This is a genomic window from Corynebacterium sp. MSK297 (assembly GCF_030232885.1).
In the GTDB taxonomy this organism is placed as follows: domain Bacteria; phylum Actinomycetota; class Actinomycetes; order Mycobacteriales; family Mycobacteriaceae; genus Corynebacterium.
On the sequence record NZ_JASPGD010000001.1, the window covers coordinates 376741 to 421700 of the forward strand.

Consider the following 44960-nt stretch of genomic DNA (forward strand, 5'->3'; position numbering starts at 1 on the left):
AGTCGTGCGCACTTGCTTCTTGTTGCGCCACCAACGATGCGGCATAGTTGCCCGCAAATTTCGCAGCTCCAGTACCGCCGGGTGCCGCGCGAACATAATCCTCAGAAATCCACACCGACACTGGCTGCACACCGCCTTGGAAATACGCTCCCACCGGGGAAGCAATAACTAAAAAGCGATAGCTCTGCGACGGGGCTACTCCCAATCCCACCTCGGTGGCAATCAAAAACGGGCGCAAATAAAGCGATCCCTCTCCCCCGCCAGCTGGTACCCAGTCTTTGTCAACAGCAACGAGTTCTTCCAATGCCTGGACAAACAAATCTTCTGGGATTTCGGGCATTGCCATACGCTGGGCAGAATTAGCAATCCGCTGGGCGTTTTTGTCAGGCCGGAAGGTAACAATAGTGTCATCTTTGTGGCGGTAAGCCTTGATTCCTTCAAAAATCGCCTGCCCATAGTGGAACACGGTGGTTGCCGGGTCCAAGGTCAATGGCGCATATGGTTTGACCTCGAGATTGTGCCAACCCTGTTCAGCGTTCCAGTCCGCAACCACCATGTGGTCGGTGAATTTTTTTCCAAACGCTGGATTTGCGAGAATTTTCTCGCGCTCCGCTGGCGAGGTCGGGTTTTGGTTGCGGGTTACTGCAAATTCTAAGTCGCTCATGATAGCTAATGTACCCGTTGCCTCTGCTAAAAGAGATATAGGGCACACAAGCGAAGGCATGTACTGCTAAATCTCGCTAGGCTGGTATGACCTGCAGGCGATTTGCGCAAGCAACGTATTACGCGAGAAAGGAAAATATGGCTGACAAAAAGTTTGAACTTCCAGCCCGCGGAAAAATTAGCACGGTTGAGCTGAATAAGAAATTACCGAAAAAGGCTGATGGCCTGGTTATTGGCGTATTTCATGACGATAACGCGGTGGAGGCCAGCGAGACTGCTTGGCTCGGTGGAAGCCAGCTACGCGAGGTCAACGACGCGTTGGCGACCGTCAAAGCAAAGGGTACAGCGAACGAGATCACTCGCTTGCCAGCTCCGAAGAAGCTGGATGCCGACGTCATCATTGCGGTTGGTTTGGGCTCCCGCGATAAGCTTGATAACGAGGTGCTGCGCCGCGCTGCTGGCAGCCTATCCCGCGCGGTCAAGGACTTGGATTCCGTTGCAGTAGCGCTGTCCGACGACAGTGAGAACCTGGTACCAGTCATCGAAGGCCTGATTCTGGGTAGCTATTCCTACCCAGGCATCCGCGGAAACAAGGACGACGGCGTCGACAAGCCAGAGGATAAGAAAAACAAGTCTGACAAGGACCCCGCCGCTTTCACTGTGCTTGGTGATCCGAAGAAAGATGCAGAGATCTTCCGCTTTGCACAGGTCGGCGCAGAGTCGGTCTGCTTGGCTCGCGATTTCGTCAACGTGCCGTCTAGCCACAAATTTCCAGAATCTTATGCCTCGTTTATTCGCGGTTTCGCCGAAGACGTCGGCCTTAAGGTCGAGGTTTTGGACGAAAAACAGCTGCAGAAAGAAGGCTTCGGCGGAATCTTGGCGGTAGGACAAGGTTCTGTTCGTCCGCCACGTCTGGTCCGCCTACACCACCGCCCACGCAAAGCAAAGAAGAAAGTCGCACTGGTCGGTAAGGGTATTACCTTTGATACCGGCGGTATCTCCCTTAAGCCGGGAGCTGGCATGGGGGACATGATCATGGACATGGGCGGTTCTGCTGCCGTCGTTGCTGCCACCGTCGCCGCCGCGAAACTCGATATCAACGTGGAGCTGACTACCACGGTTCCGTTGGCAGAAAACATGCCATCCGGCAACGCGATCCGCCCTGGCGATGTCATCACTCACTACGGAGGTATTACCTCGGAAATCCTCAATACCGACGCCGAAGGGCGCATCGTGCTTGCCGACGCCATCGCTCGGGCCAGCGAAGATAAACCAGACTATCTGGTCGAAGCAGCGACCCTGACCGGCCACCAAATGCTGGCGCTGGGTAAGCAGACTTACGGCGTGATGGGCAGCGACAAATTGCGTGATCGCATTGCGGAGCTAGGCCGCACCGTTGGCGAAAAAGCCTGGGCAATGGCGCTGTTGGAAGAACACGCAGAAGCTATCAAGACCCCAGCCGCCGATATCCGCAATATCTCAGAAGATCGTTGGGGCGGCATGCAGTTTGCCGGCACCTACCTTTCCCAGTTCGTCGGCGCAGGCATCGAATGGGCTCACCTTGATATCGCGGGTCCTGCCTGGGCGGCTAGTGCTTCCGGTTATACAGCCAAGCGTGCTACCGGTGTGCCAGTACGCACGTTGGTAGCTTGGTTAAATGAGGTTGCTGGCTAGGCACAGAGCATTAAGCACTAAACACTGAGCACTAAGCTTCGCCGTTGCGCTGCTCCCATTGTTTGCGGCGCTCGGCTTGCTCTCGGCGCTTGCGGAGAATCCGTTCACGTTTCATGCGCTCGCGCATACGCTGTGGATACCCGGTTTCCTCGACATCGTAAATTGGAACGTCGAGCGCCCGAGCCACAGCGTCTATTCCTTTTGGCCCTCCGATACGGCGGCGAATGTAGTCACCGGTGTCGTCGACGAACACGATCGACATCTCGTTAACCACAGTTTCCGGCTCCACGAAACCTTCGACCATTCCGCGCCCACTGACCCAGGCGACCAGTTCTGTGAGGTCTTTTTCACGGATGGTATCGCCCGGAGCCCGCGGGGGCTTAAGCTGTGATTTTGTAGAGTTCCGACGGAATAGGTTAAACACAGTTCACAATTCTAGGGGTAATGCACAAATGTGCGTGTTGGCTCATTACACGAAGCACCGTTGATGGCGGTAGGCTGGGATGGCGTAGCTTCTATTTACTAACGACTTTAGAGGAGTCTCTCACACATGTCGCACTCCGTAGAGATGCCCGAGCTGGGCGAATCAGTCACCGAAGGCACCATTACTCAGTGGTTGAAATCCGTCGGCGACACCATCGAAGCCGATGAGCCTTTGCTTGAAGTTTCCACTGACAAGGTGGACACTGAAGTCCCTTCCCCGGTCTCGGGAACGCTCCTCGAGATCAAAGCAGAAGAAGACGACACTGTAGAGGTTGGCGACGTCATCGCCGTTATTGGCGATGAAGACGAAGCCACAGATTCCGACGATTCCGACTCTGACGACGCCGCTGATGCAGATGAGGCTGATGCTGCTGATGACTCCGCATCCGAGGAGAAGGAAGACGAGTCTGACAAGAAGGATTCTGCTTCCAACAAGAACTCCGGTGGCTCCGGCAAGACCACCGATGTGGAAATGCCAGAACTCGGCGAATCAGTTACCGAAGGCACCATCACCCAGTGGCTGAAATCCGTGGGCGACACCGTCGAAGTAGACGAACCACTACTAGAGGTCTCCACCGACAAGGTTGATACCGAAGTTCCATCCCCAGTAGCTGGCACCATCGTCGAAATCCTTGCCGAAGAAGACGACACCGTCGAAGTTGGCGACGTCATTGTCCGCGTCGGCGACGGCAACGCCGCAGCTGATTCGGATGACTCCAACGACGCCGATGCTAACGACAAGTCCGACAGCAATGACGCAGATGACGCTGAGGACTCCGCGCCTGACTCCGATTCCCAGGAATCCGAGGACAAAGAAGATAAATCCGACAAGAAGCCGGAGAAGAAGTCCGAGGGCAAGGAAGAATCCAACAAGCCTGAGCCGAAGAAAGACGAATCCAAGGATTCCAGCAAGAGGAACTCCGGCAAGGTTCCTTACGTCACTCCATTAGTACGTAAATTGGCCGACAAGCACGGCGTCGACTTGAATTCCGTGGAAGGCACCGGCGTTGGCGGACGCATCCGCAAGCAAGACGTCATGGCTGCTGTCGACGGTGGTTCCGCTGACTCGTCTGCTCAGGATAAGGACTCCGAGAAGTCTTCCGGCAACGACGTCAAGAAGGCCGGTTCGAACTGGTCGACCAAGTCTGTCGATCCAGAAAAGGCGGAGCTGCGTGGTACCACGCAGAAGGTTAACCGTATCCGTCAGATCACCGCACAGAAGATGGTGGAAGCACTGCAGATTTCTGCACAGCTGACCCACGTGCAGGAAATCGACATGACCGCCGTATCCAACCTGCGCAAGGCCAACAAGCAGGCGTTTGCTGACAAGCACGGCGCGAAGCTGACCTTCCTGCCGTTCTTCGTCAAGGCCACCGTGGAAGCCTTGGTCTCTCACCCGAACGTGAATGCTTCGTACAACGCAGATACGAAGGAGATGACCTACCACGCAGACGTCAACGTCGCCATCGCGGTAGACACTCCGAAGGGTCTGCTGACTCCAGTCATCAAGAAGGCCCAGGAGAAATCCTTGCCAGAGATCGCTGCAGAGATTATCGATCTGGCAGATCGAGCACGCAACAACAAGCTGAAGCCAAACGATCTCACCGGCGCTACCTTCACCGTCACCAACATTGGTTCGGAAGGCGCGCTTCTAGACACCCCAATCCTGGTACCGCCACAGGCCGGTATCTTGGGCACCGCGGTGATCGAGAAGCGACCAGTCGTCGTTACGGAAGACGGCCAGGACGCCATCGCGATCCGTCAGATGTGCTACCTGCCATTCACCTACGACCACCAGGTGGTCGACGGTGCGGATGCAGGTCGCTTCATCACCACCATCAAGGACCGTCTCGAGACTGCGGATTTCGAATCCGATCTGGATCTATAAGCTAGCCTGCTAGCCCAAACACCGGGTCTTCCCATCACCGCGCTTCCAGCTTTTTCACTGGCAACGCGGCGGGAAGACCCGGTTTTCGCATTATGAGCCAACTCACGTAACATAACGGTCATCATGTTAACCGCGGTCACATGGTGACGTGATATAGAACAACTCAAGCACCCACTAGTTTTCAGTGGAACGCGAGAGACGACCGCCAAGAAGCCAAAAGAGGAACGTATGCGGATCAGCGATTGGTTAAGAGTTGGCTTAGGCATGTTCGTCGTCGCCTTCGGCGCGAACGCCTTCGCCCCATTGATGGTTTCCTACCGTCTAGAGGCCGGTCTTAGCGACGGTCAAGTGACGGCTTTTCTCGCGATCTACATCGTTGGTCTTATCCCCGCGCTCATCATCGGCGGCCCCATGTCCGATACCTACGGGCGCCGCGCGCTCATTCGTCCAGCGCTAATCCTTTCCTTCATTGGATCGGCTGTGCTCGCGCTCGGTGCGTTCGGCCCGACTATTTTCATCGGCGCAGGCCGGTTCATCACGGGCTTGGCGACGGGCCTGGTGATGGCATCGGGTGCTGCCTGGTTGAAGCAGCTTTCTGATGGCCCGGCGATCCAAGGTGCACGCCGCGCCACCATTGCTTTGACATCCGGTTTCGCCGGGGGCCCACTGGTAGCTGGCATCGTTGCAGAATTTCTGCCAAAACCAGACTTGATCCCGTATCTGCTGCACTTGGTTCTTGCCGCCATCATCACCCCTTTGGTCTGGAACACCCCAACGGTGCACACAGAGGGCACGAGCACGGGCAAGCTGCTAGCCAGCCAGGTGAAAACGTCACGTTTCTGGCTCACTCTTGGTTTGTCTGGTCCGTGGGTTTTCGGTGCTGCATCCACCGCATTCGCCGTGAACACACGCTTGCTCGAAGCACAGATGGATCACCCCGTCGTCTACACCGGATCCATCGCATGTTTGGCCATGGTGTTCGGAAACGTTATTCAGCGTTATGTTGGCGGCTCGCGCACCTACCCTCCTGCGGTTTATGGTTTGTCGCTAATTATCGTCGGCATGCTGTGTTCGATCTGCGTGGCGATTTGGCAAGATTCCCTGGTCGGTGTCGTCTTTGGCCTGCTCGCCACTATTCCGCTGGGCTTTGCCTACGGCATCTTGATGTCGTCGGGATTGCAAGAAGCACAGCGGCTGGCGCCGGACGATGAGCTGGGTGCAGCCAGTGCCTCGTTCTACTCGCTCACCTATATCGGGTTTACCTTCCCGTTCATCATTTCGATTCTAGGGCCAGCGATTGGCTACATCACGTGTTTCTTGTTTGGTATTGCGATGGCACTATTTACCATCTTCATGGTGCTGCGTTTCGACGGCCGGTTTTTCAAAAAATCCCGTCGCTTCCCACAGCGGGCATAGTCCATAACCCGCGTCCATAGCCCGCATAGCCCACAACCCGCTGCGTCCACAGCCCCGCTGTCTTCAGGGCGCGTTAAAATGTGCACCATGACTGCTCCACGCGCCCCGTTTTTTCCTGCTGATCGTTCTATTCGTGCTGATGAGGATCTCGAGGTCCACAACCTAGGCACTATTGACTACCAAGAGGCATGGGATCTACAGGCACAATTAGCCAAACAACGCGCTGACGGCGAAATCCCAGATCAACTTCTGTTTCTAGAGCATCCCGATGTCTATACCGCAGGCAAACGCACCCAACCGTCGGATATGCCCACTAACGGATTGCCGACAATCAAGGTGGATCGCGGCGGCCGCATCACTTGGCATGGCCGCGGACAGTTGGTGGTCTACCCCATCATCAAACTTGCAGAACCAGTCGATGTGGTGGATTACGTTCGTCGGCTAGAAGAAGCCATCATTGACGCGTTGACAAAATTCGGCACACATAAAGTTGGCCGTATGGAAGGCCGTTCCGGCGTGTGGGTTCCGCATAGTGTACGCGCCGTCGACAAGAATGCTCCCAAACGTGACCGTAAAATCGCGGCGTTAGGCATTCGCGTCACCCGTGGTGTGACAATGCATGGCCTCTCACTGAACTGCAATAACTCGCTGGAATTCTACGACCACATCGTCGCTTGCGGCATTGACGACGCCGATGTCACGACATTATCGCTGGAGCACGGCCGGGACGTGACCACCGCGGAAATGATCCCGCTTTTGCACAAGTCTTTAGTGCACGCTTTGGCTGGGGATCTGGCTGTCAGCGATCACGATTTGGATACCTCGCGGGTAGGCGACTCGCCACAGTAATCCCCTAAAACCCCTCCACAAACGGCCTATTACAGCCTGCTGGTAAGAACAAACTACTAGGCGTAGGCTGGGGCATTATGAGTGTCACCCCCGAAGGGCGCAAACTGCTGCGCATTGAAAAGCGGAACGCAGAAAATCCTATCGAGAAAAAGCCACGCTGGATCCGCAACCAGGTCCGCAACGGCCCAGAATACAAAGACATGAAAGCCAAGGTCGCCGGCGCCGGTTTGCACACCGTGTGCCAGGAGGCCGGCTGCCCCAATATCCACGAATGTTGGGAATCGCGTGAGGCAACGTTCCTGATTGGCGGCGACCTGTGTACACGCCGCTGCGACTTCTGCGATATTAAAACCGGCAAACCAGGCCTGCTTGATACCGATGAGCCGCGTCGCGTTGCCGAAAATATTCGCGAGATGGATCTCAACTACACCACCGTCACTGGCGTCACCCGTGACGATTTGAAAGATGAGGGCGCCTGGCTGTACGCAGAAATCGTGCGCAAGATCCGGGAACTCAACCCGAATACGGGAATTGAGAACCTTACCCCGGACTTTTCTGGCAAGCCCGATCTGCTGCAAGAAGTCTTTGAGGCTGAGCCGGAGGTGTTCGCGCACAACCTGGAAACCGTTCCGCGCATCTTCAAGCGCATCCGTCCGGCATTCCGCTATGAGCGTTCGCTGGATGTTATCCGCCAGGCCCATGATTACGGTCTGATTACCAAGTCAAATCTGATTCTGGGCATGGGCGAAACCGAGCAAGAGGTCCTGGATACCCTCCAGGATTTGCGCGATGCCGGTACCGACATCATTACCATCACGCAGTACTTGCGGCCAGGGCCACTGTTCCACCCGATTGACCGCTGGGTTCGCCCAGAAGAATTCGTGGAGCATTCCAAGGCTGCCCGCGAAATGGGTTACGGTGCTGTTATGGCTGGCCCGCTGGTGCGTTCGTCCTACCGCGCAGGCAAGCTCTACGTACAGGCAATGCATGCGCGTGGGCGTGAATTACCAGAGCGCCTGTCTCATCTGCAGGAGACTTCGCAGGGCCCGACGGCACAGGAAGCATCCTCGTTGTTGAGCAAGTATGGCGCTTCAGAAGCGACTCCGGTAACGACTCGCTAGAGTTTGTGCGTGCAACGCGCTTCGGGAATCTGCCCGGAGCGCGTTTTCTCATGAGCACTTATTATTATGAGTGCGGACGATGTTTTAGAAATCGGTTAACTACCCCTTAAAGTGAGAGTCATGGCAAAAGACGACAAGGCGAAGCTCAAGGCCCAAAAACGTGAGGCAAAACAAGCCAAGAAAGCGCAGCGCAAGCAAACGCGGTCGCAAATGTGGCAGGCCTTCAACATGCAGCGCAAAGATGATAAAGCGCTGATTCCTTTGATGCTGCTGGCGGTTGTTGGCATCGCCGTGCTGTTTTTCTTGCTCGGCATGTTGTGGGGCGGCCAGTGGTTCATGCTGCCGGTCGGTATCGTGCTGGGTGCCGTCGTCGCCATGTGGATTTTCACCCGCCGTCTGCAATCATCGATGTACAAGCGCGTTGAGGATCAGCCTGGCGCTGCTGGTTGGACCCTGGACAACCTGCGTAATACCTTCGGCATCATTTGGTTTACCAAGCAGGGCGTCGGCATGACTCGTCAACAGGATTTGCTGCACCGCGTCGTCGGTAACCCGGGTGTGGTTTTCGTTGGTGAAGGCAACCCCAAGCGCTTGGAGAAACTCGTCGACAAGGAACGCCGCCGCATTGACCGTATCGCCGGCGGTGTGCCCGTACATGTGGTCTACACCGGCACCGGGGAGAACCAGGTTCCCCTGGGCAAGCTACAGCGTAAGCTACTGAAGTTGCCACGTAACTACAGCAAGACCGAAGTCTACGACATCAACGCGCGCATCGAGGCCATGGATTCAGCAGCCGGGCCGGGTGCAGGTATGCCAAAGGGACCTTTGCCACAACAAGCACAGAATCCTTCCGGCATGAACCGCCGTATGCGCCGTATGAATGCCAAAAAGGGCAAATAAGCACAATTTAATTCGTGCGAATAACTGCGGTTCCAGTCGCGCGGTCGTGCATGCCGCGGCCGTCGGAATCGACCATCACCGCCGGGAAGAAACAGGCGGTAAGCAATGTACGCACTACAGCGCGCCACAAGCCGACGCGTTCTTCCGCGTCCACCCGGGCAACGCCCATCCCCAGCAGCATCATGCCTGGGGTGCGCGCAAACAGCCAGCCAAAAAATATACCGATGCCAATCCACAACAGGTAATTCCAAGTAGTGGTCGCGCCTTGGCTGATATCAGCATCGCCGAGCCCGTAGCGAAGGCCGAATGCTAGCGCAAGCGCCACAAACCAATCAATGAGCACGGCTAATGCACGTTTGCCCACCGGCGCTAGCGAACCACGCCCGTTTTTCGGCATACCGAGTTTTTCGCCGGGCCACCGGCTTGGTGAATTCGGATCTTCATTTTCACCGGGAATGGCTGGTCCATCCAGCCAGCTTCGCTTGTTCTCCGCCATGCTCTCTAATCTACAAGCCGGGGTTAGGGCAGCGAAACCAGAGGGATGATGCCGTTAATCTCGCAGGAACTGTTGGTAAATTTCCTGCGCCATAGCAGCTTGCCCGGCAGCTGTCGGATGAAACGGAAACGACCCCGTCGCCGTCCCCGAAAGATCAACCCAGCGCTGCTCTGGTTCGGCACAGACTGTATGTTTGTCAGCCTCGGCTGGCAACGCGAACTGCACGTCGTGGGCCCGCGCCGCCTGTGCGATAGCTTGGTTGAGCTGCTGGATCACAGTTTGTAGCCATGTTCGGTCAGTCCCGGAAATGGCGGCAATTTCAGCGCAGTCGTCCAACGCACCAAGCAAGGGCAGATAACCGGTGGCAATAATCTGCGCGTCGGGTGCCCGGGAACGGATTTCGGCAAAAACTTCATGTAACCGGTCTTCCACCACGCGGGTTTCGTGTTCGACTTTACGATCCATATAGGCACCGCAGTTGGAAGATTCGGCAGTCTCCAAGGCATGCTGTACGCACAACACCATTTCTCCGAAACCAATATCGTTATCACCAATGGTCAATGTCACCAGGTCGATGGTCCTGTCAGTTGCGTCTCCGCCAGTCTCGCCTAAAGCTTGCAACTGCGCGGGCACTGATACCCCGCCGGCTTCTCGGGTTTCGGTGAGGTTGTCGATGATCGCGCCTTGGCAACTACGATCAATCACGGTATTAGCAGAAAGCAGATCGCCGAGCACAACGGGATAATTATCTGGCGAACGCCGACAAAAATCTGCCACCACATCACCCGGATCGTCGGCTCCATCGCGTGAGGCCATCGCGGCATAGGAATCCCCGAGTGCCACATAGGTATCAATAACCGGTTCAGCGCCATCGTCGTTGTGCGCCCCGATACTACAGGCACTAAGTACTAGCCCACTGCTGAGTAGCAAGGCTGGCGCAGCGCGGTACCAGGTCGGGGTCCGGAGCTGAGGGTGGTTCTGCGTTTGAATCTGGGAAGCATCGTCGGTATTTTTGCTACTCGGTAGTCTCGGCACATTAGCCATTGCGCTTGTTAAACCCGAGACGAGGCCGAAAACGAGTGGGATTTTTCATCTGCGCCACAGCATCGGCAATCACCATGCGGTGCCGGGCAGATAATGATTGCGGCAAATGAGCCACCGAGCACCATTGAGTGTCCACGGATTCGTCGTCGGCAACACGTGGCTGCTGATCGTATTCGCCCACCAACCGCGCGGAAATTGCGGTGTCCATAAATTGGCACACATCCCCATTCGAGTACGTCACCGGCCCCACTGCCCCGGCTCCCAGCAATGCCACGGGCTCAATGTCTAACCCAGTTTCTTCCTTGACCTCGCGTACGGCGGTTTCATGAGGTTGTTCGCCCGGTTCACAAATGCCACCAATGGGAGTCCAATCTCCGCTATCAGCCCGTTGGACCAGAAGAACCGTCGGCACCTCCCAAATGGGAGCATCAGCCGGGACTTCGCGGATGACGACGGTAGTCGTCGCGGGAATCCACAGAGGTGTCGAACCTATATGTTTGCGCAGTTCAGTAATAAATTCCGGGGTAGCCATATCTGTATTCTAACGGGGGCAGACCAACCCAGCTCTCCTGCAGGCACAGCAGGGCGCTGTTTACCGGGGCGTTGTTTACGAGGACGCTGTTTACCACGTGGTGGTCGTCGTTGCGGCTTGTGGGACAATGCTGCCAATAATGCGCTGAAATTCCGTCGCCGGAGTATACGACACACTGATATCCCCATTAGTTCCATCCACGGGTCGATCCCCGTTGCACTGGTGCGCAGCCTGCTGTGTCGTAGTGCCGGAGACTAAGCCAACGATAACTTGTTCGCCGTTAAGCTCGGCATACACCGGCCCACCAGAATCACCCGTGGTCGCGCACAGAGCAGCGCGGGCGGACCTGGCATCAAGCACCGAACCGTCATGGGTATTCAATTTGCCCAACGCCTGCGCCGCGGTCGTGTCCCCACAAGTGATTCCAGTGATACGACCGTTTTTGCACACATGTTCCGGCAAGAAGTCCACCCTATCGGCAATCGCGGTTGCCATGGGGTTCAAAGCCGCTTCGGATCCACCGGCCACGCTGGCCTCAAAGGCATTGGCATTGAGCTCAATGATCGCTATATCCAAATCGGAAGAATCCACAGTGTAGAGGTCGGAATAGATAAAAGACCCTATCGGTTCTGCTGGCCACTGGAAACGGTTATTGGCCTGTCCCGCCCACACGAGATCGCCTTCCCGCCCGCAATGAGAGGCGGTAATCGCATAGCCTGTGCCTGCTTCATCAGTAAAGGAATAGGCAACGGTGCAGATATTATAATGAAACTCTGTGCCGGGCTGGGGTACATGCGTAGAAATATCAATCGGTGCGCCCGGCGCTAAAGGGGAATGTACTGGGTGAATAATCCGGGTCTGCGATTGCGGTTCCTGCCCAAGGCGTTGTTGATCCGACCCCGTGAGGGCATCAGCTCGCAACGGTGGCGCGGGTATTGAGCGTGGTTGCGCTGGATCAAAGTCAGCAGCCAAATCCGCGCCTTCCGGGAAGCCGTCCTCAGCCGAGCCGCCGCCAGAATCTCCCTCCCCAAACGCGGACAATCCAGTACTGGTGCAGGCAGAAACAAACAGCAACACAGCACACAGCACCGCTAATACCCCGGTGTGGCCGTGGCTAGTGCCACCAACGCTGCTATAGCCAGAGCCAGCGTCGGCCTGCTGTTTCTGCCCAATCATAGCTACAGAGTATAGCCACAACCGGTGCTGATTACCGCACGTTGGTTTCTGCGATGGAGCTGCGGATATAGTCTTTGACCTTGTCGGCATCATTGTCAAGGTCCGCGACGTGGCGGCCTGCATCCATAATTCCGGCGAAACGCCGCGGCATGTCCGGGGCAGTTCCCAGGGCCTCTTCGATGGTGTCGGCGAACTTCACCGGCAAAGCTGTTTCCAGACAGACCACCGGGCTGGTGATGTCGTGCTCGGATACTGCATCCCAGGCCACCTTGATGCCATCTGCAGTGTGCGGATCCACCAGCATTTCATGATTTTTATGTACCTGGGCGATCGTCGCCAAGCGGTCCGCGTGCAGCGAGCGGCCGGAGACGAACCCGAATTCGTCACGCACACGCGCCAGCAGATCGTCGGCAAGCGCAAAACCGCCATCTTTGATGCGGTGGCCGAACAGATCTGCCACCTGGGCGGCGTCGCGATCCAGCAAGTCCGCAATGAAACGCTCAAAGTTCGACGCACGAGAAATATCCATCGACGGCGAGGAAGTCTCGTGGGTATCCGCGGCAGAGCGCGGCCGGTATTGCCCGGTGCGGAAAAACTCGTCCAGCACATCGTTTTCATTCGTGGCGACGATCAACCGGTCGATTGGCAGCCCCATTTGGCGTGCGATGTGCCCTGCACAAATATCGCCGAAGTTGCCCGTCGGCACGCTAAACGAGACTTTTTGCGAATAATCACCGGTGGCGTCGGTGACTTTGATCCAGCAGGAAACGTAATACACAATCTGCGCCAGCAGGCGTGCCCAGTTAATCGAATTCACCGCGCCGATACGGTAGTCACGCTTGAAAACCTCGTCCGCGCTGACGGCCTTGACGATATCCTGGCAATCATCGAAGACACCATCGAGGGCAATATTAAAAATATTCTCGTCGTCTAACCCAAACATCTGCGCCTGTTGGAACGGCGTCATCCGTCCCTTCGGCGTCAACATAAAGACACGGATACCTTGCCGCCCACGCATGGCGTATTCTGCTGACGAGCCGGTATCGCCAGAAGTCGCACCCAGAATATTCAACGTGGTTCCCCGTCGCGCCAACTCATATTCGAAAAGCTCGCCGAGCAGCTGCATGGCCATGTCTTTAAACGCTGCGGTTGGACCTTCGGACAAGTGGCCGATATAAAACTGCTCATCCAATTTGGTCACCGGCACGATTTCTTCGTGGGCGAATTTCTCGGTGTTATAGGCCCTGTGCGCCATGGCTTCGAGCTCGTCGGCAGGAATATCGTCGACGAACAACTGCAGGATTTCTGCCGCCAGCCCGGCGTAACCTTGGGTGCGCGAGGTCTCCCGAAGTTCTGCTAATTTTTCTGCGTCCAGCTGCGGGTAGCTCATCGGCAAATAAAGCCCGCCGTCAGCAGCAAGGCCACCGAGCAAGATGTCGGTAAATTGTGCAGGTTGGGCCAGGGTATCACGAGTCGAAATATAATCCACGGGTTTCATCTTAGCGTCTACCTACAATGGCTCGTATGGAAAATAGCGCCAAATCAGCTTCTCAGACTGCCACTGCTGCCCCGCACCCACGTGAAGTGGTAACCCGCCGGGCGCTGCTGGTCTGGGTCGGTGGTGTGGCCTGCTATATCATCGCGATTACCGGGCGAACTTCATTTGGTGTGGCCAGCGTGGATGCGATTGAGCGCTTTCAGGTGGTTGCTTCGCGCACCGCGGTCTTCGCTGCGGTGCAGCTCGGGGTTTATGCATTGGCACAGATTCCGACGGGGCTAGGCATCGACAAGTTCGGCCCGCGGACGATGGTGATTTTTGGCGCGGTAGTCATGGGCATTGGGCAATTCATGTTGGCCTGGACGACGTCGTATCCGCTAGCCATCGGCGCAAGGGTACTGATCGGTGCGGGGGATGCTTCGGCTTTTCTGGCGGTCATGCGGCTGCTTCCTTATTGGTTCCCGTTGCGGAAAACGCCGTTGTTTACGCAGTTGACGGGCGCGATTGGGCAGACTGGCCAGTTTATTTCCGCGGTGCCATTTTTGGCTCTGCTGGGCGCTGCCGGTTGGACGGCATCGTTTGTCACGCTCGGCGCGGCAAGCATCTTGATCGCCGGGCTGGCTGGACTCGCGATTAAGGATCTTCCCGACGTCGATCGCCGCACCACAGGCCAAGACTCAATGGTCACAGGTGCAGCGGCGAAAGGCGGCGCGTCCCCAGATACCGACATTGATTCTCTGGCAACGCGGATGCGTACGCTCGTGCGTACCCCGGTGGCATGGCAAGGGTTTTTCATGCACTACTCGTGCCTGATGTTCCAGCTGGTATTCCTGATGATGTGGGGTTTTCCTTTGATGACTCTCGGCATGGGCTTAAGCTCCGAACAAGCCGGTGCAGTCTTAGCCATCAACACTGTCGTTACCGTTGCTTCCGGTCCCCTACACGGCATGTTTTCGGCACGCTTGGGCGCTACCAGGCATTGGGCTGTCGTGGTCTTTTCCACCACTATTGTGCTTACTTGGGTGGTGTTTTTCGCTAGCAGCACTCCACGTGCGATGGCGGCAATCGTTGTAGTGAATGTGGTTGTTGCGCTGTGTGCCGCCTCAGCGAATTACGGTTTTGATAATGTCCGTGAAGGTGTCTCGCGAGAGACCGTCGCGACGGCCACCGGGCTTGCGAATATGGGTGGTTTTCTTTCCGGTATGGCGGCTTCACAGGGAATCGGTATTGTCTTGGATATTTCTGCCGATGGGGCCGAATATACTTGGACGGATTTTCAGCTCGCTGCACTCGCTGGTGGCAGCGTGTGGGCGGTGGGCATTGCTGGCTTATTCTGCGCTACGACTTGGCGGAAGCGCGAAATTCAACGCATGCGTTCGGGTGCTAGTTCTGCTTCTGTTGCTTCAGCAGGCTCCAGCACTGCGACGCAGCACGGTCTGGTGATCCACGAAGCAACCAGACCACAACCGAAAAACCGCACTGATTAGTCCGCGCTGTTGCTCACCAGTGTTGTTTTATCAGGGTATTGCGCCTCCAGTGGCTGGTGCTTGCGACTACGGAGAGTCTGAGCTAGGTGATTCCAGTGGTTCGCCGTCAATGGGATAATTCGAAATAGTACTAAGCGGGGCGTCAATAAGGCCTAAATCGAAGGCATAGAGAACCCGATCGCGGTCAACATAAGAAATATCACCGCGCTCGATGGCATCATGCAAAATATTTTCGAGCATGACCCGCATAGCGGCACGGTTCTCGTGGTCTACTTCGAGCACGATTTCCGGCCAATTCTCTGGATTCATGTAGTCCGCAGAAATGCCAAGAATTGAAGCCAGTTCTGCCAACCGCTGACCGTAAATCTGCGGAGAAATTTCTGAATTTGAGGCGGCCGCGACGCTACTGCCTGCCGCTGCCTGGTCTTCGAAAGGGTGCGGTTGATCATCGAGCATTGAGCCAACGGTTTGTTCGTTATGCTTATCCGAGCTATCGAGCACCATTGGGACAACGAAAACACCGGCGAGCACTATCCCCAAGCCAAGCGCACCGTAAATCCACCAGGTACGTGATGCCTTGTGCGTGTTAGTTGTCGGTTTCGACATGTCGGCTATCTCTTCCTTGTACGCGCTATTCCAGTTATGACGCTTATACGGGATTAGCATAACCAGGCTATGTGATTTTCCCAGTAGATAAACCTGTCAATATGCTATGCATCTCACATAACTAGCACCCCAAAATTAGTGGCGCGGTGGATTCCGCCGCCCGGATAGAATGTCGCCAAGCGAGCGCATCGCCGCATCCCCAATGTGCTGCGTCAGTGGGTTGTTGTTGACGCTGCGCGTTACGCGATCGAACACGTCGGACCATTCCCCACCATCACGCGGGTGTGCAAACCGGCCAGGCTGATTCTCCTGCCGACGATGGGCACCTGCATCTTCCACATCGACATCATCACAGTGAAGCCGTTCAGCCTTCCGATCCTGTTCGTTGTTGTGGATCTCCGTGATTTTGCTTGCGCTCATTCCGTCGCTATCGACGCGGACATGACGGGATTCCTCATCAAACTCGACATACGTATCGCTGGCGATTCCGATGTGTTCTGCCATAGCAACCAATTCTTGCAGGTCCGCCAGCGTGGCCTTATCAACGTTGAATGAGAGTGACAGTCCCATGATCATTTCCTTTCGCCGCCAAAGGTTAGTGTGCCATCGAGTTTATCCACATTCGGCTAGGCGCATTCAGTCATATTCATAAGAATCTGGTTCACCCCAGAAAACCTGATCCACTACTCGGCGCGCATGGCGGGTTGCCTTCAGATAAGCCTCAAGGAATTCCTGGTTGTCTTCCGGCGCCCACCCGGCGACACCGGCAACTTGTGCGAGGTGATTGCCGGACTGCGGCAATTGGTCCACACGTTTACCGCGTACTAGTACCAGTGCATTGCGGGCATTCGTCGCCATTAACCAAGCTTCACGTAGCTGCTCGACCTCATTGTCCGTCAGAATCTCGCAGTCCCGCAAAGCATCCAAGGCGTCCAATGTGGATGGCGTGCGAAGCTCATGGTGTTGCGCAGCGTGCATCATGATCAACAGCTGCACGGTCCATTCCACGTCGGTCAGCCCACCGCGGCCAAGCTTCGTGTGCGTATTGCGATCCGCTCCACGAGGCAAGCGTTCGTTGTCAACACGTGCTTTGATACGCCGAATCTCACGGATCGTCGATTCCGATATCCCACTGGCCGGATAACGGAAATCATTGATCATCTCGATAAAAGCCGCACCAACTTCCGCATCACCTGCCACCACATTGGCCCGCAACAGCGCCTGGATTTCCCAGGCTTCACCCCATTGCGAGTAGTAGCGCCGGTAAGACCCAATGCTGCGCACCACCGCCCCACTTCGGCCCTCCGGGCGCAGCCCCAAGTCCACCTCCAACGGCGGATCACCAGAGGGTTTTGCTAGGCGTGCGCGCAGCTTGTCGACGATCTTTTTCGCCCAATTCATTGCTTCGGTTTCGTCTTCGCCCTCGGTGGGTTCAGCCACCATGAGCACATCTGCATCTGAGCCGAAGCCAAGCTCTTGGCCCCCCAGGCGACCCATGCCGATCACCGCGATGCGCGCCGGTGGCGCTTCGCGGTCAAGTTCTCGCAGGCTGGCGCGGACTTCTGCACGAATCGCGGCTTCCAGCACCGCATCCCAAATCAGTGACAGCTCTCGACACACGCGCTCGACCGGCATGAAACCGAGTTGATCCGCCGAAGCGATCCGGGCCAGCTCCACGCGTCGTAAAGAGCGCGCTACCGCCACCGCTTTGTCTGGGTCAGCGTGGCGTTTCGTCGAGTTCACCAAGGACTTCGACACTTGCTGCGGGTTGGTCTCCAGGAATTTCGGGCCGTTCGCGCCATCAGATAGCAGCTTGACGGTATCTGGAGAGTTGATGATCAGCTCCGCTGTATACGGCGAATTTCCCAGAATTGACATCAGACGCTTGCCGACAATTCCTTCATCGCGCAGCATGCGCAAAAACCAGGAACGATCAAAGGCGGCGTCCGAAAGCTTGCGGTAATTAAGCAGGCCAGCATCTGGGTCAGCGGTATCTGCAAGCCATTCCATCAGCCCGGGCAGCAGAATCGATTGAATACGCGCTTTGCGTGAGCTACCGGATGCCAGTTTGGTGAGGTGATCGAACGCACGACCGGGATGCCGGTAACCCAACGCGGAAAGTTGTAGTTTCGCAGCCGCTGGGGAAAGCTTGAGTTCTTCGGCCGACATAGAAGCCACAGAATCCAACAATGGCCGGTAAAACAACCGTGAGTGCAGCTCCGAAATACGCAAACGGACTTTGCGCAAGTAGTTAACCATCAGGTCATAAGATGATTGTGAGCCATGCGCATCAAACCCGGCGGCGCGTGCCAGCCAGCGCAGCGCGTCGGTGTCATCGTCTGCTGGCATAGTGTGGGTGCGCCGGAAACGCTGCAATTGCAGGCGGTGTTCCAGCAAGCGCAAAAACTCATACGCTTCGATGAGCTGCCAGGAATCCTCTCTTCCGATATAACCGGAAGACTTCAAAGCCTCGAGTGCTTCGACAGTGGATAGCACCCGCAGGCGTTCATCGGACCGGCCATGAACGAGTTGCAACAGTTGCACAGCAAATTCGACATCCCGCATGCCGCCGGTGCCGAGTTTTAATTCTCGGGTCCGCATGTCTTTGGGCACATTAGCGAGTACACGCCGACGCATCGCTTGTACGTCTTCGACGAAGGAGTCACGCTCCGATGCCGTCCACACCATTGGACGGATTGCATCTTCGTAGCGGTGGCCCAGCGGTAGGTAACCGGTTTGGGCGCGGGCTTTCAACAACGCTTGAAATTCCCAGGTTTCGGCCCATCGCCGGTAGTACTTGATATGGGATTCCAGGGTGCGCACCAACGCGCCAGATTTGCCTTCTGGGCGCAGGTTGGGGTCTACCTCGAAAAATGCGGCAGAGCCGATGCGGTTAAACTCAGCAGCCAAGCGCGTGGCTTTGTTGCTGGCGGGTTCGGCAACAAAAATGACATCCACGTCGGAGATGTAGTTCAGCTCCTGCGCGCCGCACTTGCCCATAGCGATCACCGCTAGCCGGGCGTCGACCGGCTTCGGGTCCTTGTTCTTTGCGGTCACCGCACCCGATTCGGTGGAACCACGAACGCACGGGCCGTAGACTTCGGCCACCGCAACCGCAAGTGCCGCGGTCAGTGCAGCATCAGCCAAATCAGAGAGCGCACCGGTGATCGTGCTAAACAACAGCTTCGGTTGCGGTTCGGTTTGGCCTTTGCGCGCAAAATAGCTCCCAGCCAGATCGTGCGCGGCGATTCGAAGCATCAAAGTGCGGTAGGCATCACGCAACGCGCAGGTAGCATCGCTGCCGGTCATCGCCGCGCGGTAGGTCCCAGGCGTCGACAAGTCAGGGCTAGCCGGGTCGGGCGCATCGTCGTTGTTAGGCTCGGCACCGGAATCAGTACTGGAGCCTGCGGGAGCAGTTGTGCCGGGCCCGGAGTTAGAATCAGCATCCGGGTCCGCGAAATCGGCAACCTGGGCTCCCACTGCCTGGAGCATCTGCTGAAACATTTCAGATTTGTCCGGCAGAGGCTTCACAAGTTGTTTCCACGTCTCCGGGTGGGCCGCCATATGATCGCCCAATAGTGTGGACCCACCCAGCAAAGCGAAAAATCGTACTCGTAGTGCTTCGTCTGCGCACAGCTGGGTAGTTAATTCTGCACCGTCATCGTCCAGGTTTCCGGCCATGCGCATGAGCGTATTCAGCGCGAGGTCCTGGTCAGATGCCGCAGCCAGGCACCACAGCAACTCGGTGTGTTCGGGTTTATTCCAACCAAGCCAGGAGATGTCTTCGCTGGCTTTTGGGTTAGACAAACCCAGGGTGGCAGTCGATGGGATAGATGGTCGGTTCGAACTCACAATAATGCTCAGCTCTTTGGAATATGTGGTTGGCGGTGCCGGTAAGCGCCGTGTCACGAAACGATGACCCAGGCGCTATCACCGGGCACGGTAATGAGCGTTGATGGACCCAACGCTAATAGTTCAAGTTATTGTGCAATTCAAAGGAAGTAATTTGCTGTTGATAGTTGCGGAATTCCTCCCATTTAGAACGCAAAAAGAATTCAAAGACGTTTTCACCCAACACTTCCGCCATAAACTCGGATTTTTCCAGTTTGCGCAGCGCATGGTCTAGCGAATTTGGCAAATCGATATAGCCCATCGCACGACGCTCACGACGGGTAAGTTCCTGGACGTTGTCTTCGGCAGGTTCACCGAGTTGATAGTTTTCACGGATGCCGCGCAAACCAGCAGCCAACAGCACCGAATACGCCAAATACGGGTTGGCCGAAGAATCCAAACTCCGAATTTCCACGCGGCGCGATTCGGGTTTGTTCAGCCGGTAGGTTGGCACCCGCACCATAGCAGATCGGTTCGATACTCCCCAGGTGGCAGCACCGGGGGCTTCGTTGCCAAACATCAAACGCTTATAAGAATTGACCCATTGGTTGGTGACTGCGGTCAGCTCTGGGGCATGGTGCAAAATTCCGGCAATAAACTGTTTCGCGGTTGTCGACAAGCTGAATTCATCGTCCGGATCGTGGAATGCGTTGGAATCGCCTTCGAACAATGACAAGTGCGTGTGCATGCCAGAGCCGGTCCAGTCTTTGTGCGGCTTTGGCATAAACGTAGCCCGCGCGCCCTGCTGTTGTGCCACCTTTTTGATTAGGTAGCGGAAGGTCATGATGTTATCCGACATTGTCAGGGCATCGGTGTGACGCAAGTCGATTTCTTGCTGCCCCGGGCTGGTTTCGTGATGCGAAAATTCGGTGACAATACCGACATTTTCCAGAATCTGGATGGCAGTACGGCGGAATTCTGGCGCTAAATTCATCGTTGATTGGTCAAAATAGCCGCCGTTATCAGTCGGGCGCAGATCCGCTTCATCGTCGGTCTGCTGCAACAGATAAAACTCAATCTCTGGCCCAATCATGCAGGTGAATCCATCATCGGCGGCTTCTTCTACCTGGCGACGCAAGATATTCCGCGGGTCCACCACCGAGGGGCTACCGTCAGGTTGGACAATGTCGCAGAACATGCGGGCAGTCAGCAAAGAGTCATTGCCGCTTTCCGAGGGCATGATTTTAAACGTCGAAGGATCCGGCATCGCGATGGTGTCAGACTCCGCGACGCGAGAAAACCCCTCTACCGACGAACCGTCGAAACCGACGCCTTCTTCAAATGCGTTTTCCAGCTCTGCCGGTGACATATCCACGGATTTCAGGGCGCCGGTGATATCGGTAAACCAGAGACGGATAAAACGCACGTCGCGTTCCTCGACAGTGCGCAAGACGTAATCATGTTGGCTGTTCATGCTGCCCAGTCTAGGCAACCACAATCACATTGGCGCCGCCCTGGAATTATTTTTCCCAATCTGCAGGCTGGCCCCAGTCGTCTTCGGCGTCTTCTGCCTGGTCAGCGGCATCGTTACGCTTTTTTGCAATATCGAATGCATTTTCGGCTAATTCTTTGGTGTCATATGGCCCCATGCGGTTGTTCCACCCGGCCACCTTGCCTTTAGTGACCTCCCAAGTAGAGGGATTGAAAAACCATTGTTCGTCTGCGTGTGCCATGCCGTGCTCCTTGCTGAATTTTCTACTGATCACCCGGCGACTTACCAACCACCCAACACGCACCGACAGCGCTCCAGCCTGGACCGTTGTGATGCGAGTGGCCGACAGCCAATTGGGTAGTTTCAGTATAAATCTGGCTACCCACCAGCACGACTAAACAGGTAAAATCGCCCGAGATTACTGTCATCGTTCGCGAGCCCCGAGCTATTTCTGAGCTAGTTCGGAGCTATTGCCGAGCTATTTCAAGGAGTTTTCTTCGCCCATGCCCCAAGCGCCCCAGACGGATAACTTCGCTGATGATGCTTCTTCCACAGAAACTGCAAAAACCGCCGCAAAAACCGCTGCAAAAACCGACCCCGCCGTAACCGACACCACCGCGCTGACAGCAGCAACAACACGCTGGCACACTGAACTCTACGGCGTTGCGCCCACTTTTCTTGCGCACGCTCCGGCAACGTGGTCAGTGATCGGCGAGCACGTAGACCACGCTGGCGGCGTCGTCGTCATGAGTTTGGCCGGCCAACGCGCCGCAGTGTCTGTCTCTCCCCGCGAGGATCACAAGTTTGTCGTGCATTTCCGGCGAGACTCACTTGCCGACGCCCGGGGCACCGGACAACCAGCAAGCACAGAACAATCCACCACGGCCGAAGAAATCGCCGAACTGTTTTCCCAGCAACAGCCAGACGTGGACGATTCGGGCAAACCCATAACCCCGCCACTACCCCGTGGTGGGTTGGCACACCGCTTGGGCGGCATCGTGTGGATGATGATGCAACGCCAGCTGTTGTCGCGGGATACCACCGGAATGAATATCACTGTCGTTTCTGCGATCACCCCGGAATCCGGCCTGGGAGAATATGCCGCCATCGATTCTGCATTGGCCCTAGCTTTGCAATCCGATGCACCGGATGTCGACGAGGCTCCGCTGCGCGCGCGGCTTGCGGAAGTCTGCGCGCAGGCTGGCGAATTATTTTCTTCTACGGTGACGCTTAGGGCTCGTTATTCGGCAGCGCTGCGTGGTGCCGGCGCTGGCTCCAACTCTGGCTCCGGCTCGAACGCTGGCTCTGGTGCTGGCACACAAGTATCAGTGCTTGATTACGCCGATGGTTCGCTGACCAAGGCCGTGCATCCGGTTACCCGCGAGCTGGCCGCATTTGCGGTCACGGTGTCACGAGGCGTAAGCACCAACAACGACAACAACGACGACACCAGCCCTGAAAACACCAACGCCGGAAGCGATTCGGAAACCGCACCGGCGACCGGGCAGTCCGATGAGATCCGCACCAGAAACCGATTCGTCGATTCCGCCCGCCAGGCCTTCGGAGCACAGTCATTGCGGCTGCTTCCCGACGCCCCGGCGCGCGTGACCCAGTGGTTGTCTGCGGTGCACCAGGTGCACGGCACCGACGGGGTCCCGGAATTGCATGAATCGCGCACCTGGTTGGATTTCCACGCTGCAGAAACTGAACGTGCCCAGCGATTCGCGCATGCAATTCGTTCCCAGCGCGCTCGTGATATTTGGCCGCTTTTACGGGATTCGCAGCAGGCGCTGCAGGATGATTACACGTTGGATGCATCCATGGAGCTGGCTCAGTTGTGCCAGGTACGCGGTGCGATCGGTGCGCGGGCGGCTGCTGCGGGAACGTCGAAAGCGGTCATCGCCTACGTCGACAAAAAAAAGGCTGATAACTTCGCGCATGACTTGGTGGCCGACGGGTTCGCCGTCACGCGGCTGATTCCTGGTGATATCGCGCAGCTCGGTTAATTCTGGATCCGTTAGGCCTGGTTAGGTGGGTGAATGAGCCAGCCTATAAGCCGGATTCTGTCCCGCACCAGTGTGGTGCGTGGGCGATCATCCATCTGGGCCAGCCATTGCTGGTGGCCTCAAGCAGCTACCTTCGAATATCGGGCGAGCAGCCCTCAAACATTCGAGCGGGCACGCACCGGGGCGCGCCGTGATGCCTTGCTCCCGATGGGGTTTACCTAGCCACGCCAGTCACCTGACATGCTGGTGCGCTCTTACCGCACCCTTTCACCCTCACCGCCGAGCACACCACGACGAATCGCGATATACCCGGTGGCGGTCTACTTTCTGTTGCACTTGCCCGCAGGTTGCCCTGGGTTGCTGTTAGCAACCACCGTGCTCTGTGGAGTCCGGACTTTCCTCGACTTTCACTTGCGCCCAACAGCTGTCGGCGCAGTTTGTCAGCCGCGATCGCCCGGCCGGCTCATTCACTCGCTCCATCTTCGTCGATAGTCACACACCCGTGCAAATACGCCGCAAATGCGCCGTTTCGTTCACGCTCAACACCGCGGATGCCACCGGTGAGTTCTCGTCATAAAACTTGACGACGCCGATGCTGGCGAGATCCAAAAACAGGTGACTAAACGTCGCAGGCCCTGCATTCAACGCCTGGCGGGTCAACGATTTAATCGGATTAACGTGGCTAACCACCGCAATGGTTTTACCAGGATGCTTGGCGACGAGTTGTTTCCGGAATTCCCGTACGCGGCGGTGCACCTGTGCAAGTGATTCCCCAGCTGGTGGCGCTAGCGACGCATCCGTAACCCAGGCATCGTGCAGCTCAGCATCGTCATCTTGGGCCTGTTGGAAGGTCAGCCCTTCCCAGTCACCAAAATTTGCCTCGATCAACGCATCGTGGATTTCTAATTCCGCGCCAGTTTTTTCCGCGATTTTTTTCGCTGTCACCTGGCACCGCTGCAGTGGAGATGAAACCACCAGGTCAATCACTCCACGCTCAGCAACCGCAGCAGCAGAGTCTTCGGCTTGCTGCTCACCTACCTCGGTCAGTGCAATATCGCTGTGCCCGCAATACCGGTGTTCTGCGGAATAGAGCGTTTGCCCATGCCGAACCAGAATCAATGTGGTCGGCTGACAGGTCGTGCCAGTCCACGAGCCGTGTGAGCCTGTACTTGTTGTATCAATGTCAGAGGAAACCGGGCTTTCACCCGGAACTTCTGTCGGATTTCCACCTTGAGAGTCCGCAGCAGGCTCGGTACCAGAACCAGCGCCAGCAACATCACCCCTATACATCACACCCGGCGCGTGTCCTGCGGCTGCGGCATCCATGGCTTCGTTGGACAAGGCGTCGGCGACCTTATTGTCGTTCCGCCGCACCCAGCTCAGGTTCACGGTTCCGAGTTGCTGCATGAGCTTCTGCGCCTGCGCGCCCAGCTGTTTCATGTCTGGGTGTTTGATCTTCCAGCGGCCATTCATCTGCTCCACGACCAGCCGGGAGTCCATATAAAACTCGACGTCATCTGCGCCCAGCTCTACCGCAGCTTCCAGCCCACGCAACAGCCCGTGGTATTCGGCGACGTTGTTGCTGGATTTCTTACCAACGACATAGACGATCTCACGCAGCACCGTCTCACCATCGGCGGCGTAAACGACAGTGCCAGAACCGGCGATACCGGGATTTCCACGCGAGCCGCCATCGGCGTAAATGATCAGCTTCATGGCATTAAGCTCCTTAGTCTGCCTGGCCGCGCACCAGGTAGGTGCCACAATCTGGACATTCTGGCATGTCTTCAGGTTTCGCGCCGCGTACCGCGGACTGGTCGGCCGGTGGCAGCTGAATATAGCAGCCACCGCACCCACGTCCGGTAAACCGAGCTACACCGACGCCGTTTTCTCCGCGGACTTCGTCGTAAGCAACCAAGGCCTCCGGTGCTTGTTCTTGCAGTTCCGCACGCAGCTTAGTGATGCTTTCGACCGGGTCCGGCTCCTCGGTCTTTGCTGCATCGGCAGCTTCTGCAGCGCGCTCGGCTGCTTCCAGCTCACTTTTTGCCTGGTCCACTTTCGCAGCGTGCACGTCGCGGTTTTGCCGCAGCGCGTGGATCTCGTTGTGGGCTTCTTGCAGCTCACTCATCAAATCCGCGATGCGAGATTTCGTGGTGTATTTATCGTGTTCTAAGTCTTTCCGGATTTCTGGGTCTTGCTCTGTGGCCAGCTGCTTTTTGTTATCGATATTGCGACGCTTGAGTTTGCGTTCGTCTTGTTGGATGCGCAGGATTTCAGCTTCCATGTCATCCACAGCCATCTGTGCTGCCGCGGCGGCATCGCGGGCTCGCTTCAGCGTGGCTGCTGCTTTGTCGGCTTCGGCGCGTTCTGGCGTCAAGGCCTTGTTCGCAGTAACAGAACCGGCCCCAGTAGCAGCGCCACCCCTAGTAGCGCTGCCTGCACCAGAGTTGCCCGCGCTAGCCTGGGCGCGCTCTAAGTTGGCGAGTTCCAGCAACCGTTGTTGTTGTTTGGGAGCTAGCTTCATCATCGTTATTCTCCGTTTTCCTTCGTCATTCGCCGTGCATTCTGTACCGTGCGTTCTAAAACCGTGCGTCATTCGCCTTTGTGTGCAGATACCGTCCACGGATCGGTGCGCACAGTAATCACGGTAGTCGCAACTCCGGTTTCCCGGCGCACGATTTCTTCTGCTTGTGCCGTCCACGGAAACTCTGAGGCCCAGTGTGCGGTATCAATAATTGCCATATCGCTGACGCGTAAGTGTTCATCGACGGGGTGGTGGCGCAAATCTGAGGTCACAAACACATCAGCACCCAATTTCGCAGCCACGTCGATAAACCCATCACCAGCGCCAGAGGCCACAGCCACGGTGCGAATCTGCTTGTCTGGATCACCTGCCGCGCGTACACCCCAGGACGTCGCAGGCAAACCATCCGCGACTTGCTGGGTAAATTCCCGCAGGCTCATCGGCTCCGGCAGCTGACCAACCCGCCCCAGGCCATAAGCCTGTTCCAGCGGGGTGGCGTCGGCAAGTTCAGTGATATCGAAAGCCGGTTCCTCATAAGGATGGTGGGTATACAAGGCGTCGAGAAGCGCCTGCTTATCGCCTGGCTTGGCGACGAATTGTATGCGTAGCTCATCTTCGCGGTAGGTCTGGCCTATCTCGCCGTCCGTCGGGTTCGCGCCCGGTTCTGGTTTAAACTGCCCAGTGCCAGAGATCTCATAGACGCACTCGGAATAATCCCCGATCCGCCCCGCACCCGCGGCAAATAGGGCCTGTTTCAGCTGGTAGACGTGTTCTGCGGGCACGTGCACGCCCCACAGGTGGCGGCCCGGCCCCGACTTCGGCGCGAGCGGACGCCCGGGCCTAATGCCAACGAGCTCCGCCAGCTTATCGTTAACACCGGGACGTGCGGAATCCGCATTGGTGTGCGCGGCAAACAGCGCGATACCGGATTCGATCAGGGAGTGTAGGATCCGTCCTTTCGGGGTATCCGCGGCCACGCTGTCCACCCCGCGCAACAGCAACGGGTGGTGCACGATCAGCATGTCGACGCCGGCTGCCACTGCTGCCTCAGCCACCTCGTCGGTGCAGTCCAGAGCAAAAGCCACCTGGCGCACTGGGGCTTCGTGCCGCCCACAAATGAGCCCCACACTATCCCAGCTTTCCGCCAGGTGCGGTGGGTAAGCGCGATCCATGACCTGGCAAATATCACCCACGGTGGTCTCAGTGCTCATGTCCTGCTCCTTTATATCCGTCATATGCTCACACAATTATGGCACGCAGCGTGCGCATCAGGCGATAAAATAGGACACCATGGCTGACACTAAAAATCACAACGACACCAAAACCTATTCCATCAATTTTGTCTGCACCGGAAATATTTGCCGCTCACCAATGGCGGAAGTCATGGCCCGCCAGGCGATCAAAGATGCAGGTCTTGCCACTCGGGTAAATATCGCCTCCTGCGGGGTTGATAGCTGGCATGTCGGCGAGGGCGCTGATGAGCGCACCGTGGCAGAGCTGCGCGACATTGGCTTGGACGGCAGCGATCACATCGCACAACAGTTCGGCCCGCAGGCTGGCGACACAGATTTGTTCATCGCGATGGATACCGGCCACCGCTCCACGCTCATTGCTCGCGGCGTCGACGAGAATCGCGTCGCCCTGATGCGCAGTTTCGACCCGGACGCAGAAGACGAAGCCTCCGTCGCCGACCCGTATTACGGTGGTGTTGACGGCTTTACCCGCGTGCGCAAAGAAATCGAAGCCAGCCTGCCGGGGCTGATTGCGCACACCCAGAGCCAGCTGGACTAGCGAGAAACCAGGTCTATCATGGGCGTCTATCATGGGCGTTGTGAGTGCCCGATCCCAGCAGCAAGAATCCCAGCAGCAAGAACAGCCTGAACGGACTGAACGACCACATCAGCCGCGCAACAGCGCCACCAGCACGCAAACATCGTGGTGGAAGGTTTTTGCCAAGCCCAGCTGGATCATCCTGGCACTGTCGCTCATCGCCTTTTCCATCCTGGCCTTCACGGTGCTCGCGCCGTGGCAGCTGAACAAGGATGACGAGATTGTCGACCGCAACGAGCGCATCCAGCAAGCCTATGAGCAAGATCCGGTACCGTTTGCGGAGCTTGTCGACGCCTCCGGCGGCATCACCATCGACGAGGAATGGCACCGGGTCACCCTGACCGGCGCGTACTTGCCAGAACACGAGATATTGTTGCGTTTGCGCCCGCTGGAAGGCTCGCAAGTGTATCAATCACTGGTTCCGTTCCAACTGGATTCCGGCCAGACGGTGCTGGTTAATCGCGGCTTTGCGGTGGCTAACCGCGACGGCTCGGTCCCGGAGATCACCCCACCGGATGGCGAGCACATCACCACCGAGGCCATGCTGCGCTTCGGCGAGGCTCCACACGAGACCCCGCCGTTCGAGGACGCTGGTTATACCCAGGTGCGCTCGGTGAGCCCGGAACAGATAGAAGAGTTAACGGGCTTGGAGCTTGCCGACGCCATCGTAAACGTGACCGCGGCGGATCAGCCAGAAGCACTGGAACCAATTCCGGTGCCAAAACTGGATCGTGGTTCGCACTTGTCGTATGGCTTCCAGTGGATCGCCTTCGGCATCATGGCCCCAGCTGGTTTAGGTTATTTCATTTATGCCGAGCTGCGGGAGCGGCGCCGCGAGCGCGAGGAACGAGAAGCTGAAAACCATAACGGCCAGGCAGCTGCCGACAATCCTGCCACACCAGTGACTTCCCAGGAATCGGTGCTGAAACCTGTGGTTTCTCCATCGCAGGATTCCGCACAGCCAACCGCGGCCACGCGTTCGCGCGGTGTGCGGGATCGCTATGGCGGGGATAACTCGGATCAGCTTGCGAAGTTCCGTGGGCGACGGCGTCGTTAAGTAGGGCGTCGTTAAGAAGACACTGCTAAGCACGGCGTCGTTAAGCACAGCGTCGTCAAGTACAGCGTCGTCAAGCATCCAGAGAAAAACCACCGGTTCTAAAACAGATTCGCAAAAGCGCTATCACTTAATCAAAAACGCGCAAAAATTGGCCGCTGAGCTGTGCAGTCCGCTAATTACGGTGCTAGCGTTCTACAGGTGAGTACTAGTTGGAAGGTCTTTCGCGAGGACTTAGCCCGGTTATGGCAAACCCGAAAAGTCTGGGTAATCCTGATTGGGCTGATGATCACCCCAGCTTTATATTCGTGGATTAATATTGCCGCTTTTTGGGATCCGTATGAAAATACCGAGAACATCAAAGTCGCCGTCGTCAATGAGGACGAAGGCGCTTCTTCTACTATCACCGGCGATCTCGACGTCGGTGCACAGTTAGTCAGCCAACTCAAAGACAATGACCAGTTGGGCTGGCAATTCCTGGACCGGGGAGCGGCCAATCACGCGGTGCATTCGGGCGAAGTTTTCGCCTCGATCACGGTGCCGAAAACCTTCTCGCAAGATTTCGTCAGCTTATTTGAGGGCACCTATTCCAAACCCACGCTGGAATACGCGGTCAACGAAAAACTCAATGCCATCGCGCCGAAAATCACAGACCAGGGCGCTTCCACCATCGATTCGCAGATCAGCTCGTCATTTAATGAGCAGGTGGCGCAATCCGTGGCCACAGAGCTGCGCAATTCCGGTCACGATCTGGATTTCCGCATCGGTGATACCGCCAATCGCGCCTCGGATACTTTCACCCGCACCGCCGATACCATCGCTGATACCCGCAAAGACCTCGGCCGTGTGCAGGCGAACCTTGACAACGCCCGCCCGGCAATCGCTCAGGCCCGCGAGGCATTGGTCACCGTCGAGCGCACCATCGACGACGCCCAGACAGCCCTCGGCCAAGTGCAAGCAATCACCGATGAAGTCCAGCGCCAGCTAACCAGTTTCGCCGACGAAGCCACCGCCGCATATGTGCAAGGCACCACCGCGCTTGCCGACGGCGCTGCTTCTGCACATGCCACCGTCAATTCCGTATCGGGCCAGCTGACAGGCGCGCTCAACCGCGTTGGGGCAGCAACCGATGGTGCCCACGGCATTCTCGACCAAGCCGATGGCGCAATCAACCGGTTGGATGATCTTACTGATCTGCCTGCTGTGCCACCGACAATCACCAACCAGATTCAGCAGACCGTGGATGATCTGCACGGCCGGAATGCGAACAACCGCGCCGTGCTCGGTGAACTTACTGCTTTGCAAGACAGCGCGCAAGACACCCTCAACTCATTGGATAACACTGCCGCAGCCCTGGACAACGCCACCAAGGCAGCGCGGGATGATTCCGCCGGTTTGCGCACATCCATCAACAACACCGTCCCGCAGATTAATTCCGCGATCTCCCAAGTTGCAGCTACCGCCGCTAACCTTTCGGCCACCCTGGGCGCGCAGAAAACCTTGCTTAGCGAAACCGACGGCCTGCTCGACGGCGTCAACGTGCAGCTGGAACGCGCGCACGAAGTCGTCGACAGTTTCGGTGGCGACCTGGACGGCATCGAAAACGGTCTACGTACCGCCCGCACGGACATCCTTACGCTGGCTAACCTGGCCCAGGACAACCCTGCACTGCGGTCCGTGAATGCGCTGAATGCGGACGATATCTCATCGTTCCTCGCCTCACCGGCAGAGATGGAATCGCACGCCGTATTCCCAGTCTCGCACTACGGCTCCGGCATGTCGTCGTTGTTTATCAACCTGACGCTGTGGATCGGCGCGTTCATGTTGATGATCATCTTCCGCACCGAAGTGGACCCGCGTGGGCGCGAGCACCTGACCGTCGGCAAGGCTTATCAGGCGCGCTACATGCTCATGGGTGTCTTTGGCATCATGCAGGCGCTAATCGTGTCGATCGGCAACTTGGTCATGGGCATCGAACATGTCTCGAAAATTGGTTATGTTCTCACCGCCGTGATTTTGAGCCTGTGCTATCTAGCAATCATTTATGGTTTGGTCTCAGCCCTTGGTCACATTGGACGCATCATCGCCGTGGTCTACGCTTTCGTGCAGATCCCGGGCGCATCCGGCCTCTACCCCATCGAAATGACGCCAGATTTCTTCCGCGCAGTGTCACCATTTTTGCCGTTTACCTACGGCATCGGTGCCATGCGCGAGACCGTTGGTGGTTTCTATGGCAACCACTATTGGGTCAATATCATTGTGATCATCGGTATGGCCGCTGTCGCATTTGTCGTCGGCATGTTGGCGCGCCGGGGCCTGTCGCACGTGAATATTCTGGTCAACGACCAACTGAACAAAGGCGGGCTGGTCATCAACGAAAAGGTGCACTTCACCGGCAGCCAATACCGAATCACCGACGTTATTTCCGCGCTGCGGGACCGAGAAGGCTACCAGCACAACCTCGATTCCAAGTGGCGTTCGAACCCGCGCAATTACACCACATGGATGAGCATCACCATCGGCATCGGTGTGTTGTTGGTGTTCATCCTGGGAATCATCTCGCGGTTTAACCCGGAGGAAAAAGCAATTTTCTTTGGTTTGGCCTGCCTGGTTGTGCTGGTTTCGGTGGGCATCATCAGCGCGTTGGAATACGTGAAGCAATCCGTCGCCCGCGATCACAGCCTGACGGATCTCAGCGACGATGAGCTGAAAGAACAACTGGCCAAGCAAGGTGAAAAGCCATGAACAACATCCTGACCATCCTCCGCGATGACGTGCGCGCAATCCGCGGAAACGTCATGACCGGCGTGATTGTATTCGGCCTGGTAATCATCCCACTGCTATTTACCGGTTTCAACATTCTGGCGAGCTGGGATCCTTTCAGTAACACCGACCGCCTGAAAATCGCTGTTGCCAGCAAAGACAAAGGCCACGAGTCTGATCTGGCGTCGCTGCGGCTCAACCTTGGCGACGAAGTGCTCTCCCAACTTTCCCGGAACGAGCAGGTTGACTGGGTGATCACGGATTCCGACGACGCGTTGGAAGGTACCAAATCCGGTGAATACTATGCCGGAATCGTGCTGCCGGAAAACTTCAGTCAAGAACTGTTGACTTTCTATATCGAAGGTACGGAACCGGCAAAGTTGGATTTGTATACCAACGAGAAGAAAAACGCCTTGTCGACGACGATCACCGAACGCAGTGCCAGCGGTGTGATCGAGCGTATCGACGAATCGTTTACCCACGTGGTCACCACCGTCGGCTTGGGCGTGGTGGAATCTCTGGATAACTATCTTGAAGACGGCGATACCCAGGCGGCGCTGGATAATGTTGTTCACAGGATTGATAGCGTCGGCACCCGTTTGCAGGCCTCTGCCGGTACGGTGCGTAGCCTGGCAAACTTGGTGGATTCCACGATTCCACTGGCACGCTCTGCAGATAATATTCTCAACGCTGCTGGTAACCAGACCTCTGGTGCTGCTGGTGGCGGTAACGCCCCTGCCCCTATCGACTCGCTGTCGGCCACGTTGAATGATTCCACCAGTGCCCTGGAGAATTCTCTGGGAGCTACCGTACAGGCGTATTCGGCGTTGTCGGATCAGTTCGACGAGCTGTTGCACAATGCCCAGGCGACAACTGCGCACACCGCACAAACCTACCGCACGGCCGCCGAACGCGTCGCCCAGCAAACTGCCGCGTTCCGCGGAGTGCGGGATGCCATAGACCGTCAGGTGGGCAACCTGGATCTACCAGGCCCGGTGGCTGCCGGTTACCAGCAGGTGCACGCGCAATTAGATGGTGCGATCGCCCAGTCGAATGCCTTGCATGATTCCTTGACGACGACCGCCGACCGCATTGAGTCGGGCACCGGCAACGCCCAGCAATCGCGGCAGGAAACACAATCGGCGATTGGCGCAGCACGCCAAGCCGTCGATAATGCGCGTACTGCTTATCAACAAAATCTGCAGCCACAGTTGACTGCGTTACGCGGCAGCATCAACACCGTCGCCGCTGATATTGCTGCAGTGCGCGCAGAAATCAGCGATGTACGTGACACGCTGTCTGCTACGTCCGGTGCAGATGGCTCCGCGCTGGTGCGTGCCCGCGATGGTGCGGACCGATTGGCCGATACCTTGTACAACCAGGCGCAACGTTTTGCAGAACTGCAGCGCAAGGTGAACGACGTCCGTGATGGTGGCGATTTGAGCCAGTTGGCGGACATCATCGGTTCTGATCCGGAACTACTGGCCTCGCGGATTACCACTCCCGTCGACGTCGAACGCACACCGGTCTTCGAGGTCGCCGCTTTCGGCGTCGGAATGACGCCGTTTTATCTAGCGCTGGCTCTGTGGGTCGGTGCGCTGCTGACCTGTGTGTTGATGCGCAGCAACGCCGAGGACAAGTACTTGCGGGAAGACGGCGAGTTCACCCGCAACCAGGTCTACCTAGGACGCTTTGCGACGTTCGGGCTGATCGGCATCGCGCAGGCCACCTTCGCGGTGGGCGGTCTGATCTTGTTTGTGCAGATTCAGCCGAAGCATCCGTTGCTCCTGTGGCTGGCAGCCTCGGTGGCTTCGCTGGTGTTCATGCTGATTGTGCATGCGCTCGTCATCGCTTTTGATAGTGCGGGTAAGGCTTTAGCTGTGTTGTTGTTGATCGTGCAGGTGTCTGGTTCCGGTGGCGCTTATCCGTTGACGCTATTGCCAGACTGGTTCCAATCCATAAGCCCATGGTTGCCTGCCACGTATGCCATCGATGCTTTCCGCAGCGCCATCGCCGGTGTGTACCAGGGCGATCTTTACCGCGATCTGTTGATGCTGTTGCTCTTCGCCATCCCCGCGTTGGTGCTGGGATTGTGGCTGCGTCGCGCTATGGATAGCTATCACCAGCGGCTGCAGAAGGGTATCCAAGAAACCCGCGTCATGCAATAGCGCTAGTACAGCACTAGTACGCGGACGCCCGCAGCACTAGTACGCCGACGCCCGCGGTCGGCTGACTTTGCTCGCCAACACTGCTATTACTGGGTGCTATGAGTGGTGGTTGGCGTGAGTAAAAATTCCCCCGATAATATCCTGCTCTATTTGCCGGAAAAACAAGAGCAGCAGATCCGCGAGATCTTCGCTGGTTTGGCTGACCGGGGCTTTCCGGTGCAAAACCAGCGCCCGCATATTACGGTGACGTTTTCCGCGGCGATGGATCCCAGCGTCGTCGAGTTGGCAGCCGAGTTATTGCCCGCGGTAATCCCGGCGCAGTTTCGCCGGGTGGGCAACGTCATCTTCGGCACTAAGAGCAAACAGACCGTGGCGTGGTTGTTGCAGACCACCCGGGAATTAGAAATTGCCGCCAGCACAATCAGCGCAGCCAACCCCGATGGCCACGGCCCGTTGTGGACTCCTCACCTAACCATGGGTTTGCGCCTGCCCCGCAAAGACATCCCCGGTTATTTGCAGGCCATGGATGAGCTGACCTCGTCGCATTTCAAAGAACTCACTGCGATAGAAGCCGCGTATTGGCGCCCACGGACGCAAGAAAAACGTCTACTCGCAGGTGGCTAGCATTATTTTCCAGCTAGCCACCCGGCGACAGAATTCACATACTGGCCATAGAGTTGGAGCACACGTGGAATCGACTCCGCAATTATGTCTAGATCAACTTCGACGTATTGGTGCGTAATAATGTTGCGCAACGCTGCACTCTTAGAGAAGTCTTGCTCGAGTTCTTTAGGCAAGATTCCAGCCCGGATTAGCGTTTCAAAACCGCGCCGACTATTTGAATCCACAATATCCAAAGTTGTCGTAGCAATATGCTGGTTAATGTCGGTAGAAAGGTCAATTATTTGCTGGATCATGAAGAAAACTGCATACATTTCCGACAAATTAGCGCGCAAATGGTCTGCTTCAACGTGCTGATGTTTTTCTAATTCGCCCAGCAGACGTCGAAGTGATTCGAGCCGTTTTTGCACAGTGCCGTACTGAAATTCTTTCGGTGTCATGAAGCTAAGCTCCGCAGTGCGTATTCACGCCGATAAGCGGTATTGATATATTCCCGAGCTGCCATCATTTGCAGATTGCCGTACTTAGAATTAGACGGATCCACCAATAATTCACATTTCTGCAGGGCTTCATAACGAGCAACAACATCAGCCAAATCCAGATTCATAAAGTCCATGCTGTCCCCTGCATCGACCCCGTATCGGACATAAAACGCCGTGGCCACGTCGAGAAGATTCGGCCTGTCTTCTTTGGGGCGAGAAAAATCAACTGAATAAGCAAGATCCACATCCCCCGCACTGTGTGCATCAGTACGTGCGCTTCCGAATAAAACCAGCAGGTCAATACCCAGTTCTAAGCAGAACGATTCCAGCGAGCCATCTTCGACTTCGCTGCGCAACCTGGCGACGATTTCTGTGGGGGTACTCATAATGCAACTCTAGCAAGCAACGCCTCTGGTTTTTGCGGCGCAGTCTGCGTGATAAAAAACATACGCCGGTCACACGCTACTGCTTATATGATGGGGACCATAAGATTCCGGATTTTTATAGCACCTCATTCGTAGCCATTCGTCCAATTTGCAGCCTGTCCACGCAACCGCCGCAGGCTGCGTAGACACGCGCCCTGATCTGAGGAGGCACCATGAAAGCTGCACGTTTTTATGATCGCAACGACATCCGTATCGAAGACATCGAGCAACAAGAATTACAACCAGGTACCGCCCGCGTTGATGTCGCCTGGTGTGGCATCTGTGGCACCGACCTGCACGAATACCTCGACGGCCCAATCTTTTGCCCTTCACACGGCAAGCCACACCCAATCAGTGGCGAAGAACCACCGGTGACCATGGGCCACGAATTCTGTGGCGTGATCTCCGAAGTAGCCGATGATATCGATGACCTGGCCGTGGGCGATCACGTCGTTGTCGAGCCCTACATCATCAGTGAAGACGTTAATACCGGTCCAGAGTCCAAGACCTACCACCTGTCGGAAAACATGAACTTCATCGGGCTGGGTGGCCGTGGCGGCGGCTTGGCGGAAAATATCGTCGTCAAGCGTCGGTGGATCCACAAGATCAGCGATAAGGTTTCCCTCGATCACGCCGCACTCATTGAACCGCTGACCGTGGGGTATCACGCCGTGGAACGCGCAGGCGTGGGCGAGGATTCCGCGGGCCAGGTTGCACTCATCGGTGGTGCGGGCCCAATCGGTTTGCTCACCGCGGCTGTGCTGAAGGCATTTGGTGTGACCGTCGTCGTCTCCGAGCTGTCCAAAGCTCGCCGCGAAAAAGCCCTGGAGACCGGCGTTGCTGATCATGCGCTGAACCCAGAAGATGTCGACGTCGTCGCCAAGGTCAAGGAGCTTACCGACGGCGTGGGCGCCGATGTGGCTTTCGAATGCACCTCTGTCCCGGTGGTTTTCGACACGCTCATGGATGCGCTGCGCCCACGCGGGGTTTTGCAGATTGTCTCGATTTGGGGCAAGCCTGCTGAGGTGGACCTGAACAAGATCGTGCTGAAGGAACTGGATGTGCGCGGCACCATTGGTTATGTCAACAACCACCCGGCTGCCATCAAATTGGTCGAAGATGGACGCGTGGACCTCACTCCGTTTGTCACTGCGCGCATTGGTTTAGACGAGCTGATCAACGAAGGTTTCGACACGCTCATCCACCGCAACGAAACCGCCGTGAAAATCCTCGTTTCGCCATCTGGCAAGGGCTTGGATAAGTAGCACCTCCTGGTTGAGTCTCTCCCCCCCGGTCTTCTCTGAGCTATGCTCTATTGTGAGTTACAGTTTGTGAGAATACTCGGGGGATTTTCATGGATACGGCAGAAATAGTTCTGCAAGCAGCACAGTTAGTTGTTGCATTAGCAGGCCTTATAGGACTAGTTGCAACAATCCAGCAGAGGACCCATAGCGATAACCGGTCTGAATGGTGGAAACGATATACCTGGCCCCTGGAAAACATAACCAGCGAGAACCTGTACGTGCGCGAATCTGCGTGGCGCAACATCAACGTACTGAATAAAAGCGCATTAATTGCAAAGACTGAAAAATCTCTTATTGCTGGCATTGCTTATGAATTCATCGACGACGATAATGAAGAGCAGCGCCCTGGAGGAGACGAAGATGTTTAGAGAAACCGAACCACGAGTACTTCGAGCAAAAGCTCAAGCGGCGGTATCCGGCAGTAAAATTACAGGGGACATACTCCCCCGCTATGTCTACGAGTTAGCCGAAGAACCTGTCCCTCCAGGCGCCACAGATAAGCTTCAAAAGGGTACGCCACCGCCTGAGGACAATAGCTTACGCGGTCGACTCAAACGGTGGTGGCGGAGAAATTGGAGCTCAGAAGTCATTTTCGACGACTAACTTATTTCACCACTACTTCGCCGCCCGCGCCGATGCTCACCTGTGCATTCCAGGCACGGGCTAGATTAATTCGCTGCCAGTCCCCTTTGGCCGGGTCGCGATCATCCAGTGGGTAGCCGGATGGCAACGCGGTGTGGCGGAGTACTTCAGCACGCTGCTCGTAGCTGAGTTCCGGGAAGCGGGTTTCCAGCAACGCTGGTGCCGCCGCTGGTACATTCACCGGTTCATCGGTCGCAAAAATTGGTGCGAAGCCGTAGGTCATGCGTCGTGTGTAATCGGCTTCTGCTTGCTGGTCGCTGAGCGCATGCGAATCTTCGGCAATCATCTCGGCGAAAGGCTTGCCCGCGCGCCATTCCATCTCTGCGACAATCTCTTCGCGTGCTTGCAGCAGCGCATCGCGCATTTTCGGATCATTCCAGCGATCCGCCGCAGCTGCCTGCCCAGTCATACGCCCGCCGATGACATCCAGTGGGAAGTGCACGCCCATCACCAGGCGCGATTCCCCGGCCTCAGATCCGCGCTCCAGCAATTGCGTACCCACCTCCGGAAGCATCATGGCCAGCAGCGTGGTAATCCACGTCGCCTGGTTAGTGTGCCCCGACGGGAAAGATTTGCTGGAGCCGTCGTACAGCTCACGTTCCGGTGACTCGTGACGCTTGATACGTTCCGGGGCTTGCACGAATGGGCGGTCGTTATTGAACAGCAGCTTTTCCGCGTGACCCCAGCTCGCGATTCCCCCGGCGCGAGCGGCATAGCCATTACCCAGCAGGAACTCGGTTTTCGGCAGCCGCTTTTCTTGCAGAGCTTGCAAGAAGTGCTGGCCAAATTCGTCGCCAAGTGCCTCGGCTGCGGTGAACAGCACGCCATCTTTATCGGCCAACGCATCACGGATGGCCTTGTCGACGCGTTCTGGCTGTGCATTGTTGTTGTAGTCAGCGACGATATCGAGATTTTTACGCATCACATCCGGGTGATTGCTGCGCAGGTCTTTGAACTCACGTACCACCTCGTAGTAAATGCCGTACTGGTAAGACGAGATATCAGAGCTATATCCGGTGAGGTAGGTTGCGTCGAAAGGCTTGGGCACCGGTGCGCCGTCGTGGTGTTTCGGGGTGGCGCCGATCGAGCTCAGCGGGCTGTGTTCTGCCCCCTCGTCGTGCTCACTGGAGAGTTTCGGCGCAGGCAATTGCAGCTGCGGGATCTCAAATGGCAGGGCGAGGTGCGTGGTGCTCGCGTGAAGCGGGGATTGCAATGAGGCTTCCGCAGCCGTGGCGTGCGCGGTGCCGCCGTGCTGTTGCACAAGGTCAGGAGCCCCAGCCACAACTGCTAGCGCTGCGGCAGCAGTTAACAGCGAAGTCGCACGGCGTCGGGATATAAGAAACGTTTTCACAATGGATTACCCCAGAGCATCTAGTGAAATTGAAGAATTCGCTGCTGCAGTTGTGTTACGCCTTCGAAAAATACCGAGAGTGGGATTGCCGCAGATGTTCTTCGCTCTCACTGGCAACGGCAACGACTTCGAGATCAGGGTCGTCATTGGCCTCATCCAATTCGAGGCGCCTCAGTGTTGCCTCTGGCAGCGAGTCAAATTCATGGATGTCTAGTTCCCCTGAACGACGGTGGTACTGAATTAGATATGACGCCATAACATTAGCCTTCCATTTCAGTCTTAGATTCGCTGCTGCCGCAACTCAGCTTGGATACGTGAAAGTTTATCATCGATTCGTCTGCGAAAATTGCGAACATGATCACGGCTGTAGTGTGAATCGCTGTCTGTGCGTTGTTCAAACTCAGCAATTTCCGTCGACGCTTCAAGTAGCTGCATCACAACACCTTGTGCCTTTGGAGGCATCGTTGCTCCTTCGTGCAGGTAACGAATTTCTCTTCCGAAAATATCAGCGGCTTCTTCATAATAGTTCGCCCATTTTGATTGCCAAGCCGTCCGGATCTGCATCTCACTTCTACCAGCATTATCTCGGATATGGAGGTGAATGGCGCGATATCCCGAGTGGGGTTCTTCCCGAAAGTCCCTGATATCTGCACGCTTCGCACCACTATTTTCGAATCCGCGCTTAAAAACTTCTGCAACTTCTGTTTGCTCAGTCAGCGACAGATCGCAGTCGAACCTAATACCAGCTACATCTTGAATGTTCATTAACGGCGTGGTCTGCAACCTTTGCAGTTTTTCAAGCAAGGTGTCTTTAGTCTTTACTCGTGCAGATAATAAGTACGAACCCGAGTCTGGGGCCACGGCATCACCTGCGGGACTGATGTTCATGAACCCAGACGTAATTAGTCAAAATATTGCACATCACGCGATAGCTAAATTCTAACAACTGTGCATCTTATTCACTTACAAAACATATTGATTGCTAGTACTAAGATAACGGTATGCGAAAAATAGCCATGCTTGCTACAGCGAGTTTTCTCGGTATCTTCGGAGCGGCAACAGCCACCGCGCTGACTAATGGCACCGATGTTGCCACCACCGACGCCGCTGCCCAAGGCGTGGTCCAAGTAGCCAGTTGCACTGGCACCGTGGTTGCTGCCCAATGGGTTCTTACTGCCCAGCACTGCGTGGAAGTCCCTGATGTTCAGCGCACCGTCTACACCGGCGCAACCCGCGAACAACAGCACCGTGCAGAAAACCAATACGTGGCAGATTATGCTGTGTGGGCACCGCATGGTGATGTTGCTTTGGTGCATGTGAGCACGGCGTTTCCTGAAAAGATGATTCAGAATGTTCGCCGCGACGCGGTGGAGTTTGGCACTACCGGCAGTGTCTATGGTTGGGGCGCTGGAACGGAAGAGACGCTGCAATTTGCCCAAGCTGCCGTCGGTCGCACGACGCCGGGGATCCGCCCGGGCACAAACGAGGGTGCTCATGACGCCTTCGTGGTGCAGTATTTGGGTGAGGCAAAAGCAGGGCGCGGCGATTCCGGTGGCCCGTTGTTCATCGACGGTGAAGTTGCCGGGGTGACCTCGTTTAAAGCTCGGCAAGGTGGTGGGCGGTACTCGCTGTTCGCTTCGCTGCATGGGCTAGGTGATTGGATTGCCCAGACCACCGCTGCCCCGAACCAGAATGGCCCCGTCACCAAGCCCGAGCATCCAAGCACCGAGCCCGCACCTCCCGTCCCCAAACCCAAGAATCCACAGCCCAAGGATCCAAAACCTGAGCAACCACGCGGGCCGCTAGGCACGCCTGGTGGCGGTGGCTCCAGCCTAGGGCTGTCGTCTTCTTAGCGCCCCTGCCCCAAAAACACAGACTGCGGGTATCGCCTGCTTAGCGCTCCCGTCCCTTCGGCGCCACAGAGACCTGACGGATCGTGATATTAATCCGGCCTTCGTCGAGCCCACAGCCGTCGGGAAGCGTCGCCTCATTCACGCGCACCACCCCGTGATAGGCAAACCGCTTCGGCCCACCAAAAACCACCAGGTCTCCGGAGCACAGCGTCACATCGTCCCACGGTTGGGTGCGCGCTTCGGTATGCCCCATGCGAAACAGCGCCTCGTCGCCAATCGATAGCGAAATAACCGGCGCCCGGGATTCCTCAAACGCATCGACGTGCATGCCCATCCCAGAGCCCGGCGGGTAGTAATTGACCAGCACCATCTCTGGCACGAAGGTGTCTACCCACGGGGCCAGCTCATCGGCGACCTCCGCTGCCGAACGCAGCGCCACCGGAGCCAACGTGGCGAGGCTTTCTGGCACCGGCGGCACGGTAGTACCAGCGATCTTGTCGACGTACCGGTAGCTCGGATAATGCCAGTACCTGCCCAGATGCAGCTGGTACACGCTCATCTGCCCGCCGGATTTCAGCGTTGGGCGCACCATCGCCATCGGCGTATCCGCATAGCCACGTGCGATCTCGCGGATCTCGCGCACCAGCTCTGCTTGCTTGTCGACGCCCAACCACCCCGGCAGGTGCGCCACGCCCGGCGCGATGCGCTCACTCGGGCGCGGTACAGAATCAAACAACATGCTCTTACGGTATCGGCTGCTGTGGGCTGTGTCGACGGGGCATACCTGGGAATCTGCAGGTGTTCACCCCGGGGTGGGCAGCAACTGCTCAGTGGGCGACTCCCGGCGACGAGCGTGACCCCCGATATGTTTACGCAATCGACATTAGACATGTTTAATGTCGATTTTTCGCCCAAAAATCGACATTACTCACCAATATGTTTATTCTTTCGACATGAGCAGCACCACGTTCGACCCCAACCGGCCTTTCAACGAGCTTCCACCTCTGCCCCCTGCCCAAGTCGTCGAAACCGTTCCGGTGCTCAAAGCGATTATTGCTGCAAAAGAAAAACTTGCTGAGCTACGCACCGCTTGCCAGCTTATTCCCAATCCGGAGATTCTTACTTCCACGATTCCGTTGCGCGAAGCACGCGCGTCTACAGAGATCGAAAACATCGTAACCACAAACGATGAACTTTTCCGCGCTGCCTGGAACGTTGACGCAGAGCCGACCCCGGCAACTAAAGAAGCTCTGCGCTATAACGCCGCCTTGCATGCGGGCTTGGAATCGATCGGCCAACGGCCACTATCTGCCAAAACCACGCAAATAGTCTGCGGAACTTTGCAAAGCGATGAACCGCGCATCGCGCCGTTTCGCTCTTACCCTGGAACGTTTATCGGTAACCCGCATACGCAACAGCGCATCTACACTCCACCTGAAGGGCGCGAAGTGATTGAGCAGCACTTATCGCGTTGGGAGCGCTATATCTATAGCGAGCATGATGTCGATTCTTTGGTAAAGATGGCTCTGCTGCATTATCAGTTCGAAGCCATCCACCCGTTTGCCGACGGTAACGGACGCACAGGACGTATCCTCAATGTGCTGTATCTACTGCAAGAAGCCCTGCTTCCGTTCCCTGTGCTTTATTTATCCGGCTATATCGTGGAGAACAAGGCGCAATATTATCGTTGCTTGAACCGAGTGACAACGGAATCTGCCTGGGAAGATTGGCTTTTGTTTATGATCCACGGCGTGGAGGCTGCAGCCACCGACGCCGCCACTATGATCGCGGACTTACGTCAGGTACAAGATGAGATCACGGCTGCTATCCGTGATGCAGGCGTTATTAGTCCGGCTAAAGAAATGTCTGAAATCACGATGGTGCGCCCGTACCTACGCATTCAGGATGTGGAGGACAGCGGACTAGTGAAAAGACAAACGGCTGCAACGTGGCTTAATCATCTGGTTAGTATTGGGGTGTTAAGCGAAATTAAGCGGGGCCGTCAGCGCATTTTCATTAACGACGCCGCATTGCGTGTACTCACGCGGGAGTAGGGTCAGCGATTCCTGTAAGTCTATCCACCGGGCTTGGTCCCTTTAGATGATGACCGATGGAGACGAATATCTCGGGCCTACACGCCTGTTGAGGAGATGGAATCGATGGCGTTCTTCGCGGTCAAGAGGTCTGCTCCTGTTCGTTCACGGTATTCCTTGATGGCTGCGACCTTTTGCCCGGATGCAACAAGTTGACGCTCCTCGGCTGACACGCCGTAAACATCGACATCGCCTGCCTCAACATGGAGGCGATTCTTGAATTGCGTGACGAGCGTTAAGAGCCGCTGATTCTCACGCCGTAGACGCTCGATTTCTCGAGCCTGATCAAACCATTTGCCCATCGTGCGTCCTCTTTGAAATAGACGTCTTTACTGTTCTGATCTTATCGCGGCCGAGGCCAACCGTCCATAAACCTCCCGAATCAAACAGCGTGTTTGCCACCGCACAAAAATGCTGCATTCACGCTATGGAGTCACAGCATCGCCCAGGATACCAGGACAGCCAGAACGGAATTAAGCTTTTCACGGATGCGCAATACCTTGATGAAATTCCTGTACGTCTGAGAATTGATTGCTATAGCGACTCAAGAAAGCATCGACAATTTGGGCTTTCTTGAGGAAATCATCGAGCGCCACAATCACCGCGAGTACTGAGTTCCCATCATATTGGCCAATTTTCTTTTTTGCCTGCAGTTTCGCTTTATTCGCGACTGCAGGTGTCTGATTCCATGACATCGTTCCGCTCTGTCTCACGACATCCTTCCGACCCTCAAGGCTCTGATGTGCCACAACATCGTTCCACTGTTCCCACACAACCACCCCAACAGGGACAATGAGGACACACGCACCACCTTAGGATGTAGCGAGACATACTTCCGCCCAAAATAGAGCATGGGCAAGAAACACACTTCCAACAAAGTCATCGTCGAAACCATCCTCGCGACCGGCATGAGTCATAAAGATGCCGCCGCACTCTTTAACGTCAGCACCCGCTGGATCCGCGAACTACTCCACCGCTATCGAGAAGGTGGCTACCAAGCACTACAACCACGCTCCCGGCGCCCGCACTCCAACCCCAGACAGGTACCAGAGAGCACAGTCAAAACCATCCTCGAAATCAGACAACACCTTGAAAACACCGGCCAAGACAACGGCGCCCACACCATCCGATGGCATCTTCAACAACAAAAAAATAACCCCACTACCAGCAGCATCGACTATCCACCGCATACTCAAACGCCACGGCTACGTCATCGAACAACCTCACAAAAGGCCACGCAGTTCCTGGAAACGATTCGAAGCAGACCAACCAAACGAAACCTGGCAACTCGACTACAGCCACTGCTATCTCAACAACAACCAACGCGTAGCCATCCTGACCATCATCGACGACCACTCACGCTTTGTCATCGCTTGCAAAGCCTTCGAACACGAAACCGGCACCAACGTCATCGACACCTTCATATCCGCAGGTAACAAACATGGATTCCCCAAATCCACCCTCACCGACAACGGCAGCGTGTTCACCACAAAGCTCTACAGAAAAGCCGACACTCGCAACGGCTTCGAACAGCTACTCCTCCAAATGGGCATCCAACAAAAGAATGGAACTCCATACCATCCCCAAACCCAAGGAAAAGTCGAGCGCTTCCACCAAACACTCCAAAAAGCCCTGCACGCAAGGCCATTCGCCCACAACATCGGCGAGCTAAACCAACAACTCGATGACATCATCGACTACTACAACAACCACCGACCCCACCGAGCACTCAACAGACAAACACCAGCACAGGCCTACAACCGACTACCCAAAGCCCAACCACTCGACATCCCCATTGGCACCGACAACCGCCTACGGCGAGACAAAGTCGACAACGACGGAAAAGTAACCCTTCGCTGGGCCGACAACATGCGCAAACTCTACGTCGGAAGAAAACACCGCACCAAAGAAATCATGCTCATCTGCATCAACAACGACATCACCGCCATTAACCCCCACACAGGCGAAATCTGGGGCCGATACCACTTAGACAAAACCAAAAAATACCACCGCAACCAACTCGGTGAAATCTAGAAAACGAAGGGTTATACGACAAAAAGCGTGTCCGTATCGGTGGGATTGACGCAGATAAAGACATAAAAACAACGCATTTATAATCCCCACAACGATATAAACGCCCCGAAAACGCTCAATCCACGATCCAACGCAGAACCTGTGCTAAGCATGCGTGTTGTCTTAACACATGAAGAAAAACAGACCACGATGCCCCGTATGCACTGGAACAATGAAGAAAAACGGCACAACAACCAAAGGCACAACCCGATGGCGTTGCACCTCACCAACCTGCGGGGCATCCACAACAAAAACACGTCCAGACCGCCAACTATCCGCAGACTTCAACACCTTCATTGACTGCATCTGCGGCAATACCTCAATAACCAAAACCGCTGCTGACCACAACATAAGCCGACGCAGCCTGGAACGACGCTTTAACACCTTCTGGTTCATCGATATCGACCACCACATCGACACAGCCCGCATCTGAGGTTACCCTCGTTTAGTGGACACCCGATTAATGCGGATCTTGTGTCCGTAAGAGAGGATGCTCATTGTGAGTCAACAACGCCAGAAATACACACCTGAGTACCGGCGTGAAGCCGCGAACCTAGTAATCGAGTCAGAACGCCCAATTGCTCATGTAGCTAAGGAGATTGGCGTCGGACCAGG

General features: G+C 56.2%; 41 protein-coding genes, 1 other RNA gene and 2 pseudogenes (1 of these 44 running past the window's edge). 20 read left to right on the forward strand and 24 right to left on the reverse strand.

Annotated elements, in window-relative coordinates:
- On the reverse strand, nt 1-664 hold the 5' portion of the coding sequence (locus QP888_RS01715; protein WP_284811744.1) for a branched-chain amino acid aminotransferase. 425 nt of this gene lie to the left of the window's left edge; 664 of the gene's 1089 nt are visible here — the first part of the coding sequence; it begins with the start codon at nt 662-664; the stop codon falls past the left edge of the window.
- A gap of 137 nt (nt 665-801) precedes the next feature.
- Here QP888_RS01715 and QP888_RS01720 point away from each other — a divergent pair, with 137 nt between their 5' ends.
- On the forward strand, nt 802-2337 hold the full coding sequence (locus QP888_RS01720; protein WP_284811745.1) for a leucyl aminopeptidase: 1536 nt from the start codon (nt 802-804) through the stop codon (nt 2335-2337).
- A 31-nt stretch (nt 2338-2368) separates the two neighbouring features.
- Here QP888_RS01720 and QP888_RS01725 read toward each other — a convergent pair whose 3' ends face one another.
- On the reverse strand, nt 2369-2761 hold the full coding sequence (locus tag QP888_RS01725; RefSeq protein WP_284811746.1) for an oxidoreductase: 393 nt from the start codon (nt 2759-2761) through the stop codon (nt 2369-2371).
- Between the two features lie 126 nt (nt 2762-2887).
- Here QP888_RS01725 and sucB point away from each other — a divergent pair, with 126 nt between their 5' ends.
- The 5 genes from sucB (at nt 2888) to QP888_RS01750 (ending at nt 8994) form a co-directional block, all read left to right on the forward strand.
- Nucleotides 2888-4708 carry a 2-oxoglutarate dehydrogenase, E2 component, dihydrolipoamide succinyltransferase gene (gene sucB, locus QP888_RS01730; protein ID WP_284811748.1) on the forward strand — a complete coding sequence of 607 codons (1821 nt, stop codon included), beginning with the start codon at nt 2888-2890 and terminating at the stop codon, nt 4706-4708.
- A gap of 228 nt (nt 4709-4936) precedes the next feature.
- Complete coding sequence (locus QP888_RS01735; RefSeq protein WP_284811750.1) at nt 4937-6124, forward strand: MFS transporter; 1188 nt, start codon at nt 4937-4939, stop codon at nt 6122-6124.
- Between the two features lie 87 nt (nt 6125-6211).
- Entirely contained in the window at nt 6212-6973 is a 762-nt protein-coding gene (gene lipB, locus QP888_RS01740; protein ID WP_284811751.1) for a lipoyl(octanoyl) transferase LipB, read from the forward strand.
- 77 nt (nt 6974-7050) lie between these two features.
- Nucleotides 7051-8094 (forward strand): lipoyl synthase, encoded by a 1044-nt coding sequence (lipA, locus tag QP888_RS01745; RefSeq protein WP_284811753.1) that lies wholly within the window; start codon nt 7051-7053, stop codon nt 8092-8094.
- A gap of 120 nt (nt 8095-8214) precedes the next feature.
- Nucleotides 8215-8994 carry a DUF4191 domain-containing protein gene (locus tag QP888_RS01750; RefSeq protein ID WP_284811755.1) on the forward strand — a complete coding sequence of 260 codons (780 nt, stop codon included), beginning with the start codon at nt 8215-8217 and terminating at the stop codon, nt 8992-8994.
- Nucleotides 8995-9001: 7 nt separating this feature from the next.
- Here the strand turns inward: QP888_RS01750 and QP888_RS01755 are convergent, their stop codons facing one another.
- The 5 genes from QP888_RS01755 to thrC form a co-directional block, all read right to left on the reverse strand.
- The gene (locus tag QP888_RS01755) at nt 9002-9490 is read right to left on the reverse strand and encodes an RDD family protein (protein ID WP_284811756.1); all 489 of its coding nucleotides are present in this window, start codon (nt 9488-9490) and stop codon (nt 9002-9004) included.
- Nucleotides 9491-9544: 54 nt separating this feature from the next.
- On the reverse strand, nt 9545-10534 hold the full coding sequence (locus QP888_RS01760) for an SGNH/GDSL hydrolase family protein (RefSeq protein WP_284811758.1): 990 nt from the start codon (nt 10532-10534) through the stop codon (nt 9545-9547).
- Entirely contained in the window at nt 10527-11066 is a 540-nt protein-coding gene (locus QP888_RS01765; protein WP_284811759.1) for an NUDIX hydrolase, read from the reverse strand. The genes QP888_RS01760 and QP888_RS01765 overlap by 8 nt, the downstream gene beginning before the upstream one ends.
- A gap of 90 nt (nt 11067-11156) precedes the next feature.
- The gene (locus QP888_RS01770) at nt 11157-12242 is read right to left on the reverse strand and encodes a trypsin-like serine protease (RefSeq protein WP_284811761.1); all 1086 of its coding nucleotides are present in this window, start codon (nt 12240-12242) and stop codon (nt 11157-11159) included.
- A gap of 31 nt (nt 12243-12273) precedes the next feature.
- On the reverse strand, nt 12274-13731 hold the full coding sequence (gene thrC, locus QP888_RS01775; protein ID WP_284811763.1) for a threonine synthase: 1458 nt from the start codon (nt 13729-13731) through the stop codon (nt 12274-12276).
- A gap of 35 nt (nt 13732-13766) precedes the next feature.
- On the opposite strand from thrC, the gene QP888_RS01780 reads away from it, so the two are divergent.
- Nucleotides 13767-15227: an MFS transporter gene (locus tag QP888_RS01780; RefSeq protein WP_284811765.1), complete on the forward strand. Its 1461-nt coding sequence runs from the start codon at nt 13767-13769 to the stop codon at nt 15225-15227.
- A 66-nt stretch (nt 15228-15293) separates the two neighbouring features.
- Here the strand turns inward: QP888_RS01780 and QP888_RS01785 are convergent, their stop codons facing one another.
- The 5 genes from QP888_RS01785 to QP888_RS01805 all read right to left on the reverse strand — a co-directional run bounded on the left by QP888_RS01785 (nt 15294) and on the right by QP888_RS01805 (nt 21397).
- The gene (locus QP888_RS01785; RefSeq protein ID WP_284811766.1) at nt 15294-15833 is read right to left on the reverse strand and encodes a hypothetical protein; all 540 of its coding nucleotides are present in this window, start codon (nt 15831-15833) and stop codon (nt 15294-15296) included.
- Between the two features lie 135 nt (nt 15834-15968).
- Nucleotides 15969-16409, reverse strand: a complete 441-nt coding sequence (locus tag QP888_RS01790; protein ID WP_502869074.1) for a Cgl2226 family protein — start codon at nt 16407-16409, stop codon at nt 15969-15971.
- A gap of 60 nt (nt 16410-16469) precedes the next feature.
- The gene (locus QP888_RS01795; RefSeq protein WP_284811771.1) at nt 16470-19685 is read right to left on the reverse strand and encodes a bifunctional [glutamine synthetase] adenylyltransferase/[glutamine synthetase]-adenylyl-L-tyrosine phosphorylase; all 3216 of its coding nucleotides are present in this window, start codon (nt 19683-19685) and stop codon (nt 16470-16472) included.
- 115 nt (nt 19686-19800) lie between these two features.
- Nucleotides 19801-21138, reverse strand: coding sequence for a type I glutamate--ammonia ligase (glnA, locus tag QP888_RS01800; RefSeq protein ID WP_284811773.1), 1338 nt, complete (start codon nt 21136-21138; stop codon nt 19801-19803).
- A 46-nt stretch (nt 21139-21184) separates the two neighbouring features.
- Nucleotides 21185-21397: a hypothetical protein gene (locus tag QP888_RS01805; RefSeq protein WP_284811775.1), complete on the reverse strand. Its 213-nt coding sequence runs from the start codon at nt 21395-21397 to the stop codon at nt 21185-21187.
- A 262-nt stretch (nt 21398-21659) separates the two neighbouring features.
- Here QP888_RS01805 and QP888_RS01810 point away from each other — a divergent pair, with 262 nt between their 5' ends.
- Complete coding sequence (locus QP888_RS01810; protein ID WP_284811777.1) at nt 21660-23162, forward strand: galactokinase family protein; 1503 nt, start codon at nt 21660-21662, stop codon at nt 23160-23162.
- Between the two features lie 30 nt (nt 23163-23192).
- On the opposite strand, the gene rnpB is transcribed toward QP888_RS01810, so the two are convergent.
- The 4 genes from rnpB to QP888_RS01830 form a co-directional block, all read right to left on the reverse strand.
- Nucleotides 23193-23628, reverse strand: an RNA gene (gene rnpB / locus QP888_RS01815) — RNase P RNA component class A.
- Between the two features lie 26 nt (nt 23629-23654).
- Entirely contained in the window at nt 23655-24878 is a 1224-nt protein-coding gene (locus tag QP888_RS01820; protein WP_284811779.1) for a bifunctional RNase H/acid phosphatase, read from the reverse strand.
- Nucleotides 24879-24891: 13 nt separating this feature from the next.
- Nucleotides 24892-25686 carry a zinc ribbon domain-containing protein gene (locus tag QP888_RS01825; RefSeq protein WP_284811857.1) on the reverse strand — a complete coding sequence of 265 codons (795 nt, stop codon included), beginning with the start codon at nt 25684-25686 and terminating at the stop codon, nt 24892-24894.
- 68 nt (nt 25687-25754) lie between these two features.
- Nucleotides 25755-26897 (reverse strand): Nif3-like dinuclear metal center hexameric protein, encoded by a 1143-nt coding sequence (locus QP888_RS01830; protein WP_284811781.1) that lies wholly within the window; start codon nt 26895-26897, stop codon nt 25755-25757.
- A gap of 79 nt (nt 26898-26976) precedes the next feature.
- On the opposite strand from QP888_RS01830, the gene QP888_RS01835 reads away from it, so the two are divergent.
- From QP888_RS01835 to QP888_RS01855, 5 genes are all read left to right on the forward strand, one after another.
- A complete protein-coding gene (locus QP888_RS01835; protein WP_284811783.1) occupies nt 26977-27477 on the forward strand; it encodes a low molecular weight protein-tyrosine-phosphatase in 501 nt (166 codons plus the stop codon).
- A 40-nt stretch (nt 27478-27517) separates the two neighbouring features.
- Entirely contained in the window at nt 27518-28573 is a 1056-nt protein-coding gene (locus QP888_RS01840) for an SURF1 family cytochrome oxidase biogenesis protein (protein WP_284811785.1), read from the forward strand.
- A 198-nt stretch (nt 28574-28771) separates the two neighbouring features.
- Complete coding sequence (locus QP888_RS01845; protein WP_284811786.1) at nt 28772-31315, forward strand: YhgE/Pip domain-containing protein; 2544 nt, start codon at nt 28772-28774, stop codon at nt 31313-31315.
- The gene (locus QP888_RS01850) at nt 31312-33501 is read left to right on the forward strand and encodes a YhgE/Pip domain-containing protein (protein ID WP_284811788.1); all 2190 of its coding nucleotides are present in this window, start codon (nt 31312-31314) and stop codon (nt 33499-33501) included. The genes QP888_RS01845 and QP888_RS01850 overlap by 4 nt, the downstream gene beginning before the upstream one ends.
- A gap of 114 nt (nt 33502-33615) precedes the next feature.
- The gene (locus tag QP888_RS01855) at nt 33616-34125 is read left to right on the forward strand and encodes a 2'-5' RNA ligase family protein (RefSeq protein WP_284811790.1); all 510 of its coding nucleotides are present in this window, start codon (nt 33616-33618) and stop codon (nt 34123-34125) included.
- A gap of 2 nt (nt 34126-34127) precedes the next feature.
- Here QP888_RS01855 and hepT read toward each other — a convergent pair whose 3' ends face one another.
- Together hepT and QP888_RS01865 are read right to left on the reverse strand one after the other, a co-directional pair.
- Nucleotides 34128-34562 (reverse strand): type VII toxin-antitoxin system HepT family RNase toxin, encoded by a 435-nt coding sequence (hepT, locus tag QP888_RS01860; RefSeq protein ID WP_284811792.1) that lies wholly within the window; start codon nt 34560-34562, stop codon nt 34128-34130.
- Entirely contained in the window at nt 34559-34990 is a 432-nt protein-coding gene (locus tag QP888_RS01865; RefSeq protein WP_284811793.1) for a hypothetical protein, read from the reverse strand. Before QP888_RS01865 ends, hepT begins: the two co-directional genes overlap by 4 nt.
- Nucleotides 34991-35202: 212 nt before the next feature.
- Between QP888_RS01865 and QP888_RS01870 the strand changes: the two genes are divergently transcribed.
- A complete protein-coding gene (locus tag QP888_RS01870; RefSeq protein WP_284811794.1) occupies nt 35203-36294 on the forward strand; it encodes a 2,3-butanediol dehydrogenase in 1092 nt (363 codons plus the stop codon).
- Between the two features lie 89 nt (nt 36295-36383).
- Nucleotides 36384-36701, forward strand: a complete 318-nt coding sequence (locus QP888_RS01875; RefSeq protein ID WP_284811795.1) for a hypothetical protein — start codon at nt 36384-36386, stop codon at nt 36699-36701.
- A gap of 236 nt (nt 36702-36937) precedes the next feature.
- Here the strand turns inward: QP888_RS01875 and QP888_RS01880 are convergent, their stop codons facing one another.
- From QP888_RS01880 to QP888_RS01890, 3 genes are read right to left on the reverse strand one after another with little or no spacing between them, the layout of a single operon-like run.
- Complete coding sequence (locus QP888_RS01880; RefSeq protein WP_284811797.1) at nt 36938-38326, reverse strand: acid phosphatase; 1389 nt, start codon at nt 38324-38326, stop codon at nt 36938-36940.
- A gap of 55 nt (nt 38327-38381) precedes the next feature.
- On the reverse strand, nt 38382-38582 hold the full coding sequence (locus QP888_RS01885; protein WP_082936187.1) for a hypothetical protein: 201 nt from the start codon (nt 38580-38582) through the stop codon (nt 38382-38384).
- A 23-nt stretch (nt 38583-38605) separates the two neighbouring features.
- On the reverse strand, nt 38606-39214 hold the full coding sequence (locus QP888_RS01890) for a RelA/SpoT-related domain-containing protein (RefSeq protein WP_284811801.1): 609 nt from the start codon (nt 39212-39214) through the stop codon (nt 38606-38608).
- 113 nt (nt 39215-39327) lie between these two features.
- Here QP888_RS01890 and QP888_RS01895 point away from each other — a divergent pair, with 113 nt between their 5' ends.
- Nucleotides 39328-40179: a S1 family peptidase gene (locus QP888_RS01895; protein ID WP_284811803.1), complete on the forward strand. Its 852-nt coding sequence runs from the start codon at nt 39328-39330 to the stop codon at nt 40177-40179.
- Nucleotides 40180-40219: 40 nt separating this feature from the next.
- On the opposite strand, the gene QP888_RS01900 is transcribed toward QP888_RS01895, so the two are convergent.
- Entirely contained in the window at nt 40220-40918 is a 699-nt protein-coding gene (locus QP888_RS01900) for an alpha-ketoglutarate-dependent dioxygenase AlkB family protein (protein ID WP_284811804.1), read from the reverse strand.
- Between the two features lie 157 nt (nt 40919-41075).
- Between QP888_RS01900 and QP888_RS01905 the strand changes: the two genes are divergently transcribed.
- Nucleotides 41076-42233, forward strand: a complete 1158-nt coding sequence (locus QP888_RS01905; protein WP_284811806.1) for a Fic family protein — start codon at nt 41076-41078, stop codon at nt 42231-42233.
- A gap of 77 nt (nt 42234-42310) precedes the next feature.
- Here QP888_RS01905 and QP888_RS01910 read toward each other — a convergent pair whose 3' ends face one another.
- Together QP888_RS01910 and QP888_RS01915 are read right to left on the reverse strand one after the other, a co-directional pair.
- The gene (locus tag QP888_RS01910) at nt 42311-42574 is read right to left on the reverse strand and encodes a hypothetical protein (RefSeq protein ID WP_284811807.1); all 264 of its coding nucleotides are present in this window, start codon (nt 42572-42574) and stop codon (nt 42311-42313) included.
- 180 nt (nt 42575-42754) lie between these two features.
- On the reverse strand, nt 42755-42985 hold the full coding sequence (locus QP888_RS01915; RefSeq protein WP_284811809.1) for a hypothetical protein: 231 nt from the start codon (nt 42983-42985) through the stop codon (nt 42755-42757).
- 138 nt (nt 42986-43123) lie between these two features.
- On the opposite strand from QP888_RS01915, the pseudogene QP888_RS01925 reads away from it, so the two are divergent.
- From QP888_RS01925 to QP888_RS11050, 3 genes and pseudogenes are all read left to right on the forward strand, one after another.
- A pseudogene (locus QP888_RS01925) lies at nt 43124-44306 on the forward strand (IS481 family transposase).
- A gap of 169 nt (nt 44307-44475) precedes the next feature.
- Nucleotides 44476-44611: pseudogene (locus QP888_RS01930) on the forward strand (transposase-like zinc-binding domain-containing protein); the annotation flags it as partial.
- A 224-nt stretch (nt 44612-44835) separates the two neighbouring features.
- On the forward strand, nt 44836-44960 hold a 125-nt coding region (locus QP888_RS11050; RefSeq protein WP_350338211.1), incomplete at its 3' end, for a transposase.

Coding starts and splice junctions, on each gene's coding strand:
- QP888_RS01820 (WP_284811779.1), bottom strand. CDS start 24,878: ATGAAGCTGATCATTTACGCCGATGGCGGCTCGCGTGGAAATCCCGGT.
- QP888_RS01910 (WP_284811807.1), bottom strand. CDS start 42,574: ATGGGCAAATGGTTTGATCAGGCTCGAGAAATCGAGCGTCTACGGCGT.
- QP888_RS01830 (WP_284811781.1), bottom strand. CDS start 26,897: ATGAGCACTGAGACCACCGTGGGTGATATTTGCCAGGTCATGGATCGC.
- QP888_RS01900 (WP_284811804.1), bottom strand. CDS start 40,918: ATGTTGTTTGATTCTGTACCGCGCCCGAGTGAGCGCATCGCGCCGGGC.
- QP888_RS01720 (WP_284811745.1), top strand. CDS start 802: ATGGCTGACAAAAAGTTTGAACTTCCAGCCCGCGGAAAAATTAGCACG.
- QP888_RS01875 (WP_284811795.1), top strand. CDS start 36,384: ATGGATACGGCAGAAATAGTTCTGCAAGCAGCACAGTTAGTTGTTGCA.
- QP888_RS01765 (WP_284811759.1), bottom strand. CDS start 11,066: ATGGCTACCCCGGAATTTATTACTGAACTGCGCAAACATATAGGTTCG.
- QP888_RS01785 (WP_284811766.1), bottom strand. CDS start 15,833: ATGTCGAAACCGACAACTAACACGCACAAGGCATCACGTACCTGGTGG.
- QP888_RS01780 (WP_284811765.1), top strand. CDS start 13,767: ATGGAAAATAGCGCCAAATCAGCTTCTCAGACTGCCACTGCTGCCCCG.
- sucB (WP_284811748.1), top strand. CDS start 2,888: ATGTCGCACTCCGTAGAGATGCCCGAGCTGGGCGAATCAGTCACCGAA.
- QP888_RS01825 (WP_284811857.1), bottom strand. CDS start 25,686: ATGAAGCTAGCTCCCAAACAACAACAACGGTTGCTGGAACTCGCCAAC.
- lipA (WP_284811753.1), top strand. CDS start 7,051: ATGAGTGTCACCCCCGAAGGGCGCAAACTGCTGCGCATTGAAAAGCGG.
- QP888_RS01835 (WP_284811783.1), top strand. CDS start 26,977: ATGGCTGACACTAAAAATCACAACGACACCAAAACCTATTCCATCAAT.
- QP888_RS01735 (WP_284811750.1), top strand. CDS start 4,937: ATGCGGATCAGCGATTGGTTAAGAGTTGGCTTAGGCATGTTCGTCGTC.
- QP888_RS01905 (WP_284811806.1), top strand. CDS start 41,076: ATGTCGATTTTTCGCCCAAAAATCGACATTACTCACCAATATGTTTAT.
- QP888_RS01885 (WP_082936187.1), bottom strand. CDS start 38,582: ATGGCGTCATATCTAATTCAGTACCACCGTCGTTCAGGGGAACTAGAC.
- QP888_RS01790 (WP_502869074.1), bottom strand. CDS start 16,409: ATGATCATGGGACTGTCACTCTCATTCAACGTTGATAAGGCCACGCTG.
- QP888_RS01890 (WP_284811801.1), bottom strand. CDS start 39,214: ATGAACATCAGTCCCGCAGGTGATGCCGTGGCCCCAGACTCGGGTTCG.
- QP888_RS01850 (WP_284811788.1), top strand. CDS start 31,312: ATGAACAACATCCTGACCATCCTCCGCGATGACGTGCGCGCAATCCGC.
- QP888_RS01895 (WP_284811803.1), top strand. CDS start 39,328: ATGCGAAAAATAGCCATGCTTGCTACAGCGAGTTTTCTCGGTATCTTC.
- QP888_RS01755 (WP_284811756.1), bottom strand. CDS start 9,490: ATGGCGGAGAACAAGCGAAGCTGGCTGGATGGACCAGCCATTCCCGGT.
- lipB (WP_284811751.1), top strand. CDS start 6,212: ATGACTGCTCCACGCGCCCCGTTTTTTCCTGCTGATCGTTCTATTCGT.
- QP888_RS01870 (WP_284811794.1), top strand. CDS start 35,203: ATGAAAGCTGCACGTTTTTATGATCGCAACGACATCCGTATCGAAGAC.
- QP888_RS01805 (WP_284811775.1), bottom strand. CDS start 21,397: ATGGCACACGCAGACGAACAATGGTTTTTCAATCCCTCTACTTGGGAG.
- QP888_RS01770 (WP_284811761.1), bottom strand. CDS start 12,242: ATGATTGGGCAGAAACAGCAGGCCGACGCTGGCTCTGGCTATAGCAGC.
- QP888_RS01810 (WP_284811777.1), top strand. CDS start 21,660: ATGCCCCAAGCGCCCCAGACGGATAACTTCGCTGATGATGCTTCTTCC.
- QP888_RS01760 (WP_284811758.1), bottom strand. CDS start 10,534: ATGGCTAATGTGCCGAGACTACCGAGTAGCAAAAATACCGACGATGCT.
- QP888_RS01865 (WP_284811793.1), bottom strand. CDS start 34,990: ATGAGTACCCCCACAGAAATCGTCGCCAGGTTGCGCAGCGAAGTCGAA.
- QP888_RS01750 (WP_284811755.1), top strand. CDS start 8,215: ATGGCAAAAGACGACAAGGCGAAGCTCAAGGCCCAAAAACGTGAGGCA.
- glnA (WP_284811773.1), bottom strand. CDS start 21,138: ATGAACAGCCAACATGATTACGTCTTGCGCACTGTCGAGGAACGCGAC.
- hepT (WP_284811792.1), bottom strand. CDS start 34,562: ATGACACCGAAAGAATTTCAGTACGGCACTGTGCAAAAACGGCTCGAA.